Origin of the sequence: Metabacillus kandeliae, assembly GCF_021166585.1 — a bacterium.
Taxonomy (GTDB): domain Bacteria; phylum Bacillota; class Bacilli; order Bacillales; family Bacillaceae; genus Metabacillus_B; species Metabacillus_B kandeliae.
The window spans coordinates 57,672-114,578 of the sequence record NZ_JAJOZE010000007.1 but is presented as its reverse complement, the minus strand read 5'-3'; the positions used below and the strand labels follow the sequence as shown (position 1 = coordinate 114,578).

At 44.2% G+C, this 56,907-nt stretch carries 56 protein-coding genes and 2 riboswitches (1 of these 58 cut by a window edge); of the genes, 15 read left to right on the top strand and 41 right to left on the bottom strand.

All coding sequences use genetic code 11. From position 1 onward, the window contains the following. Nucleotides 1-227, top strand: the 3' end of a protein-coding gene (locus LRR81_RS14985; RefSeq protein WP_231790193.1) for a molybdopterin oxidoreductase family protein. Its footprint begins 1,810 nt before the window's first position; only the last 227 of its 2,037 coding nucleotides appear in the window; the start codon falls outside the window, past its left edge; it ends in the stop codon at nt 225-227. A gap of 161 nt (nt 228-388) precedes the next feature. Here LRR81_RS14985 and LRR81_RS14980 read toward each other — a convergent pair whose 3' ends face one another. The 3 genes from LRR81_RS14980 to LRR81_RS14970 all read right to left on the bottom strand — a co-directional run bounded on the left by LRR81_RS14980 (nt 389) and on the right by LRR81_RS14970 (nt 4,021). Next, nucleotides 389-1,132, bottom strand: a complete 744-nt coding sequence (locus LRR81_RS14980) for a S1C family serine protease (protein WP_231790192.1) — start codon at nt 1,130-1,132, stop codon at nt 389-391. A gap of 15 nt (nt 1,133-1,147) precedes the next feature. Then, on the bottom strand, nt 1,148-2,590 hold the full coding sequence (locus LRR81_RS21370) for an FxLYD domain-containing protein (RefSeq protein WP_231790191.1): 1,443 nt from the start codon (nt 2,588-2,590) through the stop codon (nt 1,148-1,150). A gap of 216 nt (nt 2,591-2,806) precedes the next feature. After that, on the bottom strand, nt 2,807-4,021 hold the full coding sequence (locus tag LRR81_RS14970; protein ID WP_231790190.1) for a S1C family serine protease: 1,215 nt from the start codon (nt 4,019-4,021) through the stop codon (nt 2,807-2,809). A gap of 209 nt (nt 4,022-4,230) precedes the next feature. Here LRR81_RS14970 and LRR81_RS14965 point away from each other — a divergent pair, with 209 nt between their 5' ends. The 3 genes from LRR81_RS14965 to LRR81_RS14955 are packed head-to-tail and all read left to right on the top strand — an operon-like array spanning nt 4,231 to nt 7,203. Continuing rightward, nucleotides 4,231-5,475 (top strand): ABC transporter substrate-binding protein, encoded by a 1,245-nt coding sequence (locus tag LRR81_RS14965; RefSeq protein ID WP_231790189.1) that lies wholly within the window; start codon nt 4,231-4,233, stop codon nt 5,473-5,475. A 40-nt stretch (nt 5,476-5,515) separates the two neighbouring features. Further along, entirely contained in the window at nt 5,516-6,382 is an 867-nt protein-coding gene (locus tag LRR81_RS14960) for a carbohydrate ABC transporter permease (protein ID WP_231790188.1), read from the top strand. Next, a complete protein-coding gene (locus LRR81_RS14955) occupies nt 6,382-7,203 on the top strand; it encodes a carbohydrate ABC transporter permease (protein WP_231790187.1) in 822 nt (273 codons plus the stop codon). Before LRR81_RS14960 ends, LRR81_RS14955 begins: the two co-directional genes overlap by 1 nt. Before the next feature lie 319 nt (nt 7,204-7,522). Here LRR81_RS14955 and LRR81_RS14950 read toward each other — a convergent pair whose 3' ends face one another. The 7 genes from LRR81_RS14950 to LRR81_RS14920 all read right to left on the bottom strand — a co-directional run bounded on the left by LRR81_RS14950 (nt 7,523) and on the right by LRR81_RS14920 (nt 13,654). Further along, entirely contained in the window at nt 7,523-7,927 is a 405-nt protein-coding gene (locus LRR81_RS14950) for a hypothetical protein (protein WP_231790186.1), read from the bottom strand. Nucleotides 7,928-7,985: 58 nt separating this feature from the next. Continuing rightward, complete coding sequence (locus LRR81_RS14945) at nt 7,986-8,633, bottom strand: TetR/AcrR family transcriptional regulator (RefSeq protein ID WP_231790185.1); 648 nt, start codon at nt 8,631-8,633, stop codon at nt 7,986-7,988. 60 nt (nt 8,634-8,693) lie between these two features. Further along, a complete protein-coding gene (locus tag LRR81_RS14940) occupies nt 8,694-9,413 on the bottom strand; it encodes a polysaccharide deacetylase family protein (protein ID WP_231790184.1) in 720 nt (239 codons plus the stop codon). 113 nt (nt 9,414-9,526) lie between these two features. Next, nucleotides 9,527-10,705 carry a chromate efflux transporter gene (gene chrA, locus LRR81_RS14935; protein ID WP_231790183.1) on the bottom strand — a complete coding sequence of 393 codons (1,179 nt, stop codon included), beginning with the start codon at nt 10,703-10,705 and terminating at the stop codon, nt 9,527-9,529. A 285-nt stretch (nt 10,706-10,990) separates the two neighbouring features. Then, nucleotides 10,991-12,433: a DUF4179 domain-containing protein gene (locus LRR81_RS14930; RefSeq protein ID WP_231790182.1), complete on the bottom strand. Its 1,443-nt coding sequence runs from the start codon at nt 12,431-12,433 to the stop codon at nt 10,991-10,993. Beyond that, the gene (locus LRR81_RS14925) at nt 12,430-12,978 is read right to left on the bottom strand and encodes a sigma-70 family RNA polymerase sigma factor (RefSeq protein ID WP_231790181.1); all 549 of its coding nucleotides are present in this window, start codon (nt 12,976-12,978) and stop codon (nt 12,430-12,432) included. Before LRR81_RS14925 ends, LRR81_RS14930 begins: the two co-directional genes overlap by 4 nt. 79 nt (nt 12,979-13,057) lie before the next feature. Then, a complete protein-coding gene (locus LRR81_RS14920) occupies nt 13,058-13,654 on the bottom strand; it encodes a TetR/AcrR family transcriptional regulator (protein WP_231790180.1) in 597 nt (198 codons plus the stop codon). 87 nt (nt 13,655-13,741) lie between these two features. Between LRR81_RS14920 and LRR81_RS14915 the strand changes: the two genes are divergently transcribed. Further along, nucleotides 13,742-14,287: a hypothetical protein gene (locus tag LRR81_RS14915; RefSeq protein ID WP_231790179.1), complete on the top strand. Its 546-nt coding sequence runs from the start codon at nt 13,742-13,744 to the stop codon at nt 14,285-14,287. A 357-nt stretch (nt 14,288-14,644) separates the two neighbouring features. Here LRR81_RS14915 and LRR81_RS14910 read toward each other — a convergent pair whose 3' ends face one another. Beyond that, on the bottom strand, nt 14,645-15,697 hold the full coding sequence (locus LRR81_RS14910) for an aldose epimerase family protein (RefSeq protein ID WP_231790178.1): 1,053 nt from the start codon (nt 15,695-15,697) through the stop codon (nt 14,645-14,647). Between the two features lie 153 nt (nt 15,698-15,850). On the opposite strand from LRR81_RS14910, the gene LRR81_RS14905 reads away from it, so the two are divergent. After that, complete coding sequence (locus LRR81_RS14905) at nt 15,851-16,777, top strand: NAD(P)/FAD-dependent oxidoreductase (protein ID WP_231790177.1); 927 nt, start codon at nt 15,851-15,853, stop codon at nt 16,775-16,777. Between the two features lie 46 nt (nt 16,778-16,823). Here the strand turns inward: LRR81_RS14905 and LRR81_RS14900 are convergent, their stop codons facing one another. Then, nucleotides 16,824-17,843, bottom strand: coding sequence for a Gfo/Idh/MocA family protein (locus LRR81_RS14900; RefSeq protein ID WP_231790176.1), 1,020 nt, complete (start codon nt 17,841-17,843; stop codon nt 16,824-16,826). 142 nt (nt 17,844-17,985) lie between these two features. On the opposite strand from LRR81_RS14900, the gene LRR81_RS14895 reads away from it, so the two are divergent. Then, the gene (locus LRR81_RS14895) at nt 17,986-18,960 is read left to right on the top strand and encodes an aromatic ring-hydroxylating oxygenase subunit alpha (RefSeq protein ID WP_231790175.1); all 975 of its coding nucleotides are present in this window, start codon (nt 17,986-17,988) and stop codon (nt 18,958-18,960) included. Between the two features lie 43 nt (nt 18,961-19,003). On the opposite strand, the gene LRR81_RS14890 is transcribed toward LRR81_RS14895, so the two are convergent. From LRR81_RS14890 to LRR81_RS14880, 3 genes are all read right to left on the bottom strand, one after another. After that, the gene (locus LRR81_RS14890; protein WP_231790174.1) at nt 19,004-19,777 is read right to left on the bottom strand and encodes an SDR family NAD(P)-dependent oxidoreductase; all 774 of its coding nucleotides are present in this window, start codon (nt 19,775-19,777) and stop codon (nt 19,004-19,006) included. Nucleotides 19,778-19,860: 83 nt separating this feature from the next. Beyond that, on the bottom strand, nt 19,861-20,169 hold the full coding sequence (locus tag LRR81_RS14885) for a hypothetical protein (RefSeq protein ID WP_231790173.1): 309 nt from the start codon (nt 20,167-20,169) through the stop codon (nt 19,861-19,863). A 108-nt stretch (nt 20,170-20,277) separates the two neighbouring features. Beyond that, nucleotides 20,278-21,198 (bottom strand): DUF3298 and DUF4163 domain-containing protein, encoded by a 921-nt coding sequence (locus tag LRR81_RS14880; RefSeq protein ID WP_231790172.1) that lies wholly within the window; start codon nt 21,196-21,198, stop codon nt 20,278-20,280. Between the two features lie 568 nt (nt 21,199-21,766). Between LRR81_RS14880 and mreBH the strand changes: the two genes are divergently transcribed. Together mreBH and LRR81_RS14870 are read left to right on the top strand one after the other, a co-directional pair. Continuing rightward, nucleotides 21,767-22,774 (top strand): rod-share determining protein MreBH, encoded by a 1,008-nt coding sequence (mreBH, locus tag LRR81_RS14875; protein WP_231790171.1) that lies wholly within the window; start codon nt 21,767-21,769, stop codon nt 22,772-22,774. Between the two features lie 180 nt (nt 22,775-22,954). Next, nucleotides 22,955-23,731 (top strand): PAS domain-containing protein, encoded by a 777-nt coding sequence (locus LRR81_RS14870; protein ID WP_231790170.1) that lies wholly within the window; start codon nt 22,955-22,957, stop codon nt 23,729-23,731. A gap of 52 nt (nt 23,732-23,783) precedes the next feature. Here the strand turns inward: LRR81_RS14870 and LRR81_RS14865 are convergent, their stop codons facing one another. The 10 genes from LRR81_RS14865 to kduD form a co-directional block, all read right to left on the bottom strand. Continuing rightward, the gene (locus LRR81_RS14865) at nt 23,784-27,335 is read right to left on the bottom strand and encodes a heparinase II/III domain-containing protein (RefSeq protein WP_231790169.1); all 3,552 of its coding nucleotides are present in this window, start codon (nt 27,333-27,335) and stop codon (nt 23,784-23,786) included. A gap of 41 nt (nt 27,336-27,376) precedes the next feature. Further along, on the bottom strand, nt 27,377-28,153 hold the full coding sequence (locus LRR81_RS14860) for a sugar phosphate isomerase/epimerase family protein (RefSeq protein ID WP_231790168.1): 777 nt from the start codon (nt 28,151-28,153) through the stop codon (nt 27,377-27,379). Beyond that, the gene (locus LRR81_RS14855; RefSeq protein WP_231790167.1) at nt 28,150-29,088 is read right to left on the bottom strand and encodes a Gfo/Idh/MocA family protein; all 939 of its coding nucleotides are present in this window, start codon (nt 29,086-29,088) and stop codon (nt 28,150-28,152) included. Before LRR81_RS14855 ends, LRR81_RS14860 begins: the two co-directional genes overlap by 4 nt. Before the next feature lie 18 nt (nt 29,089-29,106). Continuing rightward, nucleotides 29,107-29,925, bottom strand: coding sequence for a carbohydrate ABC transporter permease (locus LRR81_RS14850; protein ID WP_231790166.1), 819 nt, complete (start codon nt 29,923-29,925; stop codon nt 29,107-29,109). 18 nt (nt 29,926-29,943) lie between these two features. Further along, nucleotides 29,944-30,903: a carbohydrate ABC transporter permease gene (locus tag LRR81_RS14845; RefSeq protein ID WP_231790165.1), complete on the bottom strand. Its 960-nt coding sequence runs from the start codon at nt 30,901-30,903 to the stop codon at nt 29,944-29,946. 74 nt (nt 30,904-30,977) lie between these two features. Next, on the bottom strand, nt 30,978-32,309 hold the full coding sequence (locus LRR81_RS14840) for an ABC transporter substrate-binding protein (RefSeq protein ID WP_231790164.1): 1,332 nt from the start codon (nt 32,307-32,309) through the stop codon (nt 30,978-30,980). A 28-nt stretch (nt 32,310-32,337) separates the two neighbouring features. Then, on the bottom strand, nt 32,338-32,994 hold the full coding sequence (locus LRR81_RS14835) for a bifunctional 4-hydroxy-2-oxoglutarate aldolase/2-dehydro-3-deoxy-phosphogluconate aldolase (RefSeq protein WP_231790163.1): 657 nt from the start codon (nt 32,992-32,994) through the stop codon (nt 32,338-32,340). Nucleotides 32,995-33,025: 31 nt separating this feature from the next. After that, on the bottom strand, nt 33,026-34,234 hold the full coding sequence (locus LRR81_RS14830) for a glycoside hydrolase family 88 protein (protein ID WP_231790162.1): 1,209 nt from the start codon (nt 34,232-34,234) through the stop codon (nt 33,026-33,028). Between the two features lie 21 nt (nt 34,235-34,255). Next, nucleotides 34,256-35,083 carry a 5-dehydro-4-deoxy-D-glucuronate isomerase gene (kduI, locus tag LRR81_RS14825; RefSeq protein WP_231790161.1) on the bottom strand — a complete coding sequence of 276 codons (828 nt, stop codon included), beginning with the start codon at nt 35,081-35,083 and terminating at the stop codon, nt 34,256-34,258. Between the two features lie 28 nt (nt 35,084-35,111). Next, on the bottom strand, nt 35,112-35,864 hold the full coding sequence (gene kduD, locus LRR81_RS14820; RefSeq protein ID WP_231790234.1) for a 2-dehydro-3-deoxy-D-gluconate 5-dehydrogenase KduD: 753 nt from the start codon (nt 35,862-35,864) through the stop codon (nt 35,112-35,114). 460 nt (nt 35,865-36,324) lie between these two features. Here kduD and LRR81_RS14815 point away from each other — a divergent pair, with 460 nt between their 5' ends. Continuing rightward, on the top strand, nt 36,325-37,107 hold the full coding sequence (locus LRR81_RS14815; RefSeq protein ID WP_231790160.1) for a SurA N-terminal domain-containing protein: 783 nt from the start codon (nt 36,325-36,327) through the stop codon (nt 37,105-37,107). Between the two features lie 56 nt (nt 37,108-37,163). On the opposite strand, the gene LRR81_RS14810 is transcribed toward LRR81_RS14815, so the two are convergent. Further along, nucleotides 37,164-37,922 (bottom strand): DeoR/GlpR family DNA-binding transcription regulator, encoded by a 759-nt coding sequence (locus LRR81_RS14810; protein ID WP_231790159.1) that lies wholly within the window; start codon nt 37,920-37,922, stop codon nt 37,164-37,166. Between the two features lie 257 nt (nt 37,923-38,179). Between LRR81_RS14810 and LRR81_RS14805 the strand changes: the two genes are divergently transcribed. Further along, a complete protein-coding gene (locus LRR81_RS14805) occupies nt 38,180-38,983 on the top strand; it encodes a type II toxin-antitoxin system SpoIISA family toxin (protein ID WP_231790158.1) in 804 nt (267 codons plus the stop codon). Between the two features lie 347 nt (nt 38,984-39,330). On the opposite strand, the gene LRR81_RS14800 is transcribed toward LRR81_RS14805, so the two are convergent. The 11 genes from LRR81_RS14800 to LRR81_RS14750 form a co-directional block, all read right to left on the bottom strand. Then, nucleotides 39,331-39,768, bottom strand: a complete 438-nt coding sequence (locus LRR81_RS14800) for a bifunctional adenosylcobinamide kinase/adenosylcobinamide-phosphate guanylyltransferase (RefSeq protein WP_231790157.1) — start codon at nt 39,766-39,768, stop codon at nt 39,331-39,333. A 1-nt stretch (nt 39,769) separates the two neighbouring features. Continuing rightward, nucleotides 39,770-40,375, bottom strand: a complete 606-nt coding sequence (locus LRR81_RS14795) for a histidine phosphatase family protein (protein ID WP_231790156.1) — start codon at nt 40,373-40,375, stop codon at nt 39,770-39,772. Continuing rightward, nucleotides 40,333-41,115 (bottom strand): adenosylcobinamide-GDP ribazoletransferase, encoded by a 783-nt coding sequence (gene cobS / locus LRR81_RS14790; RefSeq protein ID WP_231790155.1) that lies wholly within the window; start codon nt 41,113-41,115, stop codon nt 40,333-40,335. The genes LRR81_RS14795 and cobS overlap by 43 nt, the downstream gene beginning before the upstream one ends. A 5-nt stretch (nt 41,116-41,120) precedes the next feature. Next, nucleotides 41,121-41,690: a bifunctional adenosylcobinamide kinase/adenosylcobinamide-phosphate guanylyltransferase gene (locus LRR81_RS14785; protein ID WP_231790154.1), complete on the bottom strand. Its 570-nt coding sequence runs from the start codon at nt 41,688-41,690 to the stop codon at nt 41,121-41,123. A gap of 4 nt (nt 41,691-41,694) precedes the next feature. Further along, nucleotides 41,695-42,921: a heme ABC transporter ATP-binding protein gene (locus LRR81_RS14780; RefSeq protein WP_231790153.1), complete on the bottom strand. Its 1,227-nt coding sequence runs from the start codon at nt 42,919-42,921 to the stop codon at nt 41,695-41,697. 14 nt (nt 42,922-42,935) lie between these two features. Then, the gene (locus LRR81_RS14775; RefSeq protein ID WP_231790152.1) at nt 42,936-43,970 is read right to left on the bottom strand and encodes a FecCD family ABC transporter permease; all 1,035 of its coding nucleotides are present in this window, start codon (nt 43,968-43,970) and stop codon (nt 42,936-42,938) included. Next, nucleotides 43,933-44,907 (bottom strand): ABC transporter substrate-binding protein, encoded by a 975-nt coding sequence (locus LRR81_RS14770; protein WP_231790151.1) that lies wholly within the window; start codon nt 44,905-44,907, stop codon nt 43,933-43,935. Before LRR81_RS14770 ends, LRR81_RS14775 begins: the two co-directional genes overlap by 38 nt. A gap of 177 nt (nt 44,908-45,084) precedes the next feature. Continuing rightward, nucleotides 45,085-45,270, bottom strand: a riboswitch (cobalamin riboswitch). Between the two features lie 158 nt (nt 45,271-45,428). Then, nucleotides 45,429-45,812 carry a hypothetical protein gene (locus tag LRR81_RS14765; protein ID WP_231790150.1) on the bottom strand — a complete coding sequence of 128 codons (384 nt, stop codon included), beginning with the start codon at nt 45,810-45,812 and terminating at the stop codon, nt 45,429-45,431. Nucleotides 45,813-45,875: 63 nt separating this feature from the next. Beyond that, complete coding sequence (locus tag LRR81_RS14760; RefSeq protein ID WP_231790149.1) at nt 45,876-46,034, bottom strand: FbpB family small basic protein; 159 nt, start codon at nt 46,032-46,034, stop codon at nt 45,876-45,878. Nucleotides 46,035-46,154: 120 nt separating this feature from the next. Then, nucleotides 46,155-46,243: riboswitch (yybP-ykoY riboswitch) on the bottom strand. A gap of 47 nt (nt 46,244-46,290) precedes the next feature. Then, entirely contained in the window at nt 46,291-47,166 is an 876-nt protein-coding gene (locus LRR81_RS14755) for an MBL fold metallo-hydrolase (protein WP_269448675.1), read from the bottom strand. 269 nt (nt 47,167-47,435) lie between these two features. After that, nucleotides 47,436-48,647 (bottom strand): MFS transporter, encoded by a 1,212-nt coding sequence (locus LRR81_RS14750; protein WP_231790148.1) that lies wholly within the window; start codon nt 48,645-48,647, stop codon nt 47,436-47,438. A 282-nt stretch (nt 48,648-48,929) separates the two neighbouring features. Here LRR81_RS14750 and LRR81_RS14745 point away from each other — a divergent pair, with 282 nt between their 5' ends. Both LRR81_RS14745 and LRR81_RS21365 read left to right on the top strand, forming a co-directional pair. Then, on the top strand, nt 48,930-49,277 hold the full coding sequence (locus LRR81_RS14745) for a winged helix-turn-helix transcriptional regulator (RefSeq protein ID WP_231790147.1): 348 nt from the start codon (nt 48,930-48,932) through the stop codon (nt 49,275-49,277). Between the two features lie 149 nt (nt 49,278-49,426). After that, nucleotides 49,427-49,546 carry a protein YkpC gene (locus LRR81_RS21365; protein ID WP_408631612.1) on the top strand — a complete coding sequence of 40 codons (120 nt, stop codon included), beginning with the start codon at nt 49,427-49,429 and terminating at the stop codon, nt 49,544-49,546. A 40-nt stretch (nt 49,547-49,586) separates the two neighbouring features. Here the strand turns inward: LRR81_RS21365 and abc-f are convergent, their stop codons facing one another. Then, nucleotides 49,587-51,320, bottom strand: a complete 1,734-nt coding sequence (gene abc-f, locus LRR81_RS14735) for a ribosomal protection-like ABC-F family protein (protein WP_231790146.1) — start codon at nt 51,318-51,320, stop codon at nt 49,587-49,589. Between the two features lie 425 nt (nt 51,321-51,745). Here abc-f and LRR81_RS14730 point away from each other — a divergent pair, with 425 nt between their 5' ends. Continuing rightward, nucleotides 51,746-52,219 carry a divergent PAP2 family protein gene (locus LRR81_RS14730; protein WP_231790145.1) on the top strand — a complete coding sequence of 158 codons (474 nt, stop codon included), beginning with the start codon at nt 51,746-51,748 and terminating at the stop codon, nt 52,217-52,219. Nucleotides 52,220-52,254: 35 nt separating this feature from the next. Here the strand turns inward: LRR81_RS14730 and LRR81_RS14725 are convergent, their stop codons facing one another. Next, the gene (locus tag LRR81_RS14725) at nt 52,255-53,415 is read right to left on the bottom strand and encodes an acyl-CoA dehydrogenase family protein (RefSeq protein ID WP_231790144.1); all 1,161 of its coding nucleotides are present in this window, start codon (nt 53,413-53,415) and stop codon (nt 52,255-52,257) included. A 153-nt stretch (nt 53,416-53,568) separates the two neighbouring features. Between LRR81_RS14725 and LRR81_RS14720 the strand changes: the two genes are divergently transcribed. Next, complete coding sequence (locus tag LRR81_RS14720) at nt 53,569-54,801, top strand: aminopeptidase (RefSeq protein WP_231790143.1); 1,233 nt, start codon at nt 53,569-53,571, stop codon at nt 54,799-54,801. A 51-nt stretch (nt 54,802-54,852) separates the two neighbouring features. Here the strand turns inward: LRR81_RS14720 and LRR81_RS14715 are convergent, their stop codons facing one another. Together LRR81_RS14715 and LRR81_RS14710 are read right to left on the bottom strand one after the other, a co-directional pair. Next, entirely contained in the window at nt 54,853-55,692 is an 840-nt protein-coding gene (locus tag LRR81_RS14715; protein ID WP_231790142.1) for an ABC transporter permease, read from the bottom strand. Next, on the bottom strand, nt 55,689-56,882 hold the full coding sequence (locus LRR81_RS14710) for a quaternary amine ABC transporter ATP-binding protein (RefSeq protein ID WP_231790141.1): 1,194 nt from the start codon (nt 56,880-56,882) through the stop codon (nt 55,689-55,691). Before LRR81_RS14710 ends, LRR81_RS14715 begins: the two co-directional genes overlap by 4 nt. Between the last annotated feature and the right edge of the window lie 25 nt (nt 56,883-56,907).

The following is a 56,907-nucleotide window of genomic DNA, read 5'->3' as shown; positions in this document are numbered from 1 at the left end:
TTGCAGACGGGGATTCGGTAAAGGTATGGAACAGCAGGGGAGAATGCATTCTTACAGCAGTAATAGGCGAAAATGTGCTTCAGGGCGTTTTGGTCAGCCAGGGCCTATGGTCTGATCAAACTCCAAATGCTTTGGTGAATGCCCTGACACCTGACAGACTCGCCGATATGGGCGGCGGAGCGGTCTTTTTTTCCGGAAGAGTACAGGCAGAAAAACACACGGAATAGAAGCGGCGGGGTTTGAGCCCGCCGCTTCCGCTTTTCTCTGTCCAGCTCCAGCCGCTAGCCCCTCGAGTCGCTTCACAAAAATCCAAAAAGTCAAAACCGGACTTTCTGGATTTTTGCTCCAGCGCTTGTCGGGGCTGAACGAGCGGCTTCCGCTTTTCTAATTAAAAAGCTTTTTCCGACCATTCTTTTACTTGCTTCATTACTTCATCCATCGGGATGCTGAAGCCTATGTTTCCTTCGTCTGCACCGGCGGAGTTGATGCCGATTACTTTGCCTGTTTTTTGGCTGATCAGCGGGCCTCCGCTGTTTCCTGGGGCAATGCTTGCGGCAATTTGGTAGACGTTTTTATAGGAATAGCCTTCTATTTCCAAGGTGCGGTTTACTCCGCTTATTGTTCCTACTGTAGCTGTATTCTGCAATCCAAGCGGACTGCCGAGTGCCACAACGCTGTCTCCTATTTCTGCTTTTCTGCCCGTTTCAATGGAAAGCGGGTGTTTGCCCTTCAATTCCTCTACCCTCACTACGGCAACATCCATGCTGTCGCCTTTTCCTATTACCTCTCCGGTATACTCATTAGAATCTGACGCAATAACCTTTACAATGGATTCCCCTGCTACGACATGGCTGTTTGTGATAATATCTCCTTTATCATTATAAAGAAAACCTGAGCCCAGCAGCCCTCCAGGAGTCTGAATACAAAAAACCTTGCTTTGTGAAACATTGATAATAGATTTTAGATCACCGGCTTTGCCTGCAGCAGGTTCAGCCTGTGCAGCTGCCCCTGGAGCAATGGTATCGGCAAGCTTCAGCTGATCACCGCTGCTCGCATGAATAAAAGCAACTCCTGCAATTCCGGCACCCCAAATTAAAACGGTTGATAAAATGCTGACAATCCATTTAGTCACGGCTGCACACCATCCTTATACTTCATTCCATGTCACTTGGTCTACTTTGTACATGCCTTCTGTATTTAAACCATAGATAACAGTTTTAAACGACCCCTTAGCTCCGCTTTTGATTTGGATTTGGTCAGCATATACAATTTCATTTTTAAGGAAATTTCCTTCTTCATCATAAAATTTAAGATAAATTGTCAGCAATCTCATTGTCTTTTTCGTTTTGTTCACCATTGTTCCCGATATGTTAATGTCTCCGTACTCGTTTGCCTTAGCTTTAATACTGCTGAAGGATAAAGGCGTGCTTTTTCCTGCCAGCTCCCCACCTGAAGCTTTTGCTTTCCCTTTATACATCTTCGGCTGCAGAGTGCCTGGGAATTCCTCTTCCTTTTTGAATAAATCATCCATCAGTGAGGACAATTCCTTATTTTTGCTGTCATAGCGCATTGCTTTTGAAATCACTTCACCTGCTTCTTCAAACTTTCCTTCTTTCGTTAGTGCATCTGTCTGGTCCTTTGTGACCTGTACAATCCTTGAGAGAATCGCTTTTCGTGTTTCCCCTGTTTTTTCTGAAGAAAAGGAATCCAGATTTCCAAGCATCTCTCCCAGCTTGTCCATATCGTCTGTTGTCAGAGCTTCTTTTTCAGCTTTGGCTGTTTTTAAAATGCCTTCCTGGCGGTCAGCTTCTTTTTGCAGTGATTCAAGCAGCTTTCCGTCCCCGCTGACCATCGAATTTTTCACTTCTTCGAGCTTGCCGGCTGCTTCATCAAACTTCTCCTTATCCATGCTGGCGGAAATTTCTTTTAATGATTGCTGCATTCCAGCTGCCTTAGAAAGCTGCGCTTCTTCCCTCTTCAGCTGCTCCTGCTCAGGCCTAAGCTGCAGCGCTTCTTTTACCGCTTCATGAGCCTGTAGGAAATTGCCCTGTTTGCTGTTCAGCTCAGCCTGCTGATGAAGCTCGGCCACCTTGCTGTTGATGGAGTTTTGGCTGGCACCATAGGCAAAGGTGCCGCCGGTTACTAAGAAAAGACTTACGGCAGGTATGGCAGCAGCTAAAAGGACTCCTTTTTTAGGGTTTCTCCTCCCTCTCTGTTTTGCTGATGATTTTCCCTGCAGGGGAATGGTAATTTTGCGGGCAGAGTTTTTCTGTACATGCAAAGACTGCTTTGGCCAGGCATTCTCACCTAAAGAATTTGAAGTGCTGTGCCATGTTTCCTCATTGGGATCTGTGCTTTCAGAAGAAAGAGCTTGATGTGCGGTGTGTTCCTCCTGGGCTGTTTTTTCAGGGAATTCTTCAGGAAGGCTGCTTGTGGAAAGATCCTCTTGCTGCACAGTCTCACTTTCGGCATTTTGGTAAAGGATGGGAGTAATTGAATCTTGGCTGGCTGAATTCTCCTGCTTTGTACCGCAAAACGGGCAGAATTTTTCCGAGCCTGTTAAGGATTTGCTGCAATTTCTGCACTTCACTTAAGAAGCCTCCTTTAATAGAGAAATAGAATAGTCATAAGTATATTCACATAATTTCCATTTATGGAAGATTCAAAACCCTTTTTAGACTTTAGGATTACTTAAAAAACAGTTTGATAGTCTCAAAAAAAAGCGAAAAAAAGACCGCTTCCCAATGGGTAAGCGGTCTTTTCATCTATATTAATCTCTGAAGGCGGAGGGGGTGCCTGTAGAGAGTCAGCTGTTTTTTGTCAATGTGACTGTTTTTGTTATCACTTTTCCGTTACGGTAAGCTGTAATGGTAATTTTGTCTCCAACTTTTTTACTGTAAAGCTCTTTTCTTAATCCTGTTGAATCCTGAATGGCCTTTCCGTCAATCGCAGTGATAAAATCCTGCTTTTGAAGGCCTGCAGCATCAGCAGGGGAATTATATTGCACCTGTTCAACCAATGCTCCTTCTGTTACATCAGATGGAAGCTGCAGTGAATCTTTCATAAATGCCTGCGGAATTTGAGAAGCATCAACTAATGAAACACCAAGCATTGGACGCTGTACCTTTCCATCTTTCAGGAGCTGCTCTGCAATCGGCATAACATCCTTGCTTGGAATGGCAAAGCCCAGTCCTTCTACACCGCTCTGGCTGATTTTCAATGAATTGATGCCAATTACTTCTCCGTTCATGTTAATCAGCGGTCCGCCGCTGTTTCCCGGATTAATTGCCGCATCTGTCTGCAGGACATTCAGCTGCCAGTCCCCTGCAGATGTGGTGACAGAAACGCTTCTGTCTTTTCCGCTGATAATTCCTTCTGTGACTGTTCTTGAAAATTCAAGGCCAAGCGGGTTGCCAATCGCGATCACTTTTTCTCCTGCCCTGAGCTTCGAAGAATCTCCAAAAGGTGCAGCAGCCTTCACATTTTTGCTGCTGATTTTCAGAACAGCCAAGTCTGAAAGCGGGTCTGTACCGACAAGATCTGCTTCTTCTTTTTTACCGTCTGATAAGGTGATTTGAATACTTTCCGCACCTTCTACTACGTGGTTATTGGTAACAATGAAAGCATCATTGCCGCTTTTTTTGAAAATCACGCCAGAACCGCTGCCATTCTCCCGAGAGGATTGCTGCCCGCTGTTATCAAAGCCCTGCTGCTGGTTTGATACGCCAACTATTGCCGGTGATAATCTATCCACAATATCAGCAACACTGTTTCCGCTTGCTGGATTAGATACAGGCTCCGCCTGCTTTGTAAAGCTTGAAGCAGTCTCTGCCGGCTGCTGCTGTTCCGTTTGTGCTGGCTGCAATCCTGCACCGCTGCCCTTTCCTTCTGTCAGCGGATAAACCCCGAGTACAAGGGCTCCTCCGACAATGCCGCTGATAATGCTGGTGCTGACAGATTTCCAAGGCAAGGATTTTCTGCGCCGCTGTTTAGGTTCTTCTGAAGAATCGTAATATCCCATTTGTTTGCCTCCTAATTCGTTATTCTTAATTATTAATTTAATAGGAAACTTTGGAATAATCATCAAAATAGTATGGGAAATTGTGTGTTTCAGTAAATGAGAAGGTTTACAGGCCGGCCTATGTCTGGCTATGATGTTTACGTAAACGTTTGCATTTATTTTTTTTGATGTATTACGTAAACGTTTAACTAGCAGATGGAGGATCGCTTATGCTGAAAAAGAAAACCATGCTCTCTGTTTCTATTGCTGCTTTGCTCTGCTTTTTCTCCCTCTCGGCCTGCACACAGGATCAAAGCGGAAGCCCCGGAAAAATCACGCTTGAATTGTTCTCAAACAAGGCTGAGAATGTAGGCACCTTTCAGGAACTGATTAAGAAATTCGAAAAGGAAAACCCAGACATTGATATTGAATTAAATGCTCCCCCTGAAGCTGATACAGTACTGAAAACGCGGCTGGTGAAAAACGATATGCCGGATATGCTGGCTATCGGCGGCAATGCTTCCTACAGGGAATTGGCAAACGCCGGAATTTTTTACGATTTTACCGGCAATAAGCTGCTGGATAAAATCAAGCCATCCTACTTGAATATGATTAATCTTTTATCAAATGAAAAAAAAGGCACATTCGGACTTCCCTATGCAACAAATGCCAATGTCGCCATATACAGCAAAGACAAATTCAAAAAGCTCGGCGCTGCGCCTCCGAAAACTTGGGATGAATTTATCGCCATTTTAGAAAAGGCCAAAAGTGCCAATGAAGTGCCGATTTATTTCACATTAAAAGACGCCTGGACAGGGATGATTCCATGGAATTCCTTGGCTGCCAACCTTCAGGGCGATCAATTTTCAGAAAAGAAAAACAGCGGAAACGCAAGCTTTCAAAGCAACTACAGCGAAACAGCAGATAAGATGCTTGAGCTTCTCCGTTACGGCCAGGAAAACAAATATGGCTATGCGTACAACGATGGAAACAAGGCATTCGCCAACGGAACAGGAGTTATTTATTTTCAAGGAAACTGGGCGATTCCTGAAATCTTGAAGCTGAATCCAAAAATGAACCTCGGTGTCTTTGCATTGCCTGCCGCAAACGACCCTGCAAAAAACAAGCTTGTCTCAGGTGTTGATGTTCTGTTTACCCTGAACAAGGATATCAAGCACCCGAAAGAAGCGCAAAAGTTTCTTGAATTTATGTATCAGGAAGAACAGGCAAAAACCTATATTAATGAACAAAAAGCATTTTCCGCATTAGATTCTGTTCAGCAGACAGATCCTGCCTTAGAAGGCGTGCAGAATGACTTAAAAAATGAAAAGATTGCAGGATATCCTGATCACTACTACCCCCGCGGCATCCGTCCTGAAAACCTGATTCAGGAATTTTATATCAAACAGGACAAAAAAGCATTTTTAGAAAAGATGGACCATGAATGGGACAAAGTCAAAAACCGCTATAACTGACGCTGGCGGTAAGCGGATACTAGGAAAGGGCGTACAGCATATGAAAAAATCAGGAAATAAAGCGTTTCTTATCATGACAGTTCCTGCTCTGGCCTTATTTTTCATTTTCCATTCCTATCCGGCTCTGCAGGGAATTTTCTACAGCTTTACAAACTACAAGGGATACGGAGACTGGGACCTTGTCGGCTTTAAAAACTATCTAAACGTTTTTCAAGATGAACGCGCTTTGCAGGCATATGGCTTTACCTTTAAGTTTGCCATTATTTCCACCCTGCTTGTTAACGTATTCAGCCTGGTTGTCGCCATAGGGCTGAACAGCAAAATTAAACTTCATAAAACTTTGAGAGCCCTGTACTTTTTGCCGAACATCCTGAGCATCTTGATTGTCGGCTATATATTTAATTTTATCTTTACTTATTTTCTGCCGGATATCGCAAAGGGTCTCGGCATTCAGGCACTGGCTGAAAATATTCTCGGAAGCCCTGATCTCGCCTGGATCGGCATTGTAATTGTCGCTGTCTGGCAGGCTGTGGCATTTAATACAATCTTGTATCTTGCAGGACTTGTCACAATTCCCGATGATCTCTATGAAGCAGCAAGCATTGACGGCGCAGGGGTTTGGAGAAAGTTCTGGAGCATTACATTCCCGATGATTGCTGCTTTTTTTACGATAAACATGGTACTTTCCCTGAAAAACTTCTTAATGGTATTTGATCAAATAATGGCTATGACAGGAGGCGGTCCTGGAACTTCTACAGAATCCATTTCCCTTCTTATTTTCAGAGGAGGATTTGAAGGCGGGGAATTTGCCTATCAGTCAGCAAACGCTGTGATCTATTTCTTAATCATTGTCATCGTATCGGTCATTCAGCTGCGCTATCTGCAAAGAAGAGAGGTTGAAATGTAATGGACACCAAAAAAACAAACTGGCCGGCTACACTGCTATTGATTCTTGGTTCACTGCTGATTTTGTTCCCTTTATACCTGACAGTGACGATTGCCTTAAAAACTCCTGAAGAAATGTCTCAATCACTGCTCTCCTTGCCCCAGCACTGGCATTTCGACAATTTCGCCAAGGCCATCGTCATGACCGATTTCTTCAGGGCGCTTGGAAACAGCGTATTCATTACCGTAATGACCGTCTGTTTAACACTGCTGACAAATTCAATGGTCGCCTATGCCATTGCCCGGAACATGCACAAAAAGTTTTACAAAGCTCTTTTTTATTATTTTGTCAGCGCCATGTTCATTCCGTTTCCCATTATTATGCTGCCAATCGTCAAGCAGACAGCCCTTTGGCATCTTGATAATCCAGTGGGACTGATCTTCCTTTACACGGTGTACGGCCTTTCATTTAACGTGTTTCTCTATGTCGGCTATATCCGCTCCATTCCAAAAGAACTGGAAGAAGCGGCGATTGTTGATGGCGCCAGCACATGGGGAGTATTCTGGAAAGTGATCTTCCCGCTCCTGATGCCTATGAATGCGACAGTCGCCATCGCAACTGCACTATGGGCATGGAATGACTTTATGCTTCCGCTTGTTATTATCAGTGATAAAAACTTTTCAACACTGCCGCTCGTCCAGTTTGTTTTCCAAGGACAGTTCAGTACGGACTATAACCTGGCGTTCTCGTCATATTTGCTCGCTCTTGCGCCAATGCTTCTTGTGTATGTGATTGCTCAGAAGTGGATGATCAGCGGGGTTACGAAGGGGGCTATTAAGTGAGGGATGGATGTCTCTGTCCCCCATATGCAAGGGGTGACCTGGCCCCCGCTGCGTTAAAGCAGAAGGGGCCAGAGAGGAAGCACTCCCAACTCCTTCTGTTATAAGGCTTATTTGAATGGGGACAGCCCTTTACTATTGCATAGAACCGGGGGGCAGGAACGCCAATGCGGCAACCTGTCCCTCAGTGCGTTAAAGGAAAACAGGACACGTGATGGTTATTGTGAACCTGCATCATTGCTGGGTTTTGAGAGATGGGGTCAGGTCTTTCTTATTGCACAGTACTGGGGGACAGGTACTAAAATATCCGGCTCCACAACCCTTAATGAGAAAAATCATACTCCCCGCCAGGCAAAGAAATAAACGAAAAACCGTTATCCCCAAACAAATCCCAGCCTTCAAAAAGGACACTATTGTGGAATAAATCCAAAATGCAGTCATTTTCGAGATGGATGCGCAGCATGCTTGTTCCTTCAAGCCATGCAACCTTAACAATTTTTGTTCCGACAAGCAGTTCCTCTAATTGTTCTTTATATTGTTCCCCTGCAGACAATAAATCTGTCTGCCCCAAGACAAGAGATCCGTGCCTCACAAGCCTCCAAGGGCATTCGATGCAAATCCCTCCGTGATCAAATGTCAGCAGAAAGGGATAATGCCCTTTCAGTTCCATTTTGAGAATCCGCTGGCTGCTGAAATAGGAAAAATCTATTGCTGTTTTTGCCTTCATAGTTCCTCCCCGTGATTCTTTCCCTTATCGAGTGATAAGTAATATGCAAACTTAGCATTTACTTTTCTTTGTCTGAAAGCATGCCAAAAAATATTGTTTCTATTATAAGACCAGCTCGTGCTTCTGCTGCCTTTTTCATTTCATCCAGTGATGCTGTTTCTGAGACCGATGGATCAGGATGACTCATCATGCTTAACAGCATATGGGCGGCATTTTCCGGGTTTAGGCCATATTGCGAACGGGTTCTGAATGTTCCTTCTGCCATTCCCTTTTCAAATATCCCTTTAACAGGATCCATGTAAGCCTCTTTCCACCATACTGCGATGACGGGAAGGTGTTCTTTTTGCAGTTCATGTGAGATATCATGCATCATCTGCGATAAATTTTCCGGTTTGTGGAGCAAAATGAATGACACGATGTGAAAGAGCATTTGTTTTGTATCATCGTATCTTTTCACAATACGCTCAAGCCCATGTTTATTCGTTTCAAGTTCAGTACGGATCACTTCAAGATACAGACTCTGCTTATTTGAAAAGTGGTGGTAGAGTGCAGGCTGCGTCAGCCCGCATTCCTGTGCTATCCGCCTTGTTGAGACTGCCCTGTAGCCGTATTCCATAAACAGTTTTCGCGCCGTGTGAACAATCATTCGCCTTGTTTCAGGAATGGTCATATGATTTCTCGTTTTCTTTCTTTTCAGTTCTGTCATGTGTTACTCCTTTAAGCAAACTATAACGGACAGAAACCATTTTATCAACTGATAAGGAAACTATTTCGCATTCAGCATTTCAGAAACGGTTACAAAACGGTATCCTTTCTTTTTCAAGGCTGGAATGATCATTTTCAGGGCTGAAACCGTTTGTTTCCGATTACCCCCGCCATCATGAAGGAGAATGATATCCCCGTTCTGTATATTTTTTATTACCCTGCTCGCAATCACTTGGCTCCCTGGTGCGGACCAGTCCTCCGGATCCTGATTCCAGGACCACATAATAATTTTGTATCCTTCTTTTGCAGCAATGTGAAACGCCTGCCAGTCAAGAATTCCTCCAGGCGGGCGGAAATATTTTGGTCCGAGCGGCTGAAGAGCTCTAATCTGCTCTTCTGCCTGAAGGATCTCCAGCTTCATTTCTTCTTTTTTTGTATGGTAAAGGTAAACATGATTCATTGTATGATTTCCGATTTCGTGGCCTTCGAGGGCAATCCTCTCCGCTATGCCCGAGTATTTGGCAAGCTTTGAGCCAATCGGGAAAAAGGTAGCTTTTACAGATTCATCCTTCAGTATGTTCAGGATTTGCTTTGTATACTTGGGGTGAGGTCCGTCATCAAATGTCAAAGCTGCCAATTTTTCGTTTGAGCGTTTGTCCCAGTAAACAATGCCTGTTTTCTCAAGATTTTCTCTTTTTAAAATGGCTGCTTCTGCTGTTCCTGTTTGCGATAGGAAGATTGTACATATGATGGCGGTAAGCAGTCCCTTGATCCTCAGCATAAGATTGCAGCTCCTTCCACGGGAAGACGAATGTTTCACTAGTATGGATTAATGGCTCCTCTTCCATTCTTTTGCTTATGAAAAAAGCTGGACACATTTTCGTGCCCAGCTTCCTAGCTGATATATGGAAGAAGGATGCCTCCTGCAATCCCCGCAACAACAACTGCCCATGGCGGCAGCTTCCAAAAGGACAAAAGGCTGAAAAGAACAGCAGCAAGGGCAAAATCTGCCGGTTTTATAATGGAGCTCATCCAAATGGGCTGATAAAACGCGGCAATTAATATCCCAATCACAGCTGCATTTATGCCTGATATTGCGCTCTTCATTTTGTCATTTTGCCTGAAAGCCTGCCAAAACGGCAGGGCTCCGATCATTAAAAGAAATGCAGGGAGGAAAATGGCCGCTGTTGCCAGGATGCCGCCCCGCCATCCCCCTATTGCTGCACCAATGTAAGAGGCAAAGGTAAACAGCGGTCCAGGCACAGCTTGAGCAGCCCCGTAGCCTGCAAGAAATTGCTCTTTTGTCAGCAAGCCTGCCGGAACAAATTCTTTTTCAAGAAGCGGAAGCACGACATGCCCTCCGCCAAACACAAGAGATCCCGAGCGGTAAAAACTGTCAAATAGGCTGAGCCACTTGTTGGATATGGTATGACTTAAAGCAGGGAGCCCTGCCAAAAGCAAAATAAATATAGCCAGACAGATGACTCCTGTTCTTTTTGAAACGGGAAAATGATAAGAATCAGAAGAAGCTGTTTTTTCTGTATGTAATAGAATATAGCCTGTAATGCCTGCCAAGATGATTACGATGACCTGTGAGAAAACAGAAGGCACGAAAAGTATAAACACAGAGGCAAAAAGGGCAATCCCTTTTCTTAGCAGGTCAGGCGCTAAATTTTTACCCATTCCAAGAATGGCATGTGCCACTACAGCTGCAGCGGTAATTTTCAGGCCGTGAAGCCACCCTGCATCACCGAGGTGAGCGTGATTTAAAAAAAGGGCAAATAGAATCATTGCTGCAGCTGATGGTATAGTAAAGCCTGCAAATGCAGCCAATCCGCCGAGCAGCCCGCCCCGCAGAATGCCAATTCCGATTCCGGCCTGGCTGCTTGCAGGACCGGGGAGAAACTGGCATAGTCCGATTAAATCAGCATAGCTTTTGTCGTCAATCCATTTTCTTCTTTTGACATACTCCTCATGAAAGTATCCAAGGTGGGCAACAGGGCCTCCGAATGATGTTAACCCCAGCTTGAAAGAAACCAGCAGGATTTCCAATAGCTTTCTTAATTTGTTCATACTTTCATAATCCTCTCATTCGTTTAAGTACAATTAGTGCATTAGCCTTATTATAGAGCAGCCAATATGGATTTCTTGTTAAGTTTATATGGCTTTTGTAAACTTTGGGGTAGCAATTAATAAAAAAGGGCGGGATGATCATAGATTTTTTACAAGTATTCTTTTTTGCGGGTGTATTCTTTTTTCTGGTTTTCTTAGTGATGATTAAGACAATTCTTGACTTGCGGCGGAGAAAGAAATAACTTTTGCAGGAAAAGAGCCATCTCCGTTTGAGATGGCTCTTTTCTATTTTTTTAAATCCTTTTTGTGGATGTCAATGGTAAGTTCCGGATAGAGTGGCTGCATTTGCTTATTGGCTATGAAGAGTAAGTTCTTATTGTAAGGAATTTTATATTTTGCAATAAATTCTCTTTCAAAGTTATAGCTGCTTCCATACTCCGGATAGTTTTTATCATATACTTGATGAATAAGATCTTTTTCTTTTATTCCATCACTAATATCGTATCCTGGATCATTAATAAGGCCAACATTCATTTTTCTGATTGGAATAAAGCTGCCTTTAACTTGATAATGAACCCATATTTCGTTTCCTTTATCCTCCACCTTATTCACAATCAGGCCTCCATTTTTATCCTGCGGTATATAAATCGGAAGATCATCGGTTATTCTCTTTGCGGAAATCTTAATAAGACTGTCAGTACTTTTTTTAAGTACATCTGGTTCAATATGTGTTGTTAGCGGGATAACCTTGACGTTTTTAGGAATTTGTTTTAATGGCTCATAAAAGTCCTGCTTTTCATAGTAGGAGGTTTTTTTATTGAGTATGCTCTGTCCGCTGCTTATTCTTTTAATGGGATTTCCCTTGTCGTCAAAAAGAAGAAATTCAGTCATACCGTCTGCATTACCCTTTGGCTTTGTCATCATCTTTACTTGTGTGCCGCTCGATGAAAAATTGATCTCAGTTACTTTAATTTCGCCTGTAATTGAGGATGCTGATGCAGGTCGTGCAGGTTTGTAATGATACACATATCCATGCTGTTCAACCGGAAATGTAATACTCCATTTTCCTTTCTCTTCTTGTAATGATCCTGGACCATTTTTGCCGACTATACTAACTGTCTGCAGGTTTACTCCAAGGGTAAACTTTTTAGGAAGCTGCTTTTTCAACTCAATTGTTTTAATGTGAATCGTCGTATTTCCTTTTTCCCTGGAATCACCATAAACCATATAGTTTCCTTCAATCTTTTTTCCATTTACCGATATACTGAGATCATCTCCAGAAGGAATGTGGTTTTTATTATTCGAAACAAAGGAATAGCCGATCACTATTCTCGAGCCATCATAAAACACTTCCTTCACTGTAACTTTTATCCCCTTATCCTCTGACGATTTATTGATCTGCTGCACCCGATTTTTTTCCAACAAAGCAATTTTGATTCCTTTATCACCATATTGTCCAAGCAGTGTTTTCGTAAAAGGCAATTGTGCCATTTCTTCTTTTTCCTCTACTGGAGCTTGAGTAAGAATCAGCACTGCAAACATTAAAATGGCTGCAGGGGTTAGGATCATTGCAGCCCACTTCCCATTCTTTGATGGCGGCATTTCTTCCGGCTGTACACCTTTTGTGATCTTTTCCATCACTATTTGTTTATCATCTGCTGAAAATTTAAGCTGTTTTTTTTCTTCAGCAGACAGCATTCCCTTTATCCCGTCCAGCGGATCTTTCATTCTGCTGCACCCTCCTTCTTAAGCAAAGGTTCTAATTTCTGCTTGGCTCTCCTCAGCCTCGTCCTGACAGATGCTTCTGGAATTTTCAATATTTCAGCTATTTCTTTAATGGTCAGCTCTTGATAGTACATCATCACAATGATTTCTCTGTATTTCAAAGGAAGTCTAAAAACTGCTCGTTTAATGGCTGCTGATTGAGCTTTCCTTTCAGCTGTTTCTGCTGGTGATTTATCGAGATCAATCAGCTCAGGCAATTCACCCGTTAAACGCATTTTTTTATAAGCGGCGCTTTTCAAATGATCCTTGCATTTATTTATGGCGATCCGGTAAAGCCATGTTCTCGCAGAAGACCTTCCTTCAAAGTTGTCCAGCTGCAAATAGGCCGCAACGAACGAATTTTGAACAAGATCTTTGGCCGTTTCTATATCTTTTACATAGGAATAGACCAGATAAGATAATTCATCTCCATACTGGGACATCAATTGGTTCAGATATTCATTTTTATCAGCTTTTTTTTCTTCATTTGTTAATTTGCCGTCATTCATTCTCTTCCCCCTTCCATATCTTAGACGATCATGCTCCAAGTATTGGTTCAAGGAATTTTAAAAAAGCATAGCGAATTCGCTATGCTTTCTTCAGCAATGATCTAAGATGGTCCCTCACAATGATTCTCATTTTTTCAGGCGGAAGAGCTTCCGGATTCATGACACTGTGCATGGCCATGCCGTCAATCAGGCTGTGCAGCCTGAGAGCTTCAAGCTTAATGTCGGTGCTTTCAGGGGCAAGCGAAAGCTTTACAAGACCTGCAACGATGCTTTCCATCCCGTGAAGCAGTTCTTCATGAATTCTTCTGCTCAAAGGCTGAAGGGTTTTATCTGTAAATGCCTTCGCAATAAAGGCAAACCACACCTCCGTTTCGTCCCTTCTTTCCTTGTCCATTGGCAGCGCCTCAAGCAGCAGCCGTTCCATTGCTTGGAGAGGATCTCCGCTTGTGTCTGCCGCAAGTGCTCTTTCTTTAATTCTTTCAGAAACAAATTTCATGGAGAAAGCAAGAAGCTCAGACTGCGTGGAAAAATAGTGCCGCATGGAGCCTGCTGACATGCCGGCTTCCTTGGCTATGTTCCTTACAGTTGCTTCTTCCATTCCGTCCCGGCTGATCACCCTCCAGGCGGCTTCGGCTACTCTTGCACGCTGTTTTTCATGATCTACAATTTTTGGCATGTTTTTATTATATCATGGCTGTTTTATTTAATACATATGTGTTATATTATTAATTAATACAAACGTATTAAAAAAGGAGAGGTCTATATGATTGGCTGGCTGATACTAGGGTGTGAAATTGGATTTTGGGTGTTTGTTCTTGCAGGGTTAGCCTCCCGGTACTTATTGAAAAAGAAAAAGCTTGGCGCCATATTGCTTTTCTGCACCCCTATTGTAGATTTAATCTTAGCTGCAGCTACTGTGATTGACTTAAAAAATGGCGCACAAGCAGATACTTTCCATGGTCTTGCAGCCATTTACATCGGCACGACCATCGCATTCGGCCATCAGATGATCGCTTGGATGGATGAGCGGTTTGCTTATCGGTTCGGGGATGGTTCCAAGCCTAAAAAGAAGGCCGCTTATGGAAAAGATCACGCTAAAAAGGAAAGAACCGGATGGCTGAGGCATTTGCTTGCCTGGACTATCGGCTGTCTATTTCTTGCCGGGATGATCTTTTTTATTAATGATGCTGAAAGAACGGCAGCGCTTCAGCAGTTAATGCTGCTTTGGACGATTATTCTTGGTGCGGATTTTTTATACAGCTTCAGCTTTACACTATGGCCGAGAAAAGAAAACACTCACTCTGCTTAGAAAAGCGGAAGCCGCTTGTTCAGCCCCGACAAGCATAAGACGATCAGCTGGAGAAAGGCGGGTTTTCCTTTCTCCGGATGAGCGGCTTATGACCTCGAGGGGCTAGCGGCTGGAGCTGGATCAAGAAAAGCGGAAGCCGCTTGTTCAGCCCCGACAAGCATAAGACGATCAGCTGGAGAAAGGCGGGTTTTCCTTTCTCTGAATGAGCGGCTTATGACCTCGAGGGGCTAGCGGCTTTAGCTGGATCAAAAAAAGCGGAAGCCGCTTGTTCAGCCCCGACAAGCATTCTAGTTTGGACATTCTTATATACCGATCGCATTACTAAGGGCTGCCGAATCATTCCGGCAGCCCTCTTTGCTATTCAGTTTTAAATGTCCATTTTGTATTCGCTTCGTATGTTTCATCCTCCCTCACAACAATTGAAGGAAAATGATCGTGATGCACAGCATCGGGATGCTTTTGGGTTTCAAGGCAGACACCAAGGTACTCCTGCACCTGGACGCCTTCCTGCAGTTCTGCATCATCTTTCATCTGGCTGCTTGTGAACAGCACAACACATGGCTGGTCAGTTGCTATTTCCAGCACCCGCCCGCTTTTTCTGTCTACCAGAACAATCGGCGGCTCGTCTTTTCCATCATTAAGGATAAGCGGATGGTCAAATCCGCCTCCGGCAAGAACGGTTTGGGGATGATCTGACTCCTTTCCATCCTTTAATTTCCTGTAGCTTCTAAAATCAAAGGGTGTCCCCTCAGCTGAAGCCAGCTTGCCTGTTGGAAGACTTTCCTCGTTCAGTTCCAGGTAAGAATCACTGTTGACGAAAAGCTCGTGCTGCAGGATGCTTCTGTCCAGTCCGCCGCTTAAGTTGAAATAGGTGTGATTGGTCATATTCAGGATAGTCGGCTCATCTGTATCAGCTGTATAACGGAGCAGAACCTCGTTTTGGTTTGTCAGTGTATAGGTAACGGCCGCATTTACGGTGCCTGGATATCCTTCTTCCCCTGATCGGCTTATATAATGAAAAGTGACAGAAAGAGCATGATCATGTTTTTCGGGTATGCCTGCCCATATTTTATGGCTGAAGCCCTCGCTTCCACCATGCATATGATGGTTATCCATATTTTTTTCAAGCTGGTACTCTTTTCCGTCCAGTGTGAATTTACCTTCCTTGATTCTTCCTGCTACCCTTCCCGCAATAGCTCCGAAATAAGGGGAATGATCCAGGTAATTTTGCATTTTCTCATATCCGAGCACCACATTTTCCAACTTGCCTTCTCTGTCAGGCACGAGCAGCTTTGTCACTATGCAGCCATACTCAATACAGGTCAGTTCCATTCCGTGATCATTTTTCAAAGTAAAAGAGTAGACAGGTCTGTCATTCAAGTTTGCAAAAAGCTTTTTCTCTATCTCCATTTTCTTTCACTCGCCTATCTGTTTTTCGTACTCTTTACCCTGATCGCCTGCTAATAACACATTCGAGCCGTACTTTTCTTAAAAGGGATGGTTTTAATTTGTGCAGGCGGGTAAAGATTAAAGTTAACAGAATGGAATAACGGAGGGATTTCGGTGACCGCTCATATGTATGATGTCTTGATTGCAGGGGGAGGTCCGGCAGGGTTAAGCGCCGCTCTTGTGCTGGGGAGAGCGAGGCGGACAGTTCTCGTTGTAGATGATGATAAACCGCGCAATGCTGTAGTCAAGCATTCGCACGGTTTTTTGACTAGAGATGGAATAGAACCGATGAAGCTCCGGCAAATTGCGAAAGAGCAGATTTCCAAGTATCAGCAGGTTGAATTTGAAAAAGACTGCATTGATTCCATCGAAAAAGAAGGCAGTCTCTTTCTTTCTTATACTAAAAGCGGCAAAGCTGTATACAGCAGACGAGTGATTATTGCTACAGGCATGAAAGACGAGCTGCCTGATATAGATGGCCTTGACGAGGTTTACGGCAAATCTGTTTTTACTTGCCCATACTGTGATGGCTGGGAGCATCAGGATCAGCCACTCGCAGTGTTTGGCGAGGGTAAAAAGCTGCTGAAGTTCGCCGCAATCATCTGGAACTGGAGCAAGGATTTAATCGTGTTTACAAATGGCCGCTCGCCTGTTTCAGATGAAGATCGGAGAGATATTCAAAACCATGGCATTCGCCTTGTTGAAACACCTGTAAAAGAACTGGTGTCAGAAAAGGGAATGCTTCAGTCGGTGGTGCTGGAAAATGGCGAAACCATCTCCCGTAAATATGGGTTTATCCAAAATTCCGGCCAGCATCAAGCAACGAATATTCCCGGAAACCTTGGCATCCAGACCACTCGAAAAGGCGGATATGAAACGATCGGTCATGGTCTGACAGAAATGAAAGGATTATTTGTGGTCGGAGATGCCAAAAATGCCTTTACTTCATTAATAGGAGCAGCAGGTGAAGGATATGAAGCAGGGGTTGCAATGGACCATGACATGATTCACGAGGATTGGGAAAAAGTGACTCACCGCTAAAAAAAGACAGCTTCCCTCATTTTTGGGGCCGCTGTCTTTTTTCTTTTTAGCTGTTCATAGATCTCGTCAAGTCTTTCACTTCTACTGTGCCCTTTTTTTCAGCCGATAAAGCGGCGGCCTCGTTAATAAGAGTCAGGTGCAGGACATCCCACTCTGTAATATCCGGTTCTTTGTCATTGGCAATGTCTTCTGTCCACTGCACCATCGGCATAGGCAAAGGTGATGGCAGAGATTCAGTGCTCTTCCATTCACCGTTATTTTTATGAATGCTTTTTAAACGAATCTGCTCCTCCTCGATCAGGAGTGTTCCTTCTGTTCCATAGATTTCAAGCAAAGAAGGGCTTCCATAAGAGACAAAACCCGTTTCGATGATTCCGTGAATGCCTGATTCATATTCTACCATTACAGCTGCGTAATCCTCCACATCATGCCCAAAGGTGTATTGGAATGATGCTGTAACAGCCTTGGCTTCACCTGCGATCCGGTTGGTCAAATAGATAGGATGAGCTCCCAAATCAATCAGTGCTCCTCCACCGCAGGCAGCTTTGTCAAAAAAATGAGCAGGAAGCCAGCCATTGGGTTTCCCTTCCTCAGGCACAGCGCCATTATGAGCTACACGGCAGCGGATGCTCGTTATGTTACCAAGTACGCCGCTTTCAGCTGCTTCCATTGCGAACCTGTAGTGAGGAAAGGTCAATCTTGGCAATGAAACCATCAGCTTGACCTTATTTTCTTTCACTGTTTCATAGATTTCCATGCAATCTGAAGCGGTAAAGGCCAGAACTTTTTCTGTGAAAATATGTTTTTTCTCTCTTGCAGCCTGCAAAATTACTTCCTTGTGAAGATTTGTTGGAGCAGAGACGATCACAGCATGTATTTCAGGGTTCTTAAGAATACGGCCCAGGCTACCTTCAAAAGGAACTCCCAGTTCTTCAGCCCATTTTCTGCCTCTTTCCTCTTCTTCATCCCATACAGCCGCAATTTCAATGCTGCTGTTTTCTGCTGCCATTTGGGCGTATTCCTCTGCGTGAACATGCCATTTGCTGAGTAATGCTGTCCGTATCATGATTTACCCCTTTGCTAGTCATTTTTTGTACAGTCAATTTAAACAGAGCGTATCAAAAAGTAAAACAGCGCATTTTATTTCGACCGCGCTCTTCTTCTTTACTATAATGAAAGAAAAGCGGCAATGAAAGGAGCAGTTTTAAATGGAAGAAAACATCAACCGTATTTTCCCTTGTTCCTGGTATGCTGTTGGATTTTCAAACGAGCTCGGGAAAAAGCCGGTCAGGAAAAAAGTAATCGGCCGAAACATGGTTCTTTACAGGGATCAAAAAGGCGGGGCACATGCCCTCCATGCCTATTGCCCACACAGAGGAGCTGATTTGTCTCTTGGATGTGTGAAAAACGGCCGCTTGATGTGTGCTTATCACGGGTGGGAATTTAATGGCGAAGGGGACTGCGAGGAAATTCCTTCGCAGCCTGGCAAGCCAATCCCGAAATTTGCCCATACGGCTTCTTTTCCGGTCACAGAGCATGCCGGCCTCATCTGGGTTTACCCAAAGCCAGCCTCGGATCAGGAAGTTCCCGATTTTCAAATCATGCCAGACTTGGAAGATGCAAGATACCGGCTGTCCCCCTACAAGGCTGAATGGAAAGCCCATTTTACGAGAGTTGTAGAAAGCGTTCTGGATGTGGCGCATTTAAGCTTTGTTCATAAAAAAACGATTGGAAAAAGATCAAAACAGGCCATTCAGGATCTTCCTTACACACATGACGGCGACCAAATCGTGATTCAAAATGGCGGAGGGCTTCTTGAATATTGGTTTCCGCAGCAATGGATTCTCCGTCCATCAGAAAAGACGAAAAATTCCTTCATTAATTATGTGACATTCACGCCTGTTGACGAAGAAGAAACGCTCATTTTCGGGTACGCGGGCAGGACGTTTGCGAAAAAACTGAAATTTATGGATAAGACGTTTTCCAAATACAGCCTAAAAGTTTTGGATGAAGACAAATCGGTTGTAGAAAGCCAGCATCCAAGGCCGATTCCTGAAGCACTTCGGATGGAAGCCCACGTCTATGCAGACGGTCCGCAAATCGCCTTTCGAAAAAGATGGTTTGATTTTCTGACCGCTGATGAAGAACATGTCAGCCTCGATCAGCCTGTAAAGGTTTATTGATAGATTTGTAAAGCACCCCGCTTTGAAAGCAGGGTGCTTTTCCTTAAAATCCGTTAATTGTCATGCCGCCGTCAACATACAGTGTCTGGCCGGAGATGTAGCTTGCCGCATCTGAGGCAAGAAAAACGGCAGGTCCTACAAGTTCAGGCAGCTGTCCAATGCGTTTTAAAGGTGTGACAGCAAGGATATCCTTCACATACTCTTCATCCTGAAGAAGCTTTTCAGTGAGCGGGGTCTCAAAATACCATGGTCCAATGGCATTTACATTGATATCGTACTTTCCCCATTCAAAAGCAAGAATTTTCGTCATTTGAATCATCGCTGCTTTTGTTGCACCGTATACAACACCAGTTCTCAGGGCAAGATGTCCGGCGACAGAGGCGATATTAATCATTCTTCCCCCTGTTCCCTGCTCCTTCATCACTTTTCCAATTTCCTGGGATACAATGAAAGCAGAGGTCAGATTCGTATCCATGATCTGCCGCCATTCTTCATCTGTTACATCCATCGCTTTTGATCTGATGTTCATTCCGGCATTATTAACCAGAATATCAATGCTGCCGGCTTCCGCCTTTGCTGATCTGATGGCTTCAGCCACCTCTTCCCTTACTGTTACATCTGTTTGATAGATGAACGCTTTCCGGCCGAGCGCTTCCACTTGTCCTTTTACTTCCTCAAGATCTTTCGCGGTTCTGGATAAAAGGATGACATCAGCACCAGCCTCAGCAAAACCGATGGCAAGTGCCCGTCCAATCCCTCTTCCTCCTCCAGTAATCAGCGCAATTTTTCCGCTGAGCTGAAAAGATGGCAATACCATTAGAATCACCCTTCCCTATGTATAACTCTCTATCATTTTAACACCAGCAGGAGGGCTTCACTAAGTATCTGCTTTAAGCGCTTTTAGGCTGATTTCCTTCTGTCTGTCTCTTTTTCAAGCAGCTCTTTAAATTTTTCCCGCTTTCTTTTAATGAAGATTAGGTCTTCAACATTCATGCGGTCCTCTAAATACTTCATAACCTTTGAATTGCTTATAAAATGATCATGATAGACAGGGTTTTCATACAGCTCTCTAAACCATTGATGCCCCCGCAGTTCCTTCAGGTGCTCCTCTACAAGCGCAGCATTCACTTTCTTCTTTCTCCTCAGACCAAAGATGAGTTCTATGGCCGGTTCTGCCAGCTCCCGTAGAATTCCAAGACCATCGACCAAGCCTTCCCTCTCCTTTTTCCATTTTCTCTTATTTTAAAGGAGCCTGGTATTTTCAGGCAATCATGCAAAATAAAAAAGCGCTGCAAGAGCGCTTTTCGGAGAAAAGCATTATTGGTAGACAGACATTGGGACAGTGCTTTCCGGCATGCCTGATGCATATGGTCCAACTTCGTATTGTCCAAAGATGATTTTAATTCCCTTATCAGTAAAAACCCATGTGGAGCTGTTTTTAATATCCACTTTTTTCAGACCAGGATCGATTCCCTTTTCCTCCTGATGATTTTTAAGATCTTTCAATACGTAAGCTGATACGGTTTTAAATTTACTGTGAATCACATCTGACAGCTGAAATTGCTTGCCGGTCAGCGTGTTGAAATTCAGTGAATGGGCGCCAGTCATTCCATGTGCGCCGCCGAAATATTCGTAGCCGTAGGTCACTACACTCAGCAAGTGATTTTTATTAAACTTCACTTCCGCTGTTCCTTCAAATTCATAAGGACGCCACGGATAATTCTTGCCGTCCTTTTCCCATTGCTTTTTATCCTCTGCTTCCTTTTTTTTCAGATCGGTGTAGGCTGCATACAATCTGTCCGCTTCTTTTTTCAGGGTTTCATTGATCTTTTTTTCAGCTGAAGCATTCGCAGCACCGCTCACCTTGAAATAGGAAATAGGTGCATTCGGATAGGAAACTTTCTCGATTTTTAATCCATTGACTGCTTCATATCTTGATTTAGAAGGGGTTTCATATTTAACCGCTGCACTGCTTTTAACAAACTTCCCTCCGCCAATACCGTAAGATCCGCTGCGGTTTGTATAAACTCTAGATGTCTGGCCTTTTTTCATTACAGAGAATTTTTTCCATTGAGATCCTGATTTCACATAGATGTCTGTGTTTTGAAGTGCTGTTACTCTTCCGATTTGGCCTTTTTTCAGCTCATGGCTGCCCCATGAGGAAGCGGCATGAACAGGAACCTGAGCCGCCCCTAATGCTAGGCCTGCTGCTAAAATGATGGCTGCAGTCTTTTTCATTTGAATTCCTCGTTTCTGTTTAGATTTTACACATTCTTCCTAAACTTATTCTCTGGTTCATCATACTGCAAAGCTGGCGAAAGAAAAAGGAAAACTGGATAAAATAAGGAATTGGAAGTATTATCTTCCTTTTCTAGATGCATTAGGATAGATTGATGCCCTCTGCTCTGCTGCATACAGATTCATTTGCTGCATCTGACAATGAGGAATACCGGATTTCCCCTTTCGTCACTAAGCTGGTAAAAAAGAGTCTATTGGAGGATTTCCCCTTTTGGCGAATCACCACTTGAATTCTTTTGTATGAAGGGGTTAAGCGCCTTCTTCCTCTTAAAGCATTTTTTAGAGAGATGATAAGGCATCAGCATATCTAGGCAGTAAGACCTTGACCAATGAAGAAAATCACACAGAATAACACAAATTATCTTTCGAAATTACTGGTACTTATGATTTATTTTTCACATAAGCACTCTTTCCCATTCTCAACCATTGCAATGAACCCCCAGAAATCGACATAATAAAGAGAAGGATTATTAAGAGACTCGAACTCTATAAAGAATGGGTGAAGTATATGTTTTCTAATACTGAAATCGGAATTGACCTTGGAACTGCGAATACGCTTGTATATAGCAAAAATAAGGGGATTGTATTAAATGAGCCGTCCGTGGTTGCAATCGATACGGAGACGAAAGCCGTTCTTGCTGTAGGAACAGAAGCAAAGAACATGATTGGAAAAACACCTGGTAAAATTGTGGCGATCCGCCCTTTAAAAGATGGCGTTATAGCAGATTATGATATTACAACAGATATGCTGAAGCAAATCATGAAAAAGGCCGGGAAGAGTCTTGGGTTCTCCATCCGCAAGCCGAGCGTTGTCGTCTGTACACCAAGCGGCTCGACTTCTGTAGAGCGCAGAGCGATCCATGATGCGGTGAAAAATTGCGGTGCGAAAACGGTGCATTTAATTGAGGAACCGGTTGCTGCAGCGATTGGTGCTGATCTGCCAGTAGAAGAACCAGTGGCAAATGTTGTCGTTGATATTGGCGGAGGCACTACAGAAGTGGCCATTATTTCATTCGGCGGAATTGTTTCCTGCCACAGCATCCGCATCGGCGGAGATCAGCTGGACGATGATATTGTTACATACGTCCGCAAAAAATATAATCTTCTTATCGGTGAAAGAACAGCTGAACAGATCAAGATTGAAATCGGCTATGCGTTGACTGACCACGAAGAAATTACAATGGAAGTTCGCGGAAGAGATCTGGTTACAGGCCTTCCGAAAACAATTGAGCTCAGATCTACTGAAATACAGCAGGCAATGAAAGAATCATTGCTTCATATTTTAGAAGCGATAAGGGCTACTTTGGAAGACTGCCCGCCAGAGCTTAGCGGGGACATTGTAGACAGAGGCGTGATCCTCACAGGCGGGGGCGCACTCCTTAATGGTATTCAGGATTGGCTCAGCGAAGAAATCGTTGTTCCTGTCCATATCGCTCCAAGCCCGCTTGAGTCTGTTGCGATCGGCACCGGCCGCTCTCTCACAGTCATTCATAAGCTGCAAAAAGCGGCTAGATAAACCCATAGCACCAAGAAGGAAAGCGGTCCATGCGGCCGCTTTTTTTTAATAGTATTCGAGCTTTTCCGCTATTTTCGGACGGTCGGCCTGCTTGAAAGACAGTTAGCCATAGCCATTTCTATAGACAAATCCTGTATTTTCCGTAAAAATAGAAAAAATAGAGTATCAGGAGGCGAATGAATGGAAAGCATTCAGGAAATTGAACTGATTAGAAAAACGCTGAATTCTACCTCGATTGGTGTAGTCATAACAGATCCTTCATTGCACGATAATCCTATTGTCTATGTAAATCAGGGATTCTTAAATCTCACACTATACAGCCGGGAAGAAACGCAAGGGGAAAATTGCCGCTTCCTGCAAGGGGCTGAAACAGATCCAGGTGCTATTGAAAAAATTAAAACAGCCGTGAGAGAAAAAAGGTATCTTGAGGTTGAAATTTTAAATTACCGAAAGGATGGCACGGCCTTTTGGAACGAGCTGATAATTGAGCCTATATTTATCGAAAGCGAAAAGAAGCATTACTTTGTTGGATTTCAAAAGGATATTACAAAGCAAAAAGTGTTTCAGGCTGAGCTTGCTGAATCTCTTGATCAGATTAGAGAGCTTTCAACACCGATTGTTCCGCTATCAGAGGATGTTTCTATCCTCCCGCTCATCGGCGAACTTACTGCAGAAAGATCGGAATCGGTGATTGAAAAAGCAACGGCCTACATTTCCAGTCACCAAAACAAATTTCTTATTGTTGATCTTTCAGGCATTTCAAGAGTCGAGCAGGATGAAATCGCCAATTTGCTGAAGCTATACCAAGTGCTCTCCCTTATGGGTACTGAAATGGCGCTTTCAGGCGTGTCAGCAGAGTTTATACTATCAAGCACACCTGAATTGTTTTCCCATCTTGGAAACATCAAGACGTTTATGACGGTAAAGGAAGCACTTCATTCTCTGAATCAGCTTTAAAGGCATAAAGCATGCGCCCCCTCTTAAAGAGGAGACGCATGCTGCAAGATGGCTATTTTTCATTATTCGGCTGGGCGGAGAATTCCATTACAGTCCATCCATTTGTCTTTGAAGAAGCAAAGTCCATTCCTGCTATAGCTGTTTGAACATTTCCTTTCAGAATAAAGCTCGCACCAGGCAGGATCTCCTTTGATTTTAAGATGTTCAGCACACTTCCATCGTCCGCTTTGTAAACTTTCAAATTGCCGAAAGGTCTCGGCTTGCCTTTAAAAACGGAAACCTTTGCAGCGGCAATTTGCCCCTCTCCGGCCTCCATATTATAGAAAATGTAGTCTGTTACATTGCCGTGAGTGATTTCATATGTGCTGTCATCCAGTTTTTCCGCAGCCAATGTTTCGTCACCGGCATAAAAAACATGTTCAAAGACGGCTTTTTCTCCGTTTTGCCTTTCTATTAAAACAGGTGTAAGAACAGCCGGATCGCTTGAAGGTCCAGGCCCTTCAGCCAGAATTGCTTCTTCCAGGCTGCCGGGCAATGAAGCCGCCTTCAGCACTTTGCCGTTCAGCTTCCATTCAGCCTGAAACCCGTTTCCTGTAAAAGCACTTTTCGGATTTTTTACATATTGATAGCCATTTCTGCTGCCGGGTGAGGAGGCCCTATTTTGAAGGTCAAGCGAAACAGACGTTTCTCCCATTCCATGAAACACCCAGTCATATTGATGAATGGCCCCTTTTTCTTCGCCTTGGAAAATGTCGAGAATCATTTGGTCCCACATCAGCAAGGATCTTGTATAGGAAACACCTGGATACGCGCCGTCTGCACTTGCTTTCATCAGCTGCAGGCTGCTGCCTGCAGCAAATTGATCGAGCTTTCCTTCTGTTTCCTTTTGCGAGACTCCGTCTACTGTAACGGTATTATGACTGACAGTCTGCTTATACCAGCCTGTATAAAGAGTGTGCCCATAGCTTGGTGTGCCAAAATCGGGAGCAAATGCTTCCTGATCAGCAAAGAAATCTAAGTGCAGCTTATCCGGATGTCCATGCGACCCGCTGTAAGGGCCGTAGTCCATTAAGGCAAACAAGCTGCTGTTTCTAAGCTGGCCCTGCCCTGCTCCTTCAAAATTTCTGCTTTGCCAGTCAGATACATTCTGATCAGGGATGGAATCTTCTCCTTTAAAAAGTGCATATTCTCCTGCTCTTGGCGTTATCTTGTATTTTTCAGTCAGGAGCTGGGCATATTTTGGGTCATGATAGGCTTTAAAGGCTCCTTCATAATCAAAATTCCCTTTTTTTGAAACAGGATCCAGCAAGGAAGTGCCATAAGTGCCGCCATCATTATTAAACGGCAGACCCCTGTTCGGGTAAGCGTAATAAAGAGGCAGATCATACATCTTTTTCAGCGAAGGATGAGAATACAGATCAATACCCCATGATTCTGCAGCATCTGCTAGCGATTGAAGGGCTCTTAATGAATACATATGGTAAGCAATGGAGCCTTCCCACCAAAATCCGTCTGATAAAACACTTTCCTTCATCAAGTAATGAAACCCATGCTCACCATCAATAGCGAAATGAATCATTTCCTGATCACCCAGAGCCGATCCAATGACTCCGATGGCCGCATCATGCCATGCCTGCCAGTTGGATTTCCCCATATCATACTCGCTGATTGTCTTTGCAGAAGGTCTTAACAGATTGAGTTCAATGTTCGCTTTATCTGCGGCAGATAAAGAGGGGCTGTGATAAAGCAGATCGTACACATAAGCAAGATCCACCATGCTGACCGCTTCATCAAGCGTCTGCCAGTAAAGCCTTCCGCCTCGTGCCTGCTTTTTAAAATTCGGATAGAGATCAGCGTATTCCTTCAGAATGGAGGCGGCTTTATCCGAATACTTCTGCTCTTTGCTTGCTACATATGCGGCAGCAAGCGAACGAGCTGCTTTAATCAGTTCATTATGCTTGTAATATCTCCAGCCCGCATCATAGGAGTCTCCCTTGTAAAACGTTTGATCCGATGGACAGTAATGCCTGCCAGGGCTATCCGGATTATACTCAAGCGGTGAGCTGTCGGGGCATAAAAACCACATTCCGTGTCCGCCAGGCTCTCTTGGAACGCCCGTATTTTTAGTCAGCCATTTATCAGCTTCCGACTTTAGGCCATTCCAGTTTTCTTTTGCCCATTGATAGGTGCTGATTCTTGCCTGCGCTCTTTCAAGTTCTGCTTTTGTTACAAGCGATTTCGGTCTCTGGTGGGAAGAAGGCGTATAAGCAGCAGTCTTTGCCGAAAGTTTCACCTGAAATTTTGCTCCAAGCTTTAGCCGTGAAATAATTGATATCGTCATGTCTTTTTCATCTCCTGGAAGAGAACCCGCTGGGATCGTATAGGTTGCTGATATTTCTTTTTTAGCCCCAGGCAAAAGATCTCCCTGAGGCTCGCTAATGGAAAGCGTGTCTGCAGAAAGTTCATCAGACGTTATTTCATAATGATCATTTTCCAGCGTTTTATTTTGTATCGTGAAAAAATAAGTCAGCTTGGAACCAGGTATTCCTGATTTCTGAATTTCCTGCGGTGCAGCCTGAAAGGTTTCTTTCATCAGCTTTAACTCATCAAAATACACAACTGCTGACGGATCAGGCTTTTGGTCACTGTACCATTGTGAATGAAAGGTGATTTTCTGGATATCCTGAAAGCCGAGCGGTTTCCGGGATGGAGAAAAACTGCTTTTTTCCAGTGTAACATGCTTCCATCCTGTCCAATCGAGCTTAATTCCGGCCAGATAGTAATCAAGGCCTTCTGTTTCTGGATTATCCGAATCAAGGATTGCATATATCGTTGAATTTGCAGCTTTTTCGGAATACATCCACCAGCCAATCTTGTCATAGCTGCTCCAGTCTTTTGGGATGGCGGTCGTTTGAACGGATTTCTTCGTGTCCATGCCCTGCCATTTTCCACTGTAAAGGCCCTCTTTTACATAGGCTGCATCTTCGGTAACAGATGTCCACTTTCTTGCGTCTTCGAATCCGTCTATGATCAATTCATCTGATGCAGGAGAATAACCTGCAGTGATTTGGTCAAATACAAGTTTCATATTGGGGTTTGGAGTCTCTCCGTACCATGAAGTGTGAAAGCGAAGCTGATCAATTTTTGAAAATCCTGCCGGGGAGTAGCCCTTTTTAAAAGAGTAGTATGGCAGGCTGATCTTTTTCCAACCCTCCCATGTGACATTCAGGGAGGCAATGTAATAATCCTGTTGAGGCGTTTGTTCATTATCTGAAACAAGAACAGCATAAATCCTGCTGTTCACTGGAGCTTCTGAGTAAACCCACATATCAAGTGTTTCATATCCGCTCCAGTCATGGGGAATTTCTGAAATATCTACTGATTTTTGGCAAATGCTGCCTTTGCATACATTCCATCTTGCGGCACCTGTCCCCTGCTTGACTGTTGTTCCTTCAGGAACGATGCCTCTCCACGAATTCATATTCTCAAAATCCTGAATGTTAAGAGTGTCCTCTTCTCCTTCTGCCGCCAGTGACAGTTTAGGAAAAAGCAGAAAACAAACAATAAACAGCATCAGCAAAAGGCAAATCTTTTTTCCCATCATCTTCCCAGCCCTTTTTAGCCCGCTCACCGGCTTTTCTATTTCTATTTTTTGAGCAGCAATGCTGATTCATGTATGAGGCGGACTTTATTTTTCCCAAAGTATTCAAGGGAATAAAATCCTGAGTAGTTCAATTCCTGAAGCATGGCCAAAACCGTCAGCATATCAAGATCTCCGCTGTAAACGTCCGTTTCTTTGCTTAAGTCCCAGCAGTCATGATTCCATAGAAGATTTTTCAAGTGAACATGAACGATACAGGCATCTTGAAGCTTCAATACTTCCCGCGGGTCTTTTTTATCCACCAAAAAATTAAACGGATCATACAGCAGGCACAGTGATGGAGAATTCACCTCCTTTACGAGCTGTGCGATGGAGTCCGCATCGTCTGCCAAAGTATGATTGTGCGTTTCAAGCACAAGCTTTACCCCGTATTTTTTCCCTTCACTGCAAAGCTCCCGTAGGGCTTCTGCCACAGCCCTTCTTTCCTCTTTTCCCGTGTCTCTGCTAGGCTGATGCCCTGCAAAGATACGAATGAAAGGCACTTGCAGCTGCTCTGCAGCCAAAAAAGCTTCTTGTACCTTTTTCACATCCTGCTGGCATGCTTCTTCTCCTTTTGAGAAGGATGTATATTCACTGAGAATCGGTATGGCAAGGCCATTCTTTTTATGATTTTCTTCAACTTTTGAGAGGTTTTGATTTTTTAAATGGCCCATCCACCATTCAATGCCATCAAGTCTGCACTGACTCGCTGCTGCTATCACTTCTTCTGCCGAAAGCTCTTTAAATCCTGTGGAGCACAGGCTGAGAGGAATATCCCTCATAGGAAATGCGCCTTTTTATAGGAGGTTTCGATCAGCTGGAGGATTTCTTTTCCTTCTTTGCCTGTAAGAGGTGCATCATGCTTTTTGAACACAGTCCCCATACCTTGATATAGAGGGATAAAATGATTTTCTTCATTAAATGAGATCTGCTTTTCTTCCTCCATGCTCTTGATCAAAATAAACTTCCCGGGAACAATGCGAATAGAGCCCTCAGTAAAAAACAGCTGTGTTTCTTCTTCATGCTCATAAGCATAGCCGTTTAAAAAAACAGAGGCAGGAACACCTGTATCGGTTTCCATTATAAGAAGCGCTGAACCCTCTACTTCTTTGACACTGAAAGACAGATAAGAGCTTAGGATTGAGACACCTGTTCCTGATAAATATAAAATCCTTTCTAATGAATGGCCTCCAAGGTTCATCAGGATTCCGCCTCCTGATTTCTTCTGATCAAAAAACCATTCCGGGCGGTTTAAAAAATAAGGCAGGCTTCTTTTATCCTGTATTCCAATCAGTCTTCCGAGCTTGCCGCTATCTGCCAGCTGCCTTGCCATCTTTATTTCCGGCCTGTATTTTTGTGTGTGCGCGACAAATAAATGCAGCCCCATGGAGTCAGCAAGGCTGATCAGGCGGTCGCATTCCTGCACAGTTTTAGCCATAGGCTTTTCAAGCAGTACGTGAGAGCCTGCCTGCAGGCATGCAGCAGCACATGGCTCATGGAGATGATGAGGCAGACAGATGACGCAGAGATCGGGTTTCTCCGCCTCAAGCATTTCTTCAAAGCGGGAATAAAGGGGAACGCCTAGTGTTATTGCTGAACGCTTTTCTGCATGCAGCTCGCATACGGCAGCAAGCTCAAATCCGCCTGCTTCCTTCATAGCTGAGGCATGAAAAGGAAAAATACCGCCTGCCCCGATCACCACTGTTTTCACTTTCACGAGCGACTGACTCCCCTCTTATTTAATGCCGGACGAATTCGCTCCTCTGACAAAATACTTTTCAGCAAAGAGGAAAACAATCAGAATCGGCACTAAGCTCATTAATGCAGCTGCAATCATATACTGTTCGTTGCCGTACCACTGCCCTGCCAGAGACAGAACGCCCATCGGAAGCGTGAAATTTTCTTTGGACGTCAGGAAAATCGAGGGAGCGAGTATCTCGTTCCATTTGGTCATAAATGTAAAAATGGCCAGTGTAGCCAAGTGGGGCTTAGCCATCGGCATAAAGATTTTCCAGAACGTCTGAAATGGATTGCAGCCATCAAGCTTTGCTGCTTCCTCATAATCCTTCGGAATATTCAGGAAAGCCTGGCGCATTAGAAAGATGCCGAAAGGCTGGCCGACCCACTCAAGTATCCACAAAGGCGTCAAGGTGTCAAGCATGCCCAGCTGCTTAAAAATGATAAATTGCGGGATGATGGTTACAACAGGAGGAATCATCATTGTCCCAAGCACAATAGCAAACAAAGAGTTCCGAAATGGAAAGTCAAGCCTTGCAAAGGCGTAAGCAATCATTGAGCTTGATAAAACCGCTCCAATAATGGAAAGCACTGAAACAATGATACTGTTCCATGTAAACTGGCCAAAATTGGACATTTGCAGCACATCAGGATAATTGCTCCACTGCACAGGATTCGGAAGCCAGTCAGGCGGCACCTTTGTATATTGCTGAAAGCTTTTGAGCGAGTTGAATACAGCTGTCAGGAATGGTAAAACCATAACAAGGGAACTGATGGCTATGAGAAGATAGCTGAACCATTTGAACTTTTTCTTCATGTATTTTTCCTCCTTCCGCTATTTATCGTAAAAAACCCATTTTTTCTGTACGAGCAGCTGAATTCCAGTAAGCAGTAAGAGTATTAGGAAAAGCGACCAGGCGATAGCTGACGCGTAGCCCATGTTTAAAAAGGAAAATCCTTCTCTATACAAATACAGCATCAGCACCATGCTGGCATTATTCGGACCGCCCATCTGGCTGATGTCATAATTCCCGCCTGTCATGACGTAAATTTGTTCAAACGCCTGGAAAGTAGAGATGGTTGAGAGGATCAGCACAAGAAAGGTTGTGCCTGAGATCAGCGGCATGGTTATTTTAGTGAATTTCCGGAAGGTTCCTGCACCATCTATATCTGCTGCTTCATAAAGCTCACCGGATATATTCTGCAGGCCTGCGAGGAAAATGACCATCATGTAGCCGACTCCTTTCCAGACCGCCACGCCAACGAGGAGCGGGATAACCAGATGTTCATCATTAAGCCACTTTTGAGCCGGCAGCCCAAGCTGTACAAGCAAGCTGTTGGCTGTGCCGAAACGGGGATTAAAGATGGCATCGGCCACATAGTTAATGACAGCCCAAGAGGAAATCACCGGCAGAAAATGAGCCATGCGGAACAATTTCAAGCCTTTCAGCTGCTGGTTCAGAGCCGATGCGAGAACGAGAGCCAAAAGCGTCTGGCACGGGACAAACAGTACGGAAAAATAGATGGTATTCCAGAAAGACTTCCAAAACAGCGGCTCATGAATCATCTTGTCATAATTTTCAGCACCGGCCCATTCTGGAGGATTCAGCAGATCATAGTTCGTAAAGCTGAAATAGAGCGAAGCGGCAAAGGTGATGGCAATAAAGATAAAATGAATAAGATAAGGAAACACCATCGCCAGTCCAAAAACTCCTTCAGACTTGAGAAAAGGTTTTCGTTTCTTCTTTATAAGCACGTCTGCGGCATAGGTTTGTTTTTTCAGCTGCTGCTCCATATCTTTCTCCTTTCTTTCCCAATCTCTCATTAGAGATGCTGCCTCTGTTCAGATAGAGCAGAGGCAGCAAGGACTTACTTTTTATTATAAAAATTGTCCAGAACCTGCTGAATTTCCGTGTCTGCTTTTTGCAGCGCCTGATCAGTTGAAGTTTCACCGCGGAAGGCAGGGTAGACCGTGTCAGTAAACTTCTGGTTCCATTCAGTCCAGACCGCATTCGTATCAAGTGTTCCAGCATAGCTGACAGCATCAAGGAACACTTTTTTGTGCTCCGGCGGAGTGCCTGATTTCAGGAATTTATCCGATTGGGCGACGGATTTTTTCACCGGCACAGATTCTCCGAGGTTCGCCCATTTTTGCTGCACTCCATCATTTGTCGCCCAGTTTTTGATCCACTTCCATGCAGCTTCTTCTTTTTTAGCATCCGTTTTGCTGCTGATTACCCATGAGTTGGCGATGATCGGCGAGAAGCGCTTGCCGTCAGGCCCTTTTGGAAGCGGAGCGACATCATAATTTAAGTGCGCTTCATTTGCAGCAAGCGTTCTCACATAAATTCCTGTGACCATTGCTGCACTGCCGCTTGGGAATGGTGTAAACGGACTCTGGAAGCTTTCGAGATCAGAAGGATCAATGATAACGCCTCTCTTCATTCCGTCCACAATCCAATCCAGCGCCTTCTTATTTTCCGGTGAGTTTACAGCAGACTTTTCAAGGGAAGGGTCAAGGACGCTTCCGCCGAATGCTTTCAGAATGGGAAACCATCCTTCTGTAATATTGAAAAATGAATAGCCGTACTGCTTTATGGAATCTTTCTTGAAGCCTGCCTCATCTGCTGTTTTGCCGCCAGAGTCAATGGTCAGCTTGGCTGCAGCACTCTTCAAGTCATCCCATGTCCAGTTATCTGACGGATAGGGCACTTTTGCTTTATCAAACATGTCTTTATTGTAGAAGAGCGCACCTACCTGAATGCCGGAAGGAACTCCCCAATACTTGCCGTCATTGTCTTTATCAAATTCAAGACCGTAATAATCTTCCTTCTTCAAATCCTTGTCTATATACTTTGTCAGGTCTTTAATGGCTCCCCTTTCTGAAAACTTGGAAACAAGGACACCATCTGAAAGCCACAGATCCGGCTGCTTTCCTCCGGCAATCTGAGTATCAAGCTTTTGGAAAAACTGGCCGTAAGGGGCTGTGACCGTTTTGATTTTGACATCGGGGTTGTTTTTTTCAAACTCTGTGATGATTTCATTCATCGTGGCATCTGTGGATCCTGAAGAGTAGTAGCCGAGTGTAAGCTCTGTTTTTCCCCCTTTTGCGCCCGTAGAGGAAGAGGTGCATCCGGAAAGCAGCATACTCGCAGCAAGCATGGAGGTAATGGCAAGGCCAGCCCATTTTTTCATTTTCATCGTCTTTCTCCCCTTTTTATCCGAATATTCAGTTATTTATTGGTGTTCGTTTTTCTGCGGAAAATTTCTCTGTAAGCTTTCTTGCATTTTCAGCAATGGTTATATAGCCTGCTGGATTTAGAAGTTCATCTGTATAAAGACAGCTTCCCACTCCGACAAAATCGGCTCCTGCCTGAAGAAAAGCTGCCATGTTGGATAGGTGTATACCCCCCGTTACCATAATTGGAATCCTTGGCAGCGGCGTCCGGATCTGCCTGATGTAGGCAGGGCCGGCAAAAGCCGCTGGAAAAAGCTTAACGGCATCTGCCCCATACCGAATGGCATCCATTATTTCCGTAGGAGTAAAAGCACCTGCAACAGATAGGCCGCCTTCCTCTTTTGCTGCCTGAATCACCCGTTCATCGCTGTGCGGAGATACGATAAAACGGGCTCCGCACTTGATAGCGGTCCTTGCCGAAGCTTCATCCAGAACAGTTCCGGCCCCAATAACCGCTTTTCCCTGAAAGGTTTCTGACAGCTGTTGAATAAGGCTGAAAGCCCCTTTTGTATCAAGTGTTACCTCCAGCAGCCTGACGCCTCCTTCAACAACAGCGTCAGCGAGCGGCTTCATTTTATCCATTGGAATATTTCTTAAAATAGCTGCCACCCCATAGTCTGCCAGGCTTTCCGCCTCAATCAGCGACACATTTTCACCTCCCTTCCCTGACTTTATAGCCCTACCAGTAAGGCTTCCAATCCTTTTTCAGCCTTGCAAGACCTTCTAGGTAAAAGTAATCTCCCCATAAAGAAGCTTCATCTACGCCAAGGTTTTCAGGCTTGGCATACACACTGTGAAGAAGCAGTGCATTTGATTCTGGAATTTTAGCTGTTGAATATTTTTCATAAAGGTTCTTGAGAATGATAGTGCCTGCATGTTGAAAATATTGCCTGCTTTCCTCATTTTCTGCATGCTTTGCCATTTCAAGAAGCCCGCAGGCAGCGATCGCAGAAGCAGAGCTGTCCTTTTCCTCTCCATCTGCATCTGAAAAGACTAAATCCCAGTACACGACCCCATCTTCAGGTGTTCTGTTCAGAAAATAATTGGCGAGTTTTTCTGCCATTGCCATAAATTCAGGATTGTCTGTATACAGAAAACTAAGCGGAAACCCGTACACTCCCCACGCCTGCCCCCGAGCCCAGCAGGAGCCGTCGCCATAGCCCTGATGTGTTTTTCCAAACTTCGCTGCACCTGTTTCAGGATCAAAAAAGAAAGTATGAAAGGTTGAAGCATCTTCTCTTACAATGCATTTCAGCGCATTTTCCGCATGGGCCGCCGCTGCTTCCCTGTATTTGCTGATGCCCGTTTCCTCGCTTGCCCAATAAAGAAGAGGCAGATTCATTAAGCAGTCGATAATAATCCTGCCGCGCTGAAGCGGATCATCAAGATTGCCCCATGCCTGGATGATGCGTGCCTTTTCAAAATACCTTCCCATCAGATGGTCTGCCGCGAGAAGGGCTGCTTCCCTGCCCTTTTCACTGCCTGTCAGCTTGTAGGCTGAAACACAGGAAAGGGTATAAAGAAACCCTAGGTCATGATGCTCGCAATCCTCTTTTTCTACTATTCTTTTATAAAAGCTCTCCACTTGTTCCTCTGCGGCCTTTCTGAACTTTTCCTCACCTGAAAGCTCATAGGAAAGCCAGAGAATGCCAGTCCAAAAGCTCGTCGTCCAGCCGAAATTTCCCCCTTTTGACTGCCCTGGCAACTGAGGCTCTCTGTGATGATACACGTTGCCTATTGTTGTATCATCCGGAAACAGGCCCGTAAACTTGGCAAGGTTTGCTTCTGTTTTCTTCACAGCTGCACTTATTGCATCAGCCGCAAAAGCTGTGTCAGCTGATGACAGCGGCAGCGGAAACTTTCTTCCTTCGTCAATAATGTTCTTCATTCATCCTGCTCCTTTACCGTGCTATTTTAACTCTTTCATATCCACCGGTTCCTGATCCTCGAAGGAATAGTTTTCTCCAGCCATTCCCCAGATAAAGGTATAGTTGCTCGTGCCGATGCCTGAATGAATAGACCAGCTCGGGGAAATCGCTGCCTGCTCATTGCGCATCACAAGATGTCTTGTTTCATCCGGTTCCCCCATGAAATGAAAAACTCTTGTATCCTCCTGCATATCGAAGTATAAATAAATTTCAGAACGCCTGTCATGCAGATGTGCGGGCATCGTGTTCCACATGCAATTCGGCGCAAGCAGCGTCATGCCCATCATCAGCTGGCAGCTTTCAATGCCGCCTTCATGAATATATTTATAAATCGTCCGCTTATTGGAATTTTTTTCATCCCCGAGGTGAACCGGTGATGCTTCTTTGATGCCGATTTTAGCTGTTGGATATTCTTTATGGGCGAGGGTTGACATTAAATAAAATTTGGCCGGCTTCTCTCCGTTTGCACTTTCAAACAGCACTTCTTTTTTTCCTTTGCCAACATAAAGGCCATCTTTTTCATCAAGAAAATAAGATTCACCGTCTACAGTGACTGATCCGCTTCCGCCGATATTAATGATTCCGAGTTCTCTTCTTTCCAGGAAAAAAGCGGTCTTCAGCTCCTCTTCCTCAAGCTTCAGAGCTTTTCCAGCAGGTAAAGCCCCTCCGAAAACCATTCTGTCCTCATGGGTATAGGTTAGTTTCACTTCATTTTCGGCAAACAATGACTCTACAAGAAATGCATTCCTTAATTCATCCGTTGTCAAACGCTTCATTTCATTGCTGCTTGTGCAGTGCCTTGTTTCCACTGTACTTCCTCCCTTTCAAAATAGCATTCTAGTAATTCAGCCATCCTCCATCTACCGCCAGTATGTGACCGCTTACATAATTGGAAGCTTCTGATGCAAGAAAAACAGCGGGACCAGCCAGATCAGCAGGCTCTCCCCATCGCCCCATTGGAATCCGCGATTTAATAAAAGAGCTGCGGTCAGGGTCATTTCTCAATGCTTCTGTATTATCTGTAGCCATATATCCCGGGGCAATCGCGTTCACACAGACACCTTTTCCCGCCCACTCGTTGGCAAGTGCTTTGGTGAGGCCAGCAATGGCATGCTTGCTCGCGGTGTAAGCAGGCACCTTTATACCGCCCTGAAACGACAGCATTGAAGCAATATTGATGATTTTGCCTGATCCTCTTTCAATCATATGTTTTCCAGCCTCCCGGCAAAGGAGGAACACGGCATCCAAATTTACATTCAGCACGTCATGCCAATCAGTGAGCGTATATTCCTCTGCCTGCGCTCTTCTGATGATGCCTGAATTATTAACAAGAACATCAATTTTCCCTGTACAAGCCAGCGCCTTGCCAATCAGATGGCTTCTCTCCTGCTCATCAGACAGGTCGCAGCTGATGGAATAGAAGGCAGTGCCAGCTTCTTCTACATCATGTCTTGTTTCCTCCATCGGGCTGATTCCCGCTCCAATGATATCAGCCCCGGCAGCAGCCATGGCAGCAGCCATTCCCCTGCCCAGCCCCCTGCTCGCACCTGTGAGCAGCACTGTTTTTCCTTGGAGAGAAAACAGATTCATATCATTTGGTATAATTTTTAACGCCTCCTTTTTTCCCATTAACATCATATTCTAGTTTATTTAAAGTATACTTGCGTTCGTTTTGTTTATATTAACACAATAATTTCCAGTTTTCTAGCAGTTTTTAGAAATTTCAAAAAACATGTTTAGAAGAGAACTTCGGCTTGCTCATTTTTTGCGGCCTTGATAAGTTTTGTATGCATGGTGAAAAACAAGGATAGAAACAGTAAAGATCATATTTCATTCCTGTTACAAATTGAGGAAATACGTGTTCAAGGTTTCTTTTTTTCTTTTATTTCGATACAATGCCCACTAGGTTACTTTTTAATTTTTGGCTGTGTTAAAGAATTTTTTGCGCATCCTGCGGGAGCATTATAAGGTGAGACTGCCTACTAAAATCATCAGCCAAATTTAACAAAGCCTTAAATTCATTGATCCATATTTTGAAAGGAGACTAACAATGAAAAAAATCTTATACACTCTTGCTGCCGGCGTGATGACGCTTTCCCTTGCCGCATGCGGAGCTAATGGTGATACGAAAAGCGCAGAAAAAGAAAACAAGGCAAAAACAGCTGAAAGCAGCGGACAGCAGGATCAGACAAAGCAGCAAAAAGAACAGCAGCAGCAAGCTGAAGCTATGCAGAAGAAAATGGAAAAGCAAAAAGTAGACGATAAAAAAACAGTCGCCCTTGTGAATGGAAAAGCCATTTTGGGCAGCGACTACAATACAGCCCTTTCCTCCACTCAGATGCAGATGCAGCAGATGGGGCAGGATCCGACTTCAGATGAAGCAGCCAAGCAGGTGAAGGACCAGACGATTGAATCCCTTGTCGGCCAGACGCTGCTGCTTCAGGAAGCAGATAAAAAAGGCTATAAAGCTTCCAAAACAGAGATCACAAAGCAAATGGAACAGCTGAAACAGCAATATAAAGGCCAGGACAAGCTGGAAGCTGCCATGAAGCAGCAGGGCATGGATATGAAAAAACTGAATCAGCAGATGGCGGACAGCATTAAGTTTACAAAATATATGGATAAAGAAGTCCATGCTGAAAAAGTAACAGACGAGGAAATTAAAAAGTATTATGACCAGTACTCCCAGCAGGCCCAAGGCCAAAAACTGCCGAAGCTTGAGGAAGTAAAGCCCCAAATTCAGCAGCAGATACAGCAGCAAAAGAAACAGGAAAAACTGAGCCAGATTGTTGAAGGCTTGAAAAAGAACGCAAAAATCGAAGTGAAAATATAATCCTGACAAAAGGAAAAGGCGCAGCGGATGTTATCCGGTGCGCCTTTTTTGTTTTCTCATTCAGCAAAAGTAACAGGCAGCTGCAGCTCTTCCAGCCTCTTTTGATAACGGCTGTTCAGCTCTGCATTTGTAATCAATTCATCGATGTCCTGCATTTCGGCGAACTTGATGAGTGCCGTTTGTCCGAATTTCGTGTGATCGGCAAGCAGTGTGATGTGGTCTGCCACTTCGATGATGCTCTTTTTATAATCAGCATGAAAGCTGTTGAAAACCGTCAGGCCGTGTTCCAGATCAATTCCTGTTGTGCCGAGAAAAAGCTTGTTGACACGCAGTCTTTCTAGTGCCTGCTTGGAAAGCGGGCCGTAAAGCGTAGCAGAAGCAGGAATTTTCAAACCGCCCAGCATCAGCAGCTGTATTTTTTCCTGTGCGACAAGTATATTGGCAATTTTTATATCATTGGTGATTACTGTAACCGGAAATTCGCCAAGCATCTTGGCGAGCTCTATAATGGTGCTCCCTCCATCAAGGAGAATGGTATCTTCTTCTTTGATAGCAGCAAGCGCCGCTTTGGCGATGCTTTTCTTTTCAGTGCCGTATTTTTGCTGCCTTAACGCAATTGGAAGAATGTTGCCGTTATCAGGGAGCACGGCTCCTCCATAAATCCGCTTCAGCAGACTTCTTTTTTCAAGAGCAATCAAGTCCTGGCGAATGGTCTTTTCTGTTACTTGAAAAGCTTCGCTCAGGTCTGTTACTTTTATCATTTTTTCCTGCTCAAGCCTCCGCAGGATTTCTTCGTGTCTTTCAATGAAATGCATGGATTCTCCCTCTCTCTCTTGGAGCTAATCTATTTTCTTTCTATTAAAACGATAGATTTTCCTTTTTGGATCACATTTTATTAAAAATTTTTTATTTTTTTGGTCTGTTAAATTTGGATGTTGATTGCAGTACTTAGGCGTCCGCCTGCTGTCTGCCACTCCAATCTTTTTTGTAAGCGGGTTCATTTTTTCCTGATCATAATGGTTTCATTTTTTCAATAGGATAAAAGACAAAGGGATTTATAGAGGGGGATTCCATGTTCACCGAGCTGTTTTTGCTTGCTGTTCTGGTGTTTATTTTACTAAGCCTCTTTTTTTATATTCGTTACCAAGTGGTTTACAGCATGCACCTTGGCTTGTTCCGCAAAAGCCTCTATGCTCTTTTTTGCATCGGCATTATTATCGGTTCTATCACTCATTCTATCGCTTTTTCAGATTGGCAGCTTCTCCTCAAGGCAGCAGGATTTATTGTATTTATTGATTTAGCCATCTTTCAGACACCGAACATACAGAAGATTGGCTCTGCTGAATTCCAGCATACCGATTTGATAGAAAAAACCATCACGCAGAATGAAAAAACGATTTCTTTTATGCGGAGAAAATCCAGTGTGTTTTCGTTTCTCGTACAAGAAGGAGAATGGATGACAAATGAGGCTGATCCAATAGCCTCATTTAAAGACTATGAAAGGCAGCTGACTTTTATCATCCAGCAATATACCAGCCAGTTTGATTTCGATTTCCGGATATATGAGCTCGCTGATACAGAAGAGCATACTTTTGATGAAGGCATTATCCAGATTCTCAGCAGCACGGAGAACATCTACAATATAGATATTCCGAATAAAGAAGATGTAACAGAAAATTTGGCTCATGCCCAAACGATTTCATTTGATGAGGACAAAATCGTTTTAATACCCATCTACAGCCATTACTCCTATCTGATTGTTCTGTCAGCAAATAAGGGACCGATCATGGAGATTGACGCGATTCATCTTGTTAATTTAGTCAGCATGTTTGATTGGAAGCTGCCGTCACCATTCGACAAAAGCGATACTCGCTGATTCCTTTAAGGAGTGTTGCTTTTCCTTCTTTTTTCATATAGATAAGTGAGCAGATTTCTTGCGAGGAGCGATCAGTGATGAGTAAGGAAAACAAATTCAATTCAAAAAAGCCAAAAAAGGTGACTACCTCAAATATGGGCTATAAAGTCTCTGAGGAAAACCAAAAGCTGCTAAAGCTTTTGAAAAACCTGAAAAAGGCCTAGCATTTGCTGATTGGATGGCAATGGCAGCCTGCGGTGTATTTTTATTTTATCAGCAGGACAGATACCCTTTATTGGTTGAGTCCAGCCCGCAGGACCTCGCCGCTCCCATTGCCCAGCCCTGTATCAATACATAATAAGACCGTTTTACTGTCCTTCCCCTCCTTTTATCGTTTGCGAAATGCCATACCAGATGATATCCACCCGATCAGATACCCTCGCAATCTCCTGGTAAACCCAGCCTGTCAGATCTCTCCACGCTCTGTTTTCCTGCTCCATCGGCACGATGCCCTTTGTTATATCGCAGCCAATAAGGAGAAGCTGCCTTTTCGGATCTTCTTTTTCCCATTGGTTCCATTCTGACAGCAGCAGGCTGAAATAGGCCAATGCCTTTTCCTTGTCTTCATCAGCCTTCTTTTTAATATACCGTTCCATCCCTTCAATGACTGTTTTCTCTTTAAAGGGAACAGCTAAGGAATCATTCTGATAGGCTGAGAGCCATAATGTCTCAAATCTTAAGAGGTGATACTGCTCCTTTACCCATTTTCTTTTCCCGTTATAGGCCCCGCCTGTAATAAAGTGCATGTTATTTCCCCTGTTCAAGTTTGATTTCTTCTATGGCAGCCAGCCGGAACGCAGGCTGCTTTTGAAAATACAGTTTATATCCAGCTCCAGGAGACAGTCTCCACTCCCAAAATGCCTTTTTATTTTCAGAAAGAAGCGTAAGCAGGCTTCTGATCACCCCTCCATGGGAAACAATGGCTGCAGACGCGGCATCTTCTGCCAAGACAGCTTCACGTATGGACTCCCAGCCTTCTGACACCCTTTCAGAAAAAACCTGCATGCTTTCCCCTGAAGGCGGCACCTCTGAAAAAGGATCAGCAAGCCATCTCTGATAGTTCTCCGAATGCTTTAACTCCTCGTAGGTTTTTCCTTCCCAGTCACCGAAATTCATTTCTCTCAAATTCGTTAAAAGAACAGGCCTGGTTTCCGGATAAAGGAAGGCAGCAGTCTGAATGCACCGCTTCAAATCACTCGTATAAAGCAGCTCAGGCTTTTCCTGGCGCTGATGTTTAAGACGCAGGATGCCCTCTTCCGCTAGCGGTTCGTCAAGCCAGCCGCAATAAGCATGCTGCTTATTTTTTTCTGTCAGACCATGCCTCCATAATGAAACAGCCACAGCATCATCCATAGCAAACATTCTCCTCCTTCAAGACAAGCTCCTAACGTGTCCCCGGTCATTCCTCCGAATTCGCGGATAATAAACCTTTTTGCCAATAAAAAGATTGCTGCTGCCCCAAGGAGAAAAAAAGAGAGAAGATGCAGAAAAAAGCTGGCGGCAATTAAAAAGAGCAAGCATCCGCTATGTAAAAAGGCAGTTCGCCTGTCTTTAAGAGTGCTGTGAAAAAAGAAGGCAATTCCTTCTTCTCTTGCTGGGGGCAGGCTGATCAAGAGCCTCCCTGTCACAGCCCGTGATAAAACAGGGATGATAATAAGCAGGGCATAGCCTGCAGGCGCCAATTGCTGAATGCTTTCATAAATAAAAAGAAACTTTGCAAAAAGCAGGATGAGAACGGAAAGAACGCCAAAAGCTCCTGTTCTCGGATCCTTCATAATCTCCAGCCGCTTTTCCCTGTCCCTATAGGAAAAATAAGCATCACAGGCATCCATCCACCCGTCAAGGTGAAGCCCTCCTGTCAAAAGGATCGGAAAGAGCCAGATGATAAAGGCGCACGCTAAAGGAGACAAAGGGGTATAAGAGGCAAGAATATACAGCAGAACAGCCGTTATGCCTCCAAGAACCAATCCGATCAAAGGCAGGCTCTGCAGCATGCTGTACACTCTGCTGCTGTTCATTCCCAGTTTTCTTTTAATCGGGATCGACGTAAAAAATTGCAGGGAAAGGAAAAATCCCGCCATACTGTTTTTCATCTGCTTCAGCTCCTGTGTTCGTCATTCGATGCTCTTGGCGCTTTTTTAATGAGCGGCATGCCGTTTTCAACAAGATAGGCTGCATCCGCCATTTTTACAATTTTTTGATGAAGGCTTCCAAGCAAGGAAAGATACTGCCGCACTGAGCTTCCGTTATAGACTGGCGGCTCCTCGAAAACTTCATTTGATACAATAATAAATGTATGACAGGCCCTGCTGAGGGAAGAAAGGTCCTGTATCATATCCGAAAAAACAGCTTCCTTTTCCCTTTTTGGCCCCTTGCCTGCAAACAGCTCATTTGAAGCTAGAACTGTCAGACAATCAAGCAGTACAGCATCTTGTTTTGTAAAGCTTCCGGCAAGGCTGCCGATCGCTGTTTCCTTCTCAATGGTGCGCCACTCTCTTTCCGCTTTTGCGCGCTCCTGCTTATGCCTTGCGATGCGTTCTGCCATTTCAGAATCTGCTGCCCTGCTTGTCGCAAGGCAGATGAGATGATCCGCATCTGATTTCATAGCGAGCTCTTCCGCAAACGTGCTCTTGCCGCTTCTTACCCCGCCTGATACAAAAATCAGCATGCTGCTATCCTCCGGTTATAAAACGCTTCAGCACTGCTTCCAAGCTGCCATCAGCGGTTTTTTTTATTTGTGAAGATGCCAGAAGAACCTCTATTTTTTTCGATGTGCCGTATTTCACCGTATAGTGCTGCACTGCCTGAATAACTGTTTGAAAGTATTGGCTGTCTGTCAGCAAGCCATCAATCAAAACATATAAGTGAACCTCATTTTGCTCCTCTGCCTCAAACAAATCAGTGTTTCCTATTTTTTCATGCCTGACTGTTCCTTCATTACGTAAAATCAGCGTGTTCCCATTTGGCAGTGCAGCAAAATCCGTGCCGAATATAAAATCAGTGTACCAGCCGAACCCTTCTCCACTAGAAGTTGATAGCGTTTTCATGGGAAAATTCGCTTTGTATGAACAGTGGTGATCACTTATTGCAGCTTCCCCTTCAAATGGTGACTGGTTTTCACTGGGTCTGACGCTCAAAAGTATTTGCGGCCTGCTGTGAAGAGGATGATAATGTCTTTCTATCTCTGTTTCGTATACTGCTTCAATCAATTCTTTCTGCAGCACCTCATAGGGATGGCCGATGGCTTTTATTGCACCGCTTTTAAGCAAGAGCAGCCTGTCGCAATAAAGGCTTGCCAGGTTCAAATCATGAAAGATCGCGATAACCGTTAATCCTTCCTCTGCAGAAGTCTTTTTTAAGGATGACAGCAGCTCATGCTGGTAATTTAAATCAAGATGATTTGTCGGTTCATCCAAAAGCAGCAGACTGGGTTCCTGTGCCAGCGCCTGTGCTAAAAAAACCCGCTGCTGCTCGCCGCCGCTCAGGGAGTGAATGGAATGGTCCGATAAGGGCAGGATGCCTGTTTTCTTCATCACACTCTCCACTGCTTCCTTATCTCTTTTGGCTGCCCTTGGCAGAATTCCCTTTTGGTAAGGATACCTTCCCATGGCAACTGTTTCCTTTACCGTGAGATCAAACGGAAGATGATTCAACTGGGGCAGCACAGCCATCACCTGAGCTCTCTCCTTTGGATTATAATCCTTTAAAGGCTTTCCATTTAAATCGATGCTTCCCTTTGAAACAGGCAGAAGGCCTGAAATCAGCTTCATCAGCGTTGTTTTTCCGCTCCCATTCGGGCCTAATATGCCAAAGAATTCACCTTTTTTAACATGCAGGCTAAGCGAGTCGATGACCTCTTTTTTTTCATAGCCTCCTGAAACAGATTCCAGATTCAGCATGCGGCACTCCTCCTTTATTTTCGATTACTAAACAGAATAGCAGCAAAAACGGGCGCGCCGATGATGGATGTGATAACGCCAATTGGAAGTTCTGCTGGAGAAATAAGGGTTCTTGCCAATAAATCAGCAAGAATCAGCAGCCCTCCGCCAGCCATCATCGACAAGGGAAGGAGATGCCTGTTATCTGACCCAAACAAAAACCGGCATATATGCGGAATCACAAGACCAACAAAGCCGACAGCCCCTGATACAGCCACTGCAGCTCCTGTCAGTACAGAAGCAGCGATAATAACAGTGATTTGTTTGTTCTTCACTTTCATGCCGATATTGTGCGCCCGTTCATCTCCGAATGCAAAAGCATTCAGCTCTCTTGATTGAAGAAAGAGAACGGCTGAGCCAATGATGACAAAGGGCAGTATCATTTGAACATACGGCCATCCTCTCATGGAGACGCTCCCGAGAAGCCAGTTCATAACCTCCCTCAGCTCATCGCCTGTTAAGGCAATAATAAGCGAGATAAAGGACCCGAGAAATGTATTCGCAATTACACCTGCCAGAATGAGCGTTTCCATAGATGTCCTGCTGCGGGCCGCATACGCGAATAAGAGGACAAGAAACATCGTAAGAGCAGCGGCAAGAATACTAAACAGCGGCAAAGTAAAAATGCCGAGAAAATTAATTCCGAAATAAATGGAAGACACTGCCCCTACAGATGCTCCAGATGAAACGCCAAGTGTATAGGGATCAGCAAGAGGATTTCTCAGCAAAGCTTGAAAAGCCCCTCCTGCAAGTGCAAGAGAAGCTCCAACTAAACAAGCAAGAAGAACCCGGGGGAGACGAATTTCATAAACAATGCCGATAAAGGAAGGGTCAATGCCTTGTACAGCCCCGCCCCTGTGCAAAATAATCCGGACAATATCAGAAAACGGCACAAAAACCGAGCCTGCTGAGATAGCGGCGAAAAAAGCCGCTAGTAACAGCACAGCGCAGATGGTGTATTGAAAGGTTAGATTATTTCTTATAAATGTCTGGATAGATGATCTTTGCAAGCTCTTCTGCTCCTTCCGCAAGCCGCGGACCCGGTCTTGTTACCTGATCTGAATTCACATTGTAAATTTCTTTATTTTTAAGAGCACTGACACTCTCCCAGCCTTTTCGGCTTTCAATTTGTTTCACCGGGTCCTTAATGTAGTCTCCATAGGTTGTGACAATGCTGTCCGGGTTCAGCTTAACAGCGGCTTCCTCTGTCATCTTAGCCCAGCCCTTGGCATCCTCGGCGGCATTTTTTGCTCCTATGGCTTTTAAAATTTCATCAATAAACGTTCCTTTTCCTGCTGTAAAAATATCTGGTGCAGGAGAGACTTCCACATACACCGTTTTTTGCTGCTCAGCTGAAATGGATTTCGCTTTTTGTTTAATCACAGCTATTTGATTCTGCATTTGTCTGACAGTTTTTGCAGCTTCTTCGCTTTTCCCTGAAGCTTTGCCAATCAATTCAATAGATTTGTATACTTCATCAAAGGTTTCGGCATCATTGACAACAAGCACTTTTATTCCTGCGTTTCTTAACTGATCAAGGCTGTCGCCTGAAGTGTTTAAGCTTGATTCGTGAGCAAGCACAAGATCCGGTTTCATGCCGAGGATCTTCTCAACATTCAGCTTTTCGGCATCGCCGACTTTTTCCTTTTTCATTGCCTCTTCTGGATAATTATCAAAATCAGAAACACCCGTAATGTTTTTGCCCAGCCCCAGGTCATACGCGATTTCTGTATTGCTTGGCATAAGCGACACAATTTTATCAGGAGCTTTATCGATCGTTATTTCTTTTCCGGCAGCATCCTTTACTGTGACTGGAAAAGAAGCTTTCTCTGCGGTTTGAGAAGCAGCAGGCTTGTCACTGCCGCTGTTCTGGTCAGCCTGATTGCATCCTGCAAGCATTCCTGCCGTTAATAAAAGAGGTAATAGGATAGAATAAATTTTTTTCATCTTCGTCCTCCAGCATGATTGGTATTTTAAAGCACCGTTCAATTTGCCATAGTGAAATGGCAAAGAAAAAAATAAAAAGCACCTCCCTGTGTGTGGGAAGTGCTGCCGGCATGAAAAGACAAATGCTTTTTCAACAATTGCATCTTTAACGGCACCTTCCTATTCCTCGTAGGTTTAAAGGTGAAATGGCTTCAGGCAGGTCTCCTGGCTCTTGATCATCGCAAGTCTGCTCCTTCCCATGCTTTGCACAGTGGATATTATGCAGAATTGCTCCCAATTACAGTGGCGGGACCGCGCTGGAATCACACCAGCTTCCCTATTATGCCGATCATGTGAATCGGCACCTGTACCAAATCGATATATTGGCTTTTTTTAATAAGCCTTATGTAACAAAGCTATTATACTCTTTTTTTTGCAGAGCGGCAAAAGAATCCGTTTTCTTTGATGCAGCTATAAATTTTAAAAAATCCAATAACATATAAAAAGCGGCCCTTTAAAAAGAGCCGCTTTTTTTCCGCTGGTTATCTTCCGGCAAAAGTCCTGAACAGTTTCCTGATAATGTAGAAAAGGATGAAAAGCCCGATAATATTCACCATAAGGCCAAGCAATGACCCAAAAGCGCCCATATGGCTGAACATGCTGCCAAAGAGAAGGCCGGTCAGACCGCCGAAGAAAAGTCCTCTCATGAAAGAACCTCTGGTGCTTGATGCTGGCTTTCGGTAGGCTCTGAATTTATTGTAGTTGTTATAGCTTTTCTTTTGCTTAAACATCGAAGGTGATTTAAATCCGCCTCCAGAACGGAAGCCTTTTGCACTGACTGTGTGGTCCTGGTTAAAGCTGATGAAGTTGCCCGCAGGACTGAACAGCAGGGTGAACACGATAAAGGCTGATAATAGTTTCTTCATATTATGTTTTAGCTCCTTTAGTTAAATGAGTATGATATATGTTATTCCTTTGCCAAGCCTGTTTTAAGCCTTTCTTAACAATTTTTTTGAACTTTTTTTGTAGCCAGCATGCTTCTGATCCAGTTTTTCATCGATGGTTTCAAGCACTTTTGTGTCATTCAGCATTTCCTGTTTGTTGATCCTGATCAGTTCTTCCATGTTTTTAAACACATTTTTCCTCATGGCTTGCTTCCTTTCTATGGCCGCCTATCCTCTTAAAAGCAGAAAAAAGCGCTTTTACCTAATGGTAAAAGCGCTGAAAAATAAAAATGCCTTTACCAATTGATTGGCAAAGGTCTCGCTAGCAGCAGGTATCTGCTGCCAATAAAGCCGGGGAGGTTATTCCCGTAATGACGACTTTATTCAAAAAGCTACTCCCCTTTGAGAGGGTAAACGTACTATTAAGATATATTTATTATAGCGCAGTCCCGAATACCAGTCAACTTTTTCTATCGCCTGAAAAAAGCGATCCATCCAGAGCAGCAATATACCTTTTTGCCGATCTTTTAACAGATGCTTGCGCCTCTTTTTTCACAATCCGGCGGAAGGCGCTGTATATACGGTCAAATTTCATCTCCTCTGTCTGCATGGCCATTGCTTTCACTTTTTCAGCCGGAAGAGGAATCATATTAGGATAGCTGTACATGAAACTGACCCAATCCTGGTCGGGTGCTACCTGGAGAATATCGCCTGAGAAAAGGATTCCTTTTCCCTCGTTTCCTTCTCTCCATTCCATAACCGTTCCTCCTGGAAAATGACCTCCAAGACAGTGCAAAATCATGTTTTTATGGATGGGAAAAGATTGGCCTTTCCAATATTGGATGAAGTTTGATCCCCTCTGCACCCAGTGCCGGTCGTTTTCATGAAGAAGTACTTTTGCGTCAAATTCTTCAGCCCATTCTATGCAGGCAGAATAATAATGAGGATGAGAAATCGCAATAGCATGTATGCCGCCGAGCTTTTTAATTTTTTGAATGCTTTCCTCATCAAGATACGTGAGGCAGTCCCAGAGTACATTTCCTGATTCTTGCTTAATAAAATAAGCAGTCTGCCCAATGGCAAAGCCAGGATCTGTTTTCACGCTGTAAAGCCCTTCTTCCTCCTCCACCCATTTATTCTGAAATCGCCCTTCCTTTTTCATGGACTGAAGTGTTGTCCATTTTTGTCCTTCAGGGTTCACATACTGCCTTTCATCTTCACAAATCGGACAGCTTTCAGGTTCTCTTTCACTAGGTTCATACTGGACGCCGCAAGTCATGCAGATATATCCTTCCACTTCCATCCCTCCTGTTAAATAAAAAATAATTTCCATCATATGATAGCATCTTCTTCTCTTTTTATGTTCATGTCTTTTTATAATATGGAAGCACTGGCATCAGATAAGGAGGTAACCAGGGCGGTAAGCTTCGGTTTTGATGAAATAGAGAGAGGGTGTCCAATAACTGGACACCCTCTTTTCTTATTATCCATAGCCGCTAGCCCGAGTGTTTAGTCGCTTCAGAAAAAACCAAAAAGTCTAAGACCTGACTTTTCGGGATTTTCCGCAAGCAGCTGTCGGGGCTAAACGAGCGGCTTCCGCTTTACTTATGCTGCTTTGTCTTTTTTCTCAAGCCTTCTGCTGATAGCAGTTAAAAGGACAGCTGCAATCACCATTAGTCCGCCGATCCACGGTGTATGGACCAGTCCGATGGAATCCGCGACAGCTCCGCCAAGATAGGATCCGATCGCAATGCCTGCATTGAATGCGGCAATGTTCAGGGCTGATGCTACGTCAACTGCCCCTGGTACAAACCGCTCCGCAAGGATCACGGCGTATACTTGCAATCCAGGAACGTTCATAAAAGCAAGAAGCCCCATTGCCAGGATGGTAATCAGGCCGGCAATTTTCATCGGTGCCGTAAATGCCAGGATAAACAGGATGACGGCCTGAACGATAAACATGTAAAACAAGGATCTCACAGGGTTATTGTTGGCAAGCTTTCCGCCGATCATGTTGCCGATGGCAATAGCAATCCCGTAAAAAAGCAGGATGGCACTTATTGTGCCTTCAGCATAACCCGTCACTTTCTGAAGTATAGGAGACAAATAGGTGAAAACAACAAACGTACCGCCGTATCCGAACGCTGTTATAAGCAAAACGAGCAGAATTCGGCTGTTCGTCACTAATTTTACTTGGTCTTTAAAGGAAACGGGTGCACCTTTTTTCAGATTGCCCGGCACCAGGAAAGAGTTGGAGATAAGAGCGATGATCCCAATGGCCGTAATACCGATAAAAGCTGCCCTCCAGCCGAACTGCTGCCCTGCCCATGTACCGATCGGCACACCAGTTACAGTTGCAACCGTCAGGCCTGTAAACATTGTTGAGATTGCGCCTGCTCTTTTATTTTCAGGAACAAGATCTGCTGCGATGGTAGAACCTATGGCCATAAAGACACCGTGGGCAAATGCTGAAATAACTCTTGCAGCAAGCAGAATGCCGAATGTTTGGGCACTTGCAGCAAATGCATTGCCAGCAATAAATACAATCATAATCCACATAAGCAAGCTTTTTCTGGACATTTTCGCTGTTGCCGCTGTTAAAACCGGAGCTCCGAACGCAACCCCAAGTGCATAAAGCGAAACCGTCAGCCCTGCCATTGTTTCAGTGACGCCAAGATCTTTAGCAACACCCGGGAGAAGTCCGACACTGATAAATTCAGTTGTCCCGATTCCAAAAGCGCTGATTGCCAAAGCCAAAAGCGCAAACAGACTCCTTTTAGAATCGAAAGCTCTATTAGTTTCTGTATATGAAGTCAATATTATCTCTCCTTAATGTTAAATTGATAAAAAGGCCTTTTTATCCAGCAGCTGTTCTTTGTAGTGCTGCATAGATTATTATGGCCCCTTATGATCCTTTCGTGAAGAACGTACTTTAAAGTGATATAGGCACCCTGCGGTTTTATAGGCACTAAAAAGTGCCTGCTGATTGACAGCAATTAGCAGGTGTATATCATTTGCCGGAGTGGTATACTTCGTACATACTATCTAATATTGATATACACCCCAAAAAGATCCTTAGTATGAAGCAGGAGTGATAAAATGCAAAAAGTATATAATATTCCCGTAGAAGCGACACTGGAAGTGATCGGGGGAAAGTGGAAAGTGGTCATTCTCTGCCACTTGACAAAAGGAACAAAAAGAACGAGCGAGCTGAAGCGCCTGATGCCTGGCATCACGCAGAAAATGCTGACACAGCAGCTCAGAGAGCTTGAAACAGACGGTGTGATTTTAAGGCAGGTATATAATCAAGTGCCTCCGAAGGTAGAGTATTCCCTATCTGAATATGGATGGTCGCTTCAGCCTATCCTCGATTCTTTATGTGAATGGGGCGAGTGTCACTTGCAAAAGAAGGATAAAGAGCTTTCAGTAGCTCTGCTGAACGTTTAATAATAAAACAGCCGCATTTTACGGCTGTTTTTTTTCAGTTCTTTTTCCCTATTTTAAAAAACTTCCGAATTTCTCCTTTTCAGACTGCTTGTCCTCCGTATATAGTGAGAAAGGATTTGAACTGGACGATGATATGGAGGCTGAAAATAATGAAAGATATAGGCAGGCGGATTTTGATCAGTTTACTGCTGACAGGAATTATCGGCGGCGGAATTACTGTTTCGATGGCCAACCTGCCTGGATCAGGCGGAGCAGCTGCCGGGAAGTAAGAGGAAAGAGCCTGGCCGCTAATGGCCAGGCTCTTTCTTTCTACTTGTTTTGTTTTTGCTGAAGGGCACGTTTTTCAGATGCCAGCTTTTGAAATTCCTTGTCAAGCTCCTGAAATTTAGGGTCTGCCGGCTGCAGCAGGCTTAATTCACCGAGAACAGCCGCCAATTTTGTTTCAATAATCAACAGATCATTTTTTGTATCCTCCTGTTTCGATGCAGTACTGTTTTGCTCTTTTTTCTCAATAAAGTCTTTTAATCCTTCCTCATGCCTTTTCACCTGCTGATGCTGAAAAACCAACAGCTTATCAGACAGTTTTTCCATAAAGTACGCATCATGGGAAACCAGCAGCAATGTGCCTTTAAATGACAGCAGGGTTTCTTCAAGCTGCTCCCTGGCCGGCAGGTCCAGATGGTTCGTTGGTTCGTCCAAAATAAGCAAGTCCGTTTCATCTAACAGCAGTCCCGCGAGTTTTATTCTTGTCCGCTGACCAAGGCTAAGGTTTTCAATCTTTTGGCTGACGGTTTCCTCTTTCATACCCAGTCCGGCACATATGCTTCTAAAGGAAAGAATATCTTCGCGTGAAGAAAGATTCAGTGCTTCCTGAGGTGTGACATTTCCAGGCAGGTCACCGACATCCTGGCTCAAGTATCCGATCTTTAAAGCAGGGCTCACCCATAGTGACCCTTCTGAAACACCTTGTTCACCAAGAATCATCTTAAGAAGAGTTGTCTTACCGGATCCATTTGGCCCTATGAGTCCGACCTTTTCACCCTGCTTTACGTAAAAGCTGCTGTCTTGGAAAAGAAGACTCCCGCCGAAGCTTTTCCTCAGATGACTGGCTTCGATCATTCTTTTCCCTCTCTTATCTGCGTTTTCGAACTCAAAGAATAGGCCAGGTTCCTCAAGGGGTTTATCCGCTTTGTTGTTCTCCAGCTCTGCCGTCAGTCTTTTCATTTTTGACTTGATTTGAACATCCTTTTTCTTCGCTTTCATTCTGAAGTATTCTTTTTTCCCTAATTTTAAGCGTTCTTTTTTTCTTGAATCATTATGGGCTTTGTCTGACCAGCCCTTCAAGTTATCAATCTGCTCCTCTATTTTATCTTTGTATTTTTGCTGCTTTTCATATTGATGCTGCTGTGCCTCTCTTCTTCCTTTCTTTTCCTCTCTATAGGCCGTATAGTTTCCGGTATAGCTTTCAAGCTTGCCGGCGGCGAGCTCTTCCACCCTGTTTGCGGTCCTGTCAAGAAAATACCTGTCATGTGAAACAATAATAGCAGCACCATGAAATTTCGCAAGCTCATCAACAAGCCAGTTCACGCCCTGCAAATCGAGATGATTGGTTGGCTCATCAAGTATAAGCAATTGCGGGTTTCCCGCCCATACTTCTGAAAGAGCTAGCTTCAGCTTCTCCCCCCCGCTTAAATGCCGCAAACGCTCCCTTTCCAAATCGGCTGTTTTTTTAAACCCAAGACGGCTGCTTGCTTCGAGTGCTGATTTTAATCCTTCCCCATGCATCATGGACGCAAAATTGCCTTCAGTATAATCAACAGACTGCTGCAGATATCCGATTGTCAGCTGTTTTCCAAACGTGTCAATGCTTCCGCTGTCTTGGCTCAGGACTCCAGCAAGAATGCGCAGCAGCGTTGTTTTACCTGTACCGTTATATCCGACAAGCCCGATTTTATCACCAGCCCTAATATCAAGGCTCGCTCCTTTTAATATTTCTTTTTCACCAAAATTTTTAAAAATGCTTCGGATTTTTACTATGTTCATACATGCATCCCCTTTCTAAAACAAGGCTCTGCTGTTTTATCACCCAGCAAAGCTCTATGCAAAAAAACCTCCCAAGCAATATGCCTGAAGAGGTTTCCGGGTGCACTTAAAAAACATAGCAGTCTGTCTGTGGAAACAGACTTCCCCCTTTGACGGAGGGTTTGCTATAGATCAAAAAGGGCAGACGAATCCTATTTCTCCAGGTTATTGCTTATTGGCAATCCTTTAGAAAAATAAGATTAAAACTTCATCGGCCCTTTTTTCTCCTTTCCGTACGCTGAATTAGTTATAGTATATTCACTTTTTTCAATTTATGCAATGGCTGCAGGCAATATTTTCAGCAAGCGGATTATTGGGTATAAGGTTAAAGGAGCTGAATAGTTTCTCTTTTTTGTTTCAAACTAAATTTAATCGGGGTGAGTGAAATGAACAAAGCCAATTCAGGAATTGTAACAGCATTATCTGCCATTGGGATTGCACAGGGACTTAAGCTTTTTACGTATAAAAAAATGACTGGAAAATGGGATTGGAGAACCATTTTTTCAACTGGCGGAATGCCAAGCTCTCACTCCGCAGGCGTTGCTTCACTTGCTTCATATGTCGCTGCCAAAAAAGGGACAAGCTCAATTGAGACCGCATTGGCAGTCGTTTTCGGCGCCATCGTGATGTATGATGCGCAAGGAATCAGAAGGCATACAGGCGAGATCGCCAAGCTTGTGAATGATCTTGACGAAGACATCGAGGTCATATCGGGCCATCTCCCAGGGCTCGGGCATGTCAAGCAGCAGGAAGAGCTGAATGAACTTTTGGGCCATCAGCCCGCAGAGGTTGCCGGCGGCGCTCTTCTTGGAATTTTGATTGGAATTGCCTGTGCGAAAATAGAAGATGCAAGGAAGTAATGCAAAGAGCGGGACAGCAGCTGCCCCGCTCTTCTTTATTCCCTGTAGGCTCTGTCTGCCATCAGTTTAATTGCGACATCCTCTGAAGGAGGATTGTGCAGTCCTGCTCTTACATCCCTGTACAGCCTTTCAAGCGGCTTTGATTTAAACAGGCTTTGCCCTCCGACCATTCTCATTGCCAAATCAACTGTATCGATTGCTGCATTCACGGCAATATGCTTCACTGCAGCAAGCTCTGCTCCAAGACTTGGACGAACTGCCTCGTCCTCATCCCATTTAGCAGCAGCTGCATACATCAGCTGGCGAGCACTGTACAGCTTCAAATCCATTTCAGCTGTTTTTCTTCTCACTTCCGGCACCTCGCTGATTGGATGGGACAGACTGTTCGGCTGATAGTGCTTGGCAAATTGAACCGCATAATTTCTCGCTGAAATGGCAATTCCCAGATAGCAGGCAGGTATGTGCAGCAGCCAGCCCTGCGCCATTTGCTTTTTCTCATTATTGCCGCTGACAAGCGCCTTTTCTGGAACGTTCACATCAGTCAGAATGAGATCATCGCTTCTCGTGCCGCGCATCCCCATCGTATTCCATGTTTCTTCAATCGACAGCCCTGGAGTGGTTCTTTGGATAATGAACTCAGCCACCTCATCAGTCTCTTCCAGAGATGCTGTGATAATAAAATAGTCCAGGATTGGTGCAAGCGAAGTGAAGATCTTTCTTCCGTTAATAATCCACCCGTCAGAAGTTTTTCTCGCAGTTGTTTCAGGTTTTCCTCCACGCTGGGGGCTTCCGGTTCCTGCCTCAGATGCTGCACTGTTGATTAATTTATTATTACCGGCAGCATCACGGGCTATTTCTTCAAAAACAGCCGGTTCCCATTTCATTGATTCCCTTAAATTAATAAAAAGACCTGAATGCCATCCAATCGAAAGGGCAGTAGGCCCGTCCCCATGGGCAATTCTCTCCTGAAGGAGCAAAAAGGTATACAGATCAATACCTTTTCCGCCAAACTCCTTTGGAATAGTTAGCGAATAAAATCCTTCTTTTTTTAAATCTTCAAAATTATCAAAAGGGAATGATGCCTCACAGTCATGTTTTTCAGCACGTTTGAAGAAACGTTCCGAAAGGACGGCAGCTTTTCGCATCAATTCCTGCTGTTCTTTTGTTTTAACAAATTGCTCATCAAGGTATGACATCCTATCACCTGCTTTTTTTCTTTCCTATATTTTAGCTTCTTTTCTTTTTAATAATAAAGCGAAAGGGTCTGCAAATATTTTCTTCTTTATAAGTATTTTGGTATGATGGGCTAGAAAGCGTTTTATTGAAATTGGTATATGGAGGGTTTTTTTATGGCTGAATTTAAAGAAACACTGGAAAAATATGCAGAGCTTGCCGTTAAGGTCGGCGTCAATATTCAAAAAGGACAAACACTAGTCATCAATGCTTCACTTGATGCAGCTGACTTTGTCAGGCTTGTTACGCGAAAAGCCTATGAACAGGGAGCCAAAAATGTTCAAGTAGACTGGCATGACGAAACGGTTGCGAGAACGAAGTATGAGCTTGCGCCAGACGAAGCTTTTGAAGAATACCCTTCATGGCTAGCAAAAAGCAAAGAAGAGCTGGCAGAGGGCAACGCTGCTTTCATGTCAGTTGTATCATCAAATCCTGATCTTTTAAAAGGAATTGACTCAAAAAAAATTGCAGCAGCCAGCAAAGCAGCAGGGCAGGCTCTTGATAAATACCGCACGTACATACAATCAGACAAAGTAAGCTGGACTGTCGTTGCAGCAGCTTCAAAGGACTGGGCCAAGAAAATTTTCCCTGATGCTTCAGATGAAGAGGCAATCAGCAAGCTATGGGATGCGATCTTCAAGGCTGTAAGGGCTGATTTGGAAGACCCTGTTCAGGCTTGGAAGGATCATGACAGCTCTCTTCACAGCAAAGTGGATTATTTGAATGGAAAGCGATATAAATCCCTGCACTATCAGGCTGAAGGCACAGATTTAACAATTGACCTTCATGAAAAACACGAATGGGTAGGCGCTGGCAGCATCAACTCACAGGATGTTGAATTCATGGCGAACATGCCGACAGAAGAAGTCTTTACCGTTCCGCTGAAAGATGGTGTAAACGGCACAGTTTCAAGCACCAAGCCTCTCAGCTACGGAGGAAATTTAATTGATGAATTTACAATTACCTTTGAAAATGGCCGCATTGTGGATGTTAAAGCCAAAACTGGCGAAGAAATCTTAAAGCATCTGGTTGAAACAGATGAAGGGTCTCACTATTTGGGAGAAGTAGCACTTGTACCGCACGATTCACCGATCTCCAATTCCGGCATCTTGTTTTACAATACGCTGTTTGATGAAAATGCATCAAATCACTTAGCCATCGGCAGCGGCTATGCCTTTAATATTGAAGGCGGAAAAAAAATGTCCCGTGAAGAGCTTGCGAAGCACGGAGTAAATTCAAGCATTACCCATGTTGATTTCATGATCGGCTCAAACAGCATGTCTATCGACGGCATCAAAGAAGACGGTACAAGAGAACCGATCTTCCGCAACGGCAACTGGGCTGTTTAATAAAAATATTAAAACCGGACACTTCATCAAGAAGCGTCCGGTTTCTTTTTTTTATCTTTTTCGTTTAGACGGATTCAGGCTCTGCGTGATCCTGTCCAGGATGATGGCAAGAATAACGATCGCTATACCTGCTTCAAATCCAAGTCCAACCTGTATTCTTTGCACTGCCCGGTAAACTTCAACACCAAGCCCTGGCGCCCCTACAAGTGATGCGATAACAACCATCGAAAGAGCGAGCATAATGCTTTGGTTAACGCCAGCCATGATCGTGCCTGTAGCAAGCGGCAGCTGAACTTTGAACAGCTTTTGAGAAGTAGTAGAACCGAAAGCATTTGATGCTTCTACAAGATCTTCCGGCACCTGCCTGATACCAAGGTTGGTCAAACGGATGGTCGGCGGCATGGCGAAAATGACGGAAGCAATAATACCTGGTGTTACACCAATCCCAAAAAATAAAATTGCAGGAATCAAGTAAACAAATGCCGGCATTGTCTGCATAAAGTCCAGAATCGGACTTAAGATCCCCGATACCCTGTCGCTTTGAGAGCACCAGATGCCAAGCGGTATTCCAATAATCATCGAAATGATAACAGATGTGAGAACAAGAGCCAGTGAATCAAGCGTCTGTTCCCAGTATCCAAGATTGATAATCAGCAGAAGACCAATCAGTGTAAAGACAGTCAGCCCCCATCTTCTGCTTGCCCAATACGCAAGCCCTGCAACGATGACAGCTAGCAGGATGGCTGGAATGAATGCCAAAATTCCAACAAGAATGTCGTTAAAGGTTTCAATGACTGTTCCAATCACATTGAAAAAACCAAGAAGCTTATCATTTAAAAATTGAACAAAATGGTCTACGTAAACGCCTAGAGGCAGCTTTGGTATGTTCATTGCTCCACCACCTCAATTCCGGCAAGCGCCTGAATCACACTGCTCCGTTTTACAACCCCTCTTAAACGGTTGTTTTCGTCAACAACAGGGAGAGGATAATTCGTCATGGCCATCTTTTCATACATTTCCTCAACAAGAGTATCAGGCTTGATTGTCGGAACATCAGTATGAAGAATATCTGAGAGATGAACTTTTTCAGCCATTGCTTTTGACACGTCATCTGCTGTCACAAGCCCCATGTATTTGTGGCCTTTATCAACAGCATACAGCGAAGTCATGCCAGCCTGTCTTAAAATTTGGAGTGCCACGCGCGGACCCCTGTCAACCAGAATGGTTTCCGCCCTGCTCATGACGCTTTCAGCTGTCAGCACTTTTGCAAGGTTGATATCTTCCACAAACCTCTTGACATAATCATTGGCCGGGTTCGTCATAATTTCTTCCGGTGTTCCGATTTGAACAATTTCTCCGTCCTTCATGAGAGCAATCCTGTCTCCAATCCGGAGTGCTTCATCAAGATCATGAGTAATAAAGATAATGGTTTTTTTCATCTGATCCTGCAGTTCGATCAATTCATCCTGCATGTCTTTTCTGATTAATGGATCAAGGGCGCTGAATGCCTCATCCATCAGCAAAACATCAGGATCATTTGCAAGAGCTCTCGCTAATCCAACACGCTGCTGCATCCCGCCGCTCAGCTCGTCAGGATAGCTGTTTTCGTATCCTTTCAGGCCAACGAGATGCAATGATTCCATTGCCTTCTTGTCGCGGTCACTTTTTGCAGTCCCCTGCACCTCAAGCCCGTAGGCTGCATTTTCCAAAATGGTTCTATGAGGGAACAAGGCAAAACGCTGAAATACCATGCTCATTTTCTTTCTGCGGACCTCCCGGAGTTCCTCAGGCTTCATCTTCACTAACTCTTTCCCGCTGATCGTAATCGATCCTGCCGTTGGCTCTATCAGCCTGTTCAGCAGCCTTACCAGTGTTGATTTTCCGCTCCCGGATAACCCCATAATGACAAAGATTTCACCGCTATGTACTTCAAAACTCGCTTGCTTAACCCCTACAGTCATTCCTGTTTCTTTTAGAATTTCTTGCTTTGTTTTTCCTTTATTAAGCAGTTCAATGCCTTTGGATGGGTTTTTCCCAAAGACCTTGCTGACATTCTCCACTTTAATGATTGTTTTTTCCATAGCTCCACCTCTTTCTTTTCACTAT

Coding starts and splice junctions, on each gene's coding strand:
- LRR81_RS14970 (WP_231790190.1), bottom strand. CDS start 4,021: ATGGGATATTACGATTCTTCAGAAGAACCTAAACAGCGGCGCAGAAAA.
- LRR81_RS14965 (WP_231790189.1), top strand. CDS start 4,231: ATGCTGAAAAAGAAAACCATGCTCTCTGTTTCTATTGCTGCTTTGCTC.
- LRR81_RS14960 (WP_231790188.1), top strand. CDS start 5,516: ATGAAAAAATCAGGAAATAAAGCGTTTCTTATCATGACAGTTCCTGCT.
- LRR81_RS14955 (WP_231790187.1), top strand. CDS start 6,382: ATGGACACCAAAAAAACAAACTGGCCGGCTACACTGCTATTGATTCTT.
- LRR81_RS14950 (WP_231790186.1), bottom strand. CDS start 7,927: ATGAAGGCAAAAACAGCAATAGATTTTTCCTATTTCAGCAGCCAGCGG.
- LRR81_RS14945 (WP_231790185.1), bottom strand. CDS start 8,633: ATGACAGAACTGAAAAGAAAGAAAACGAGAAATCATATGACCATTCCT.
- LRR81_RS14940 (WP_231790184.1), bottom strand. CDS start 9,413: ATGCTGAGGATCAAGGGACTGCTTACCGCCATCATATGTACAATCTTC.
- chrA (WP_231790183.1), bottom strand. CDS start 10,705: ATGAACAAATTAAGAAAGCTATTGGAAATCCTGCTGGTTTCTTTCAAG.
- LRR81_RS14930 (WP_231790182.1), bottom strand. CDS start 12,433: ATGAAAGATCCGCTGGACGGGATAAAGGGAATGCTGTCTGCTGAAGAA.
- LRR81_RS14925 (WP_231790181.1), bottom strand. CDS start 12,978: ATGAATGACGGCAAATTAACAAATGAAGAAAAAAAAGCTGATAAAAAT.
- LRR81_RS14920 (WP_231790180.1), bottom strand. CDS start 13,654: ATGCCAAAAATTGTAGATCATGAAAAACAGCGTGCAAGAGTAGCCGAA.
- LRR81_RS14915 (WP_231790179.1), top strand. CDS start 13,742: ATGATTGGCTGGCTGATACTAGGGTGTGAAATTGGATTTTGGGTGTTT.
- LRR81_RS14910 (WP_231790178.1), bottom strand. CDS start 15,697: ATGGAGATAGAGAAAAAGCTTTTTGCAAACTTGAATGACAGACCTGTC.
- LRR81_RS14900 (WP_231790176.1), bottom strand. CDS start 17,843: ATGATACGGACAGCATTACTCAGCAAATGGCATGTTCACGCAGAGGAA.
- LRR81_RS14895 (WP_231790175.1), top strand. CDS start 17,986: ATGGAAGAAAACATCAACCGTATTTTCCCTTGTTCCTGGTATGCTGTT.
- LRR81_RS14890 (WP_231790174.1), bottom strand. CDS start 19,777: ATGGTATTGCCATCTTTTCAGCTCAGCGGAAAAATTGCGCTGATTACT.
- LRR81_RS14880 (WP_231790172.1), bottom strand. CDS start 21,198: ATGAAAAAGACTGCAGCCATCATTTTAGCAGCAGGCCTAGCATTAGGG.
- mreBH (WP_231790171.1), top strand. CDS start 21,767: ATGTTTTCTAATACTGAAATCGGAATTGACCTTGGAACTGCGAATACG.
- LRR81_RS14870 (WP_231790170.1), top strand. CDS start 22,955: ATGGAAAGCATTCAGGAAATTGAACTGATTAGAAAAACGCTGAATTCT.
- LRR81_RS14865 (WP_231790169.1), bottom strand. CDS start 27,335: ATGATGGGAAAAAAGATTTGCCTTTTGCTGATGCTGTTTATTGTTTGT.
- LRR81_RS14860 (WP_231790168.1), bottom strand. CDS start 28,153: ATGAGGGATATTCCTCTCAGCCTGTGCTCCACAGGATTTAAAGAGCTT.
- LRR81_RS14850 (WP_231790166.1), bottom strand. CDS start 29,925: ATGAAGAAAAAGTTCAAATGGTTCAGCTATCTTCTCATAGCCATCAGT.
- LRR81_RS14845 (WP_231790165.1), bottom strand. CDS start 30,903: ATGGAGCAGCAGCTGAAAAAACAAACCTATGCCGCAGACGTGCTTATA.
- LRR81_RS14840 (WP_231790164.1), bottom strand. CDS start 32,309: ATGAAAATGAAAAAATGGGCTGGCCTTGCCATTACCTCCATGCTTGCT.
- LRR81_RS14830 (WP_231790162.1), bottom strand. CDS start 34,234: ATGAAGAACATTATTGACGAAGGAAGAAAGTTTCCGCTGCCGCTGTCA.
- kduD (WP_231790234.1), bottom strand. CDS start 35,864: ATGAATCTGTTTTCTCTCCAAGGAAAAACAGTGCTGCTCACAGGTGCG.
- LRR81_RS14815 (WP_231790160.1), top strand. CDS start 36,325: ATGAAAAAAATCTTATACACTCTTGCTGCCGGCGTGATGACGCTTTCC.
- LRR81_RS14810 (WP_231790159.1), bottom strand. CDS start 37,922: ATGCATTTCATTGAAAGACACGAAGAAATCCTGCGGAGGCTTGAGCAG.
- LRR81_RS14805 (WP_231790158.1), top strand. CDS start 38,180: ATGTTCACCGAGCTGTTTTTGCTTGCTGTTCTGGTGTTTATTTTACTA.
- LRR81_RS14800 (WP_231790157.1), bottom strand. CDS start 39,768: ATGCACTTTATTACAGGCGGGGCCTATAACGGGAAAAGAAAATGGGTA.
- LRR81_RS14795 (WP_231790156.1), bottom strand. CDS start 40,375: ATGGATGATGCTGTGGCTGTTTCATTATGGAGGCATGGTCTGACAGAA.
- cobS (WP_231790155.1), bottom strand. CDS start 41,115: ATGAAAAACAGTATGGCGGGATTTTTCCTTTCCCTGCAATTTTTTACG.
- LRR81_RS14785 (WP_231790154.1), bottom strand. CDS start 41,690: ATGCTGATTTTTGTATCAGGCGGGGTAAGAAGCGGCAAGAGCACGTTT.
- LRR81_RS14780 (WP_231790153.1), bottom strand. CDS start 42,921: ATGCTGAATCTGGAATCTGTTTCAGGAGGCTATGAAAAAAAAGAGGTC.
- LRR81_RS14770 (WP_231790151.1), bottom strand. CDS start 44,907: ATGAAAAAAATTTATTCTATCCTATTACCTCTTTTATTAACGGCAGGA.
- LRR81_RS14765 (WP_231790150.1), bottom strand. CDS start 45,812: ATGAAGAAACTATTATCAGCCTTTATCGTGTTCACCCTGCTGTTCAGT.
- LRR81_RS14760 (WP_231790149.1), bottom strand. CDS start 46,034: ATGAGGAAAAATGTGTTTAAAAACATGGAAGAACTGATCAGGATCAAC.
- LRR81_RS14755 (WP_269448675.1), bottom strand. CDS start 47,166: ATGATGGAAATTATTTTTTATTTAACAGGAGGGATGGAAGTGGAAGGA.
- LRR81_RS14745 (WP_231790147.1), top strand. CDS start 48,930: ATGCAAAAAGTATATAATATTCCCGTAGAAGCGACACTGGAAGTGATC.
- LRR81_RS21365 (WP_408631612.1), top strand. CDS start 49,427: ATGAAAGATATAGGCAGGCGGATTTTGATCAGTTTACTGCTGACAGGA.
- abc-f (WP_231790146.1), bottom strand. CDS start 51,320: ATGAACATAGTAAAAATCCGAAGCATTTTTAAAAATTTTGGTGAAAAA.
- LRR81_RS14730 (WP_231790145.1), top strand. CDS start 51,746: ATGAACAAAGCCAATTCAGGAATTGTAACAGCATTATCTGCCATTGGG.
- LRR81_RS14725 (WP_231790144.1), bottom strand. CDS start 53,415: ATGTCATACCTTGATGAGCAATTTGTTAAAACAAAAGAACAGCAGGAA.
- LRR81_RS14720 (WP_231790143.1), top strand. CDS start 53,569: ATGGCTGAATTTAAAGAAACACTGGAAAAATATGCAGAGCTTGCCGTT.
- LRR81_RS14715 (WP_231790142.1), bottom strand. CDS start 55,692: ATGAACATACCAAAGCTGCCTCTAGGCGTTTACGTAGACCATTTTGTT.
- LRR81_RS14710 (WP_231790141.1), bottom strand. CDS start 56,882: ATGGAAAAAACAATCATTAAAGTGGAGAATGTCAGCAAGGTCTTTGGG.